This window comes from Autumnicola lenta (genome assembly GCF_031846515.1).
Lineage (GTDB): Bacteria > Bacteroidota > Bacteroidia > Flavobacteriales > Flavobacteriaceae > Autumnicola > Autumnicola lenta.
The window spans coordinates 57262-114932 of sequence record NZ_JAVRHO010000008.1 but is presented as its reverse complement, the minus strand read 5'-3'; the positions used below and the strand labels follow the sequence as shown (position 1 = coordinate 114932).

General features: G+C 39.4%; 56 protein-coding genes (2 of these 56 only partly in view). 30 read left to right on the top strand and 26 right to left on the bottom strand.

Features of this window, described 5'->3' with window-relative positions; genetic code table 11:
* A protein-coding gene (truA, locus tag RM545_RS07510; protein ID WP_311494696.1) for a tRNA pseudouridine(38-40) synthase TruA crosses the window boundary here: on the top strand, positions 1-507 show its 3' portion. 285 nt of this gene lie to the left of the window's left edge; the window shows 507 of its 792 coding nt (coding positions 286-792); its start codon lies beyond the left edge, outside the window; the stop codon is at positions 505-507.
* A 64-nt stretch (positions 508-571) separates the two neighbouring features.
* Here truA and RM545_RS07505 read toward each other — a convergent pair whose 3' ends face one another.
* Entirely contained in the window at positions 572-1078 is a 507-nt protein-coding gene (locus RM545_RS07505; RefSeq protein WP_311494695.1) for an endonuclease domain-containing protein, read from the bottom strand.
* 84 nt (positions 1079-1162) lie between these two features.
* Positions 1163-3265 (bottom strand): DNA helicase RecQ, encoded by a 2103-nt coding sequence (gene recQ / locus RM545_RS07500; protein ID WP_311494694.1) that lies wholly within the window; start codon positions 3263-3265, stop codon positions 1163-1165.
* 152 nt (positions 3266-3417) lie between these two features.
* Here recQ and corA point away from each other — a divergent pair, with 152 nt between their 5' ends.
* The 9 genes from corA (at position 3418) to RM545_RS07455 (ending at position 13171) form a co-directional block, all read left to right on the top strand.
* Positions 3418-4497, top strand: coding sequence for a magnesium/cobalt transporter CorA (gene corA / locus RM545_RS07495; protein ID WP_311494693.1), 1080 nt, complete (start codon positions 3418-3420; stop codon positions 4495-4497).
* Between the two features lie 214 nt (positions 4498-4711).
* Positions 4712-5863 (top strand): lactonase family protein, encoded by a 1152-nt coding sequence (locus tag RM545_RS07490; protein WP_311494692.1) that lies wholly within the window; start codon positions 4712-4714, stop codon positions 5861-5863.
* A 172-nt stretch (positions 5864-6035) separates the two neighbouring features.
* On the top strand, positions 6036-6995 hold the full coding sequence (locus tag RM545_RS07485) for a TIGR03885 family FMN-dependent LLM class oxidoreductase (RefSeq protein ID WP_311494691.1): 960 nt from the start codon (positions 6036-6038) through the stop codon (positions 6993-6995).
* Between the two features lie 12 nt (positions 6996-7007).
* On the top strand, positions 7008-8639 hold the full coding sequence (locus RM545_RS07480) for an alpha-amylase family protein (RefSeq protein WP_311494690.1): 1632 nt from the start codon (positions 7008-7010) through the stop codon (positions 8637-8639).
* Positions 8640-8698: 59 nt separating this feature from the next.
* A complete protein-coding gene (locus RM545_RS07475; protein WP_311494689.1) occupies positions 8699-10309 on the top strand; it encodes an alpha-amylase family glycosyl hydrolase in 1611 nt (536 codons plus the stop codon).
* 34 nt (positions 10310-10343) lie between these two features.
* Positions 10344-10715, top strand: coding sequence for a sensory rhodopsin transducer (locus tag RM545_RS07470; protein ID WP_311494688.1), 372 nt, complete (start codon positions 10344-10346; stop codon positions 10713-10715).
* 6 nt (positions 10716-10721) lie between these two features.
* On the top strand, positions 10722-11918 hold the full coding sequence (locus tag RM545_RS07465; protein WP_311494687.1) for a D-arabinono-1,4-lactone oxidase: 1197 nt from the start codon (positions 10722-10724) through the stop codon (positions 11916-11918).
* Positions 11915-12298, top strand: a complete 384-nt coding sequence (locus tag RM545_RS07460) for a sensory rhodopsin transducer (protein ID WP_311494686.1) — start codon at positions 11915-11917, stop codon at positions 12296-12298. Before RM545_RS07465 ends, RM545_RS07460 begins: the two co-directional genes overlap by 4 nt.
* A gap of 6 nt (positions 12299-12304) precedes the next feature.
* Entirely contained in the window at positions 12305-13171 is an 867-nt protein-coding gene (locus tag RM545_RS07455) for an EamA family transporter (protein WP_311494685.1), read from the top strand.
* 302 nt (positions 13172-13473) lie between these two features.
* Here RM545_RS07455 and RM545_RS07450 read toward each other — a convergent pair whose 3' ends face one another.
* From RM545_RS07450 to RM545_RS07410, 9 genes are all read right to left on the bottom strand, one after another.
* Entirely contained in the window at positions 13474-14385 is a 912-nt protein-coding gene (locus tag RM545_RS07450; RefSeq protein ID WP_311494684.1) for a succinylglutamate desuccinylase/aspartoacylase domain-containing protein, read from the bottom strand.
* 11 nt (positions 14386-14396) lie between these two features.
* Entirely contained in the window at positions 14397-15443 is a 1047-nt protein-coding gene (locus RM545_RS07445; RefSeq protein ID WP_311483191.1) for a glutathione synthetase, read from the bottom strand.
* Complete coding sequence (locus tag RM545_RS07440; protein WP_311494683.1) at positions 15440-17299, bottom strand: peptidase MATCAP family protein; 1860 nt, start codon at positions 17297-17299, stop codon at positions 15440-15442. Before RM545_RS07440 ends, RM545_RS07445 begins: the two co-directional genes overlap by 4 nt.
* Before the next feature lie 350 nt (positions 17300-17649).
* Positions 17650-18621 carry a Gfo/Idh/MocA family protein gene (locus tag RM545_RS07435; protein WP_311494682.1) on the bottom strand — a complete coding sequence of 324 codons (972 nt, stop codon included), beginning with the start codon at positions 18619-18621 and terminating at the stop codon, positions 17650-17652.
* Positions 18622-19443, bottom strand: a complete 822-nt coding sequence (locus tag RM545_RS07430) for a 3-keto-disaccharide hydrolase (RefSeq protein WP_311494681.1) — start codon at positions 19441-19443, stop codon at positions 18622-18624.
* A gap of 43 nt (positions 19444-19486) precedes the next feature.
* Entirely contained in the window at positions 19487-20695 is a 1209-nt protein-coding gene (locus RM545_RS07425; RefSeq protein WP_311494680.1) for a glycoside hydrolase family 88 protein, read from the bottom strand.
* 430 nt (positions 20696-21125) lie between these two features.
* On the bottom strand, positions 21126-22835 hold the full coding sequence (gene cysI, locus RM545_RS07420) for an assimilatory sulfite reductase (NADPH) hemoprotein subunit (RefSeq protein ID WP_311494731.1): 1710 nt from the start codon (positions 22833-22835) through the stop codon (positions 21126-21128).
* A 95-nt stretch (positions 22836-22930) separates the two neighbouring features.
* Complete coding sequence (locus tag RM545_RS07415; protein WP_311494679.1) at positions 22931-24736, bottom strand: assimilatory sulfite reductase (NADPH) flavoprotein subunit; 1806 nt, start codon at positions 24734-24736, stop codon at positions 22931-22933.
* 404 nt (positions 24737-25140) lie between these two features.
* The gene (locus RM545_RS07410) at positions 25141-26034 is read right to left on the bottom strand and encodes a LysR family transcriptional regulator (protein WP_311494678.1); all 894 of its coding nucleotides are present in this window, start codon (positions 26032-26034) and stop codon (positions 25141-25143) included.
* A gap of 320 nt (positions 26035-26354) precedes the next feature.
* Between RM545_RS07410 and RM545_RS07405 the strand changes: the two genes are divergently transcribed.
* On the top strand, positions 26355-26921 hold the full coding sequence (locus RM545_RS07405; RefSeq protein WP_311494677.1) for a hypothetical protein: 567 nt from the start codon (positions 26355-26357) through the stop codon (positions 26919-26921).
* 322 nt (positions 26922-27243) lie between these two features.
* Positions 27244-28086, top strand: a complete 843-nt coding sequence (locus tag RM545_RS07400; RefSeq protein ID WP_311494676.1) for a DUF1963 domain-containing protein — start codon at positions 27244-27246, stop codon at positions 28084-28086.
* Between the two features lie 89 nt (positions 28087-28175).
* On the opposite strand, the gene RM545_RS07395 is transcribed toward RM545_RS07400, so the two are convergent.
* Positions 28176-29015, bottom strand: a complete 840-nt coding sequence (locus RM545_RS07395; RefSeq protein ID WP_311494675.1) for a transposase — start codon at positions 29013-29015, stop codon at positions 28176-28178.
* Between the two features lie 190 nt (positions 29016-29205).
* On the opposite strand from RM545_RS07395, the gene RM545_RS07390 reads away from it, so the two are divergent.
* From RM545_RS07390 to RM545_RS07350, 8 genes are all read left to right on the top strand, one after another.
* The gene (locus RM545_RS07390; protein ID WP_311494674.1) at positions 29206-29640 is read left to right on the top strand and encodes a hypothetical protein; all 435 of its coding nucleotides are present in this window, start codon (positions 29206-29208) and stop codon (positions 29638-29640) included.
* A gap of 419 nt (positions 29641-30059) precedes the next feature.
* On the top strand, positions 30060-31391 hold the full coding sequence (locus RM545_RS07385) for a tyrosine-type recombinase/integrase (RefSeq protein WP_311494673.1): 1332 nt from the start codon (positions 30060-30062) through the stop codon (positions 31389-31391).
* 231 nt (positions 31392-31622) lie between these two features.
* The gene (locus tag RM545_RS07380) at positions 31623-32057 is read left to right on the top strand and encodes a DUF6769 family protein (RefSeq protein WP_311494730.1); all 435 of its coding nucleotides are present in this window, start codon (positions 31623-31625) and stop codon (positions 32055-32057) included.
* Between the two features lie 75 nt (positions 32058-32132).
* Positions 32133-33317 (top strand): TolC family protein, encoded by a 1185-nt coding sequence (locus RM545_RS07375; RefSeq protein ID WP_311494672.1) that lies wholly within the window; start codon positions 32133-32135, stop codon positions 33315-33317.
* A gap of 16 nt (positions 33318-33333) precedes the next feature.
* Complete coding sequence (locus RM545_RS07370) at positions 33334-33612, top strand: hypothetical protein (RefSeq protein ID WP_311494671.1); 279 nt, start codon at positions 33334-33336, stop codon at positions 33610-33612.
* Positions 33613-33627: 15 nt separating this feature from the next.
* A complete protein-coding gene (locus tag RM545_RS07365) occupies positions 33628-35124 on the top strand; it encodes an efflux RND transporter periplasmic adaptor subunit (protein ID WP_311494670.1) in 1497 nt (498 codons plus the stop codon).
* A 102-nt stretch (positions 35125-35226) separates the two neighbouring features.
* Positions 35227-35523, top strand: coding sequence for a four helix bundle protein (locus RM545_RS07355; RefSeq protein WP_432264578.1), 297 nt, complete (start codon positions 35227-35229; stop codon positions 35521-35523).
* A 39-nt stretch (positions 35524-35562) separates the two neighbouring features.
* Entirely contained in the window at positions 35563-38643 is a 3081-nt protein-coding gene (locus tag RM545_RS07350) for an efflux RND transporter permease subunit (protein WP_311494668.1), read from the top strand.
* A 259-nt stretch (positions 38644-38902) separates the two neighbouring features.
* Here RM545_RS07350 and RM545_RS07345 read toward each other — a convergent pair whose 3' ends face one another.
* Positions 38903-39049, bottom strand: coding sequence for a hypothetical protein (locus RM545_RS07345; RefSeq protein WP_311494667.1), 147 nt, complete (start codon positions 39047-39049; stop codon positions 38903-38905).
* A gap of 592 nt (positions 39050-39641) precedes the next feature.
* On the opposite strand from RM545_RS07345, the gene RM545_RS07340 reads away from it, so the two are divergent.
* The 8 genes from RM545_RS07340 to RM545_RS07305 all read left to right on the top strand — a co-directional run bounded on the left by RM545_RS07340 (position 39642) and on the right by RM545_RS07305 (position 45988).
* Positions 39642-39998: a single-stranded DNA-binding protein gene (locus RM545_RS07340; RefSeq protein WP_311494666.1), complete on the top strand. Its 357-nt coding sequence runs from the start codon at positions 39642-39644 to the stop codon at positions 39996-39998.
* Positions 39999-40071: 73 nt separating this feature from the next.
* A complete protein-coding gene (locus RM545_RS07335) occupies positions 40072-40521 on the top strand; it encodes a JAB domain-containing protein (RefSeq protein ID WP_311494665.1) in 450 nt (149 codons plus the stop codon).
* A gap of 11 nt (positions 40522-40532) precedes the next feature.
* On the top strand, positions 40533-40745 hold the full coding sequence (locus RM545_RS07330) for a hypothetical protein (protein WP_311494664.1): 213 nt from the start codon (positions 40533-40535) through the stop codon (positions 40743-40745).
* A gap of 521 nt (positions 40746-41266) precedes the next feature.
* The gene (locus tag RM545_RS07325) at positions 41267-41647 is read left to right on the top strand and encodes a BfmA/BtgA family mobilization protein (RefSeq protein WP_311494663.1); all 381 of its coding nucleotides are present in this window, start codon (positions 41267-41269) and stop codon (positions 41645-41647) included.
* Positions 41648-41657: 10 nt separating this feature from the next.
* Complete coding sequence (mobB, locus tag RM545_RS07320) at positions 41658-42689, top strand: MobB family relaxase (RefSeq protein WP_311494662.1); 1032 nt, start codon at positions 41658-41660, stop codon at positions 42687-42689.
* 13 nt (positions 42690-42702) lie between these two features.
* Positions 42703-44283 (top strand): type IV secretory system conjugative DNA transfer family protein, encoded by a 1581-nt coding sequence (locus RM545_RS07315; RefSeq protein ID WP_311494661.1) that lies wholly within the window; start codon positions 42703-42705, stop codon positions 44281-44283.
* A gap of 128 nt (positions 44284-44411) precedes the next feature.
* A complete protein-coding gene (locus tag RM545_RS07310) occupies positions 44412-45203 on the top strand; it encodes a type IV toxin-antitoxin system AbiEi family antitoxin domain-containing protein (protein ID WP_311494660.1) in 792 nt (263 codons plus the stop codon).
* Positions 45200-45988: a nucleotidyl transferase AbiEii/AbiGii toxin family protein gene (locus RM545_RS07305; protein WP_311494659.1), complete on the top strand. Its 789-nt coding sequence runs from the start codon at positions 45200-45202 to the stop codon at positions 45986-45988. Before RM545_RS07310 ends, RM545_RS07305 begins: the two co-directional genes overlap by 4 nt.
* Before the next feature lie 4 nt (positions 45989-45992).
* On the opposite strand, the gene RM545_RS07300 is transcribed toward RM545_RS07305, so the two are convergent.
* From RM545_RS07300 to RM545_RS07270, 7 genes are read right to left on the bottom strand one after another with little or no spacing between them, the layout of a single operon-like run.
* Positions 45993-46355 (bottom strand): hypothetical protein, encoded by a 363-nt coding sequence (locus RM545_RS07300; RefSeq protein WP_311494658.1) that lies wholly within the window; start codon positions 46353-46355, stop codon positions 45993-45995.
* Positions 46356-46362: 7 nt separating this feature from the next.
* The gene (locus tag RM545_RS07295) at positions 46363-47202 is read right to left on the bottom strand and encodes a DUF4138 domain-containing protein (protein ID WP_311494657.1); all 840 of its coding nucleotides are present in this window, start codon (positions 47200-47202) and stop codon (positions 46363-46365) included.
* Complete coding sequence (gene traM / locus RM545_RS07290; protein ID WP_311494656.1) at positions 47199-48128, bottom strand: conjugative transposon protein TraM; 930 nt, start codon at positions 48126-48128, stop codon at positions 47199-47201. Before traM ends, RM545_RS07295 begins: the two co-directional genes overlap by 4 nt.
* Entirely contained in the window at positions 48118-48732 is a 615-nt protein-coding gene (locus RM545_RS07285) for a conjugal transfer protein TraK (protein WP_311494655.1), read from the bottom strand. The genes traM and RM545_RS07285 overlap by 11 nt, the downstream gene beginning before the upstream one ends.
* Entirely contained in the window at positions 48729-49571 is an 843-nt protein-coding gene (locus RM545_RS07280; protein ID WP_311494654.1) for a hypothetical protein, read from the bottom strand. Before RM545_RS07280 ends, RM545_RS07285 begins: the two co-directional genes overlap by 4 nt.
* 2 nt (positions 49572-49573) lie before the next feature.
* Entirely contained in the window at positions 49574-50143 is a 570-nt protein-coding gene (locus RM545_RS07275) for a conjugal transfer protein (RefSeq protein WP_311494653.1), read from the bottom strand.
* Between the two features lie 4 nt (positions 50144-50147).
* Positions 50148-52568, bottom strand: a complete 2421-nt coding sequence (locus tag RM545_RS07270; protein WP_311494652.1) for a TraG family conjugative transposon ATPase — start codon at positions 52566-52568, stop codon at positions 50148-50150.
* Positions 52569-52678: 110 nt separating this feature from the next.
* On the opposite strand from RM545_RS07270, the gene RM545_RS07265 reads away from it, so the two are divergent.
* Positions 52679-52822 (top strand): hypothetical protein, encoded by a 144-nt coding sequence (locus RM545_RS07265; protein ID WP_209309947.1) that lies wholly within the window; start codon positions 52679-52681, stop codon positions 52820-52822.
* A gap of 16 nt (positions 52823-52838) precedes the next feature.
* Here RM545_RS07265 and RM545_RS07260 read toward each other — a convergent pair whose 3' ends face one another.
* Complete coding sequence (locus RM545_RS07260) at positions 52839-53126, bottom strand: hypothetical protein (RefSeq protein WP_168137820.1); 288 nt, start codon at positions 53124-53126, stop codon at positions 52839-52841.
* Between the two features lie 194 nt (positions 53127-53320).
* Here RM545_RS07260 and RM545_RS07255 point away from each other — a divergent pair, with 194 nt between their 5' ends.
* Entirely contained in the window at positions 53321-53974 is a 654-nt protein-coding gene (locus tag RM545_RS07255; protein ID WP_311494651.1) for an N-acetylmuramoyl-L-alanine amidase family protein, read from the top strand.
* A gap of 95 nt (positions 53975-54069) precedes the next feature.
* On the opposite strand, the gene RM545_RS07250 is transcribed toward RM545_RS07255, so the two are convergent.
* The 5 genes from RM545_RS07250 to RM545_RS07230 form a co-directional block, all read right to left on the bottom strand.
* Entirely contained in the window at positions 54070-54732 is a 663-nt protein-coding gene (locus tag RM545_RS07250) for a P-loop NTPase family protein (protein WP_311494650.1), read from the bottom strand.
* Positions 54716-55468: a hypothetical protein gene (locus tag RM545_RS07245; RefSeq protein WP_311494649.1), complete on the bottom strand. Its 753-nt coding sequence runs from the start codon at positions 55466-55468 to the stop codon at positions 54716-54718. Before RM545_RS07245 ends, RM545_RS07250 begins: the two co-directional genes overlap by 17 nt.
* Before the next feature lie 5 nt (positions 55469-55473).
* Complete coding sequence (locus tag RM545_RS07240; RefSeq protein WP_311494648.1) at positions 55474-55755, bottom strand: helix-turn-helix domain-containing protein; 282 nt, start codon at positions 55753-55755, stop codon at positions 55474-55476.
* A 318-nt stretch (positions 55756-56073) separates the two neighbouring features.
* Positions 56074-56910: an RteC domain-containing protein gene (locus RM545_RS07235; RefSeq protein WP_311494647.1), complete on the bottom strand. Its 837-nt coding sequence runs from the start codon at positions 56908-56910 to the stop codon at positions 56074-56076.
* Positions 56911-57153: 243 nt separating this feature from the next.
* Positions 57154-57671 carry the 3' portion of a helix-turn-helix domain-containing protein gene (locus RM545_RS07230; RefSeq protein WP_311494646.1) on the bottom strand. Its footprint extends 403 nt past the window's final position, so 518 of the gene's 921 nt are visible here — the last part of the coding sequence; the start codon falls outside the window, past its right edge — the gene reads right to left on this strand; it ends in the stop codon at positions 57154-57156.

Here is a 57671-nt window from a genome sequence, read left to right as displayed (position 1 = left end):
GCTTTAGCGGTAGAAGAAGTAGATGCAAAATTCAACATTATTCAGCATCCAAAGGTAAAAGAGTACGCTTACTTATTTTCTTATGGAAAAAAAAATCATCCGTTTTGTGCGCCAATGATGGCTAATTTCATATTTGATCTTAATATTGAAGAGATGCAGAAGGCAGCAAAATTGTTTGAAGGCACTCATAATTTTCGGAATTATTGCGTGCGCGTTTCTGAAAACAGCAAATTTGAAAGGGAAATCAATAAAGCGGAAATTGCCGAAAATGATCTTTTTAGTGCGAGTTTTTTTCCGAAGCAAACGTATGTTTTTCATGTGCATGGAGAAGGTTTTTTGCGGCACCAGGTGCGCCTAATGATGGGCGCTTTAATCCAGGTGGGAAAAGGGGAACTGAGCGTAGAGCAAATACAACAAAGTCTTACAGGTACTCCAGATTTACAAATGGATTATATTGCTCCCGCATCCGGGCTTATTTTGAACAAAGTGGGGTTTAAGGATTTATAGTAAAATTTTTTCTGTGAAAGTATTCCCCTCCGGCGGAGGGGTGTCCGAAGGACGGGGTGGTATTTCATTTTTTTCCAAAATGCTCTACTATAAAACGTTCCAGTTCTTGCATTACATTTTTTAATTCGTTCCGAACTCTGGAGGAGGGAATTCTATAAATCCGAAGCCCGAGATTCTTTAAATACTCTTCTCTTTCCTGATCGTATTTCTCTTTATTAATATGGCTGGAGCCATCTATTTCTACCACCAGGCTCAATGTCTTTACATAAAAATCCACGATAAAATTTCCTATTACCCGTTGCCGGTCAAAATCAATTTTGTGGAACTTTCCTTTATGCACCTGTTTCCAAAAAATAATTTCAGGGAGGTTTCCGGCTTTTCTAAGAGCTTTGGACCTGTTGCTAAGAGCTGAGTTTCGCGGAAGATTATAGGTGAAGTTTCGGTATATGGGAACGGTGCCAATATGGGTGACTATATCTTTTGAAGCTGTTTTCTCCATCCCGGTCTTCGACGACCCCTCCAAAGGAGGGGATTTTGACTCATCGTAGTTATTCTTATCACCACCTGGCATCTGATTAAGATACCATTTTTTCGCTTGGCCATAAGAATTCCTGTGAATTCAAATTTTATGTTTTTCATTGAACTGCTCTGTACGTTACTCTTCCTTCTCCAAAATCTTTAGGGAAATTTTAATTGTCTCGTAACCTATTGCTTCCTGAAAATGCTCAAAATAAGCCTTTAAGGAATCAGGATCATTCAAGTCCTTTTTAGCTTTTTTAACGGCGTCCAGATCGGCTTTGGAGACAAACTGGTTTAGGTTAATATCTTTGCCTTCATCATAAAGTTTTAGCAAATGAGAAAAAATTGTAGTGCTTGCTAACTTCCGTTTTTTGGCAATTTCTTCCACACTTAGTCCTTCTTTATAAAGTTCGCCGGTAATTTGATAAGTTTTACCTTTTTTAGCTGATTTCCGCTCGCGTTTTTCTTTGCTGAAAGCGATAATTTCTTTTATAAAACGATAGCCATAATCCTTCATTTTTTGACGACCAACTCCGTTAATTTGCATAAAATCATCATCGGTCATTGGCCTTTCCTTCTCCATTTCCTTGAGGGTGGCATCATTAAAAATAAGGTAGGCCGGAATTTCCTCTTCTCTGGCTATTTCAAGTCGCAATTTCCTCAATTTTTCAAATAACGAGTTGTCTTTTTTCTTTGTAGAAGCTTCAGTTTCCTGCTGAATAGTTTTTCTGTCAGGAACTTCAGCTAAACGGACTTTTTCGCCTTCAAAAAGTACATTTTTGGCTGCTTTTGTAAGCTGAAGGTGATTGTTTTTGTGAAAAGCGACTTCAGCATAACCAATATTGATCAATTGGATTATATATTGCTGCCAGTGATGCCAGGAAATGCTACTGCCCACGCCATAAGTCGGTAATTTTTGATAATTCTTAGACAAAACGGCTTCATTTTGTGAACCTCTTAAAACGTCAATTATCGTGCTTATAGGTTCGCTTCCTTTAAGCCTGAAAATACATGAAAGCGCTTTTTGCGCAATGACAGTCCCATCAAAAAAGGCAGGCGGATTTTGGCAAATATCGCAGTTTCCGCAGTCTTCCTGTTTAAGCTCCCCAAAGTAATTGAGCAGAATTTTTCTCCGGCACGTTAAAGCTTCAGAATATTGCTTCATGCGATCCAGTTTTGCCAGCTGTACCTCTTCATTCGCCGCATTGGAAGCAAAGCGCTGCAACTGGACCACATCTGCATAACTGTGAAAAAGAAGCGTGTCTGAAGGTAATCCATCACGGCCTGCACGCCCAATTTCCTGGTAATAACCTTCCATATTCTTCGGCATGTTATAATGGATCACCCAACGAATGTTGGATTTGTCGATCCCCATTCCAAAGGCGATGGTCGCACAAATAATCTGTTTTTCATCATTAATAAAATCATCCTGAATCCTGGTGCGATCATCGTGACTTAGTCCGGCGTGATAAGCTTCGGCTTTAAAACCTTTTGCTTTTAATTTCGCAGCAATTTCTTCAGTAGTTTTTCGGCTTAAACAATAAATAATTCCGCTTTCTTTTTTCCGGTTTTTTACGAAAGTTGCAATCTGTTCAAAGCGTTTAATCCCCGGTCGTACTTCCAGGCTCAGGTTTTTACGATCAAAAGAAGCTACATGTTTTTTCGCCTTCGGGATATTAAGTTGTTGCGCGATATCACTACGTGTGGCTTTATCTGCAGTAGCGGTGAGTGCTATAACGGGAGTAGAGGGGAAGCGGTTTTTAAGGTAGCCCAACTGGGTGTAGGCAGGCCGAAAATCGTGGCCCCAACTGGAAATGCAGTGCGCTTCATCTATGGCGATAAGGCTTATTTTTCCTTCAGTTAAAATTTTATCGATAAATTGAAGGCTCTCCGGAGCAACATAGAGCAGCTTTAATTCTCTATTATCGATCTTCTGAAAAATAGCCTGTTGATCTGCTTCCTGCTGGCTGCTGTTAAGGTACGCTGCCGGAACTCCGTTAGCTGTTAAACCATCAACCTGGTCCTTCATTAATGCAATTAGAGGGGAAATTACGAGCGTGATTTCAGGAAGTAAAATGGCCGGAAGCTGGTAGCAAATGGATTTTCCGCCGCCGGTGGGCATAATTACAAGGTTATCTTTTCCGTCGAAAATGGAGTCAATTACCTTTTTTTGAAGGGGACGAAAACTATCGTATCCAAAATATTCTTTAAGCGTGTTTAAGAGCGTGGCTTCTTCCATATCGCAAAGGTAAAACTTGGAAGTAGAAGGAACACCTTCAGGAGTAAAAAAATGTTTATTGACTTCAGAAGAAATATAACTTCAGTTTGGCTTTCCTGCACAAATGCTGTAGTGTATAGCGATTATTACTACTTTTATAAAAATTTTTCCGCATGTCAAAATTAAAACGCTCGCTAAAACGACCTAAATTCACCAAAGCACTTCACCAGGCTCCGGGGACGATGACCTATGTTGGTAATAAAGAAACAAAGGAGACACTTCTGGAAGTTATTGATTATAATAAGAACCATTATCAGCGATATACTTCTAACTCCCCCGAGGACGCTTTTAAGTTTGAAGAAGAGCAGAATATTACCTGGATAAATATTGACGGTTTAAATAATACTGAGGAAATTGAAAAGCTTGGAAAATATTACGATTTACACCCGCTTATCCTGGAAGATATTGTAAATACAGGGCAGCGTCCAAAAATTGATGAATACCCGGAATATCTTTTTATCGTTGCCAAAATGCTGTATTACAATAGCGACGGCAGCATTAATAATGAGCACCTTAGCATTGTGGTGGGCAAAGATTATGTACTGACTTTTCAGGAAGCGGGTGGTGATGTTTTTGACGGACTACGGGAGCGAATAAAAATTGGCAAAGGACGTATACGAAGTAATGGTGCAGATTATTTAATGTTTGCCCTTTTGGATGCTGTAATTGATAATTATTTTGCAGTAGTTGACGACATTAGCGATAAAATTGAACTTTTTGAAGACCGGATTTTTAATGCAAGGACAGAAGATAATCTTGTGCTGGAAATTCAGGAATTAAAACGTACTATTTTAAGAATAAGACGTGCCGTTTTTCCACTAAGGGAAGTGGTTAACAGGTTACTGAAGGTAAACCACGAAATAATAGAGAAAAAAACCGAAAGTTATATTCGGGATTTGCACGATCATATGATTCAGATTTCAGAAAACATTGATCTTTACAGGGAAATGATTAGGAGTCTACTTGACATGTATATGAGTACCATTAGCAATAAAATGAATGAAGTAATGAAGGTCCTAACCATTATGGCTTCTATTTTTATTCCTCTCACCTTTATTGCAGGAATCTATGGGATGAACTTTGAATATATGCCTGAGCTGCAATGGAAATACAGTTACTTTGTGCTGTGGGGAATAATGCTGCTGCTTTTTATTGGTATGATTTTTTACTTCAAAAGGAAGAAATGGCTTTGACTACAACTCTTACATTTTTCATAAAAATTTGAAAAGTTCACTGTTTATAATGTTTTCAAGTTTTAAATTTATACCCAGTCCGTAAGAACAGGAAAATCGAATATTTCTCTAACTTTGTATAAAATCAGGCTTGTGCTGCTTAGAAAAAAAAGGAGTAGAAGTAAACTTGTTGGTACCTGTTTTATATTTTAATTTATCTAGCTACTTATATCACATGAAAAGAAATTACCTCGTTCAGGTACTAATAGTATGCCTGGCTTTTACTTCCTGTAAAGACAAATCTGAACCAAATACAGAATATTTAGATAACATGAAAACAGCATATGTTGGAACATATACCCGTGAAGAAGGCCATGTAGACGGCGAGGCAGAGGGAATTTACACAATTTATCAGGAACCGGAAAGCGGAAGCCTGAGGCTGGGAACTACTGTTGCTGAAATTACCAATCCGTCATTTGTAAAAGTTTCCGGGGACGGGAAGAATCTTTATGCCGTGAGTGAACTGGGCGGACAGGGAGAAGAAAACGGATTTGTATATTCCTTTAAAATAAAGGATAATCAAAATCTTGAAGAATTAAACAAACTTTCTACTGAAAGTACGGCACCATGTCACGTGGCTCTGGACAGGAGCGGAGAGTATGTTTTTGTTGCCAATTATATGGGCGGAGTGGTAATGTTGTATAAGAGACAGGAGGATGGAAGCCTAAAAAAACAGCAACGCATCGATCTTGAGAACCCTGAAGAATCACATGCACATTCTGTTACGCTTTCTGAAGACAATAAGTACGCTTATATTGCTGATTTGGGTAATGATAAGATTTTCATATACAATTTTGATGCAGATCAGGGAGAACTTACACCTCATGAACAAGCTTTTGTTGCTCTTGAAGAAGGAGCAGGTCCGCGGCATTTCACAATTTATGAAGAAATAAAATTGGCCTATTCTGTAAATGAATTAAACAGCACTGTAACAGTATTTAAAATTAAGGATTCCGGTGGATTGGAAATCATCCAGAATATATCTGCACTTCCGGAAGATTTTTCAGAAAGGAATTCGGCGGCGGATATTCATTTACACTCTTCCGGAAATTTTCTTTACACCTCTAATCGCGGTCATAATAGTATTGCTGCTTTTGCGGTAGATGAAGAAGGAAAATTGTCTACACTGGATTTTTATCCTACAGACGGTAAAACTCCGCGCAACTTTGCTATTGCTCCCAAAGGAGATTTTCTTTATGTAGCCAACCAGGATTCGGGTGAAATATCAATTTTTAGCATAAATCAGAAAACAGGTGAGCTAACCCAAAAACTTCCTAACGTTGAAGTAAAGACTCCGGTGTGTATAGAATTTGTGCCGGTAGAATAATATCCGCTACCTGGCAGTTTATATTTTCATTAGAAATACCTCCTTTTGATTCCATTCCGAAAATCAATGTTGAAAAACTTTATCTTTTTTTTATGACTTAAGGCTTCTCTGTCATTTTAAGAGGCGCTTTCATTTTTTTATCTTACAGAGGACGAACCAATGAAAGAATCGTATGAAATTAGGATATCATGCTTCTCATGAACAGTTTTCCCCTTCAGCATTACTAAAACTTGTACAAAAAGCCGAAGAAGCCGGTTTTGAAGCTGTACTCTCTTCAGATCATTTCCACCCCTGGAGCAATAGACAGGGGGAAAGCGGTTTTGCCTGGAGCTGGCTTGGCGCTGCGATGCAGGCTACAAATCTCGAATTCGGTATTGTAAATGCTCCCGGGCAGCGCTACCATCCTGCAATAATTGCGCAGGCCGTGGCTACCCTGGACGAAATGTTTCCCAGGCGTTTCTGGATAGCTACAGGAAGCGGCCAGGCTTTAAATGAAAATATTACCGGAGACAAATGGCCCTCTAAAGAAATCCGAAATCAGCGTCTTAAAGAGTCTGTAGAAGTCATGCAGGAACTTTGGAAAGGTGATTACGTAAGTCATCATGGAATTGTAAAAGTAGAGAAAGCAAAATTATTTACAACTCCCACCCATACGCCTACCGTTTTTGGTGCTGCTCTAACGTTAAAGACTGCAAAATGGCTTGCCAGCTGGGCCGACGGATTAATAACGATCTCCAAACCCATTGAAGAGTTAAAAGAAATGGTTGAAGCTTTTAGGAGTAACGGCGGAGAAAATAAACCAATGGCTTTAAAAGTCCAGGTTTCCTATTCATCTACTAAAGAAAAGGCATTACAGGGAGCAAAGGACCAATGGAAGAACAATATTTTTCCCAGTAAACTCACTTCAGAATTAATTACTCCGGAACAGTTTGACGATATGGGAGAAAAGGTGCGCAAGGAAGATATCGAAAAGTATGTAATCACGGGAAGCGATCCCCAGTTGTTTTTAGACAAAATATATGCTTTTAAAGAACTTGGGTTCGAAAAAATAATCCTGCATAATGTAAATGAAGAACAGGAGAAATTTATAGAATTCTTCGGAAACAAACTGAGACCTGAATTTCAGAAATAAAATCAGAAAAAGATGAACAAATACTGGTATAAAAATGCAGTGATTTACTGCCTGGATGTGGAAACCTTCAAAGACTCGAACGGTGACGGAATTGGAGATTTTCAAGGTCTTACGAATGGTCTTACTTATTTGTCAAGCTTAGGTGTGAACTGCCTCTGGCTAATGCCTTTTTTTGATTCCCCCAATAAGGATAATGGATACGATGTAAGAGATTACTACAAAGTGGATCCCAGGCTTGGCGATTTAGGGCATTTTGCACAGCTTATAGATGCTGCAGATGAAGTAGGGATTAGGATTCTTATTGACCTGGCGGTAAACCATACCTCTACAGAACATACGTGGTTCCAGGAAGCCAGAAAAAATAAAGATTCCAAATATCGCGATTTCTATATCTGGCTAGATGAAAAACCAGAAGATAAAGGGGAAAATATAATGAGCGGCGGTGAAGAGGATGGTTCTAATTGGGAATGGGATGAGGAAGCCGGGGCCTACTATTTCCATACCTTTTATACCCACCAGCCAGACCTTAACATTTCTAACGAAAATGTACAGGAAGAAATCTTCAGGATTATGCAGTTCTGGTTAAAGATGGGCGTTTCCGGATTCAGGATTGATGCTGCGCCGCACATGTTCAATGAAAAAGGCACAGTAAATTTCTGTAAAGATCCACACTCGGTTTTCAGGCATTTTCGGGAATTTGTGGAAACACAGAAGAAAGATTCTATTCTCCTGGCAGAAGTAGATCTTCCTCCTGATGATTATGATAAATTCTTTGGAGATGAAGATGAAATGCACATGCTTTTCAATTTCTATGTAAACAATTACATGTTTTTATCTTTTGCCAGAAAAGAAGCTACTCCATTGGCAGATGCACTTAAAAAAATGCCACAGATTTCTGAAAAGGAACAAATGGCAATATTTGTAAGGAATCACGATGAGTTGAATCTTAGTAAATTATCCAATGAGGAACAGCAGGAGGTGTTTCAAGCCTTTGCTCCGCAGGAAAACATGCAGATTTTCGGGCGTGGAATCAGGAGGCGTCTTGCTTCTATGTTGGACAACGACCGCAAAAGAATTGAAATGGCCTACAGTTTATTGTTTACCCTCCCGGGAACTCCTGTTATAAGATACGGGCAGGAAATAGGAATGGGCGAAGATCTTTCTATGGAAGGCCGCTCCAGTGTGCGGACTGTAATGCAGTGGTCTGACGATAAAAATGGAGGATTTTCTAGCGCTCCTGAAGATCAACTTATACGCAGCGTTGTTTCTGAAGGAGATTTCAGTTACAAAAAGATCAATGTACACGATCAACATCGCGATCATGATTCTTTACTGAACTGGATGGCACATGCCATAAAATTTAGAAAGGAATTCCGTGAATTTGGTTGGGGCGATTACGTCGTGATGGATACTGGTAACAAAAGTGTCCTTGCCCACTGCCGGAATTCAGATAAAGGAACAGCAATCGCGTTCCACAACTTTTCTGATGAAGAAGTTATGGTTAAAACCAAATTTGAAAATCCCGAAGAGATCGTGGATATTTTTGGGGATGAGCGTTATAAAGCCTTTGATTCAGATTCACAGGAAATTAAATTGAACCCATACGGCTACCGGTGGTTGCACAAAAGAAAACGATTTTTATAAATCACCCTTTAATAATGCGATAGCACAGGAAAAAGAACTAACAACAGAAAATTCAAAATATGAAGGAGATTCAAACGGAAAAGTATAAATGGTGGCAAAAGGAAATTGTGTATCAAATTTATCCGCGTTCTTATAAGGATAACAACGGCGACGGAATAGGAGATCTCCCCGGGATCATCGAAAAGCTGGATCATATTAAAGATCTCGGAGTAAAAGTAGTCTGGATTTCACCAATTTATCCTTCCCCAATGGCCGATTTTGGATACGATGTAAGCGACTACACAGGAATTCACCCCATGTTTGGAACGATGGAAGATTTCAACAGCCTGCTTGAGGAAATTCATAAAAGAGAGATGAAACTGATCCTTGATTTTGTTCCCAATCATTCCTCAAATATGCATGAGTGGTTCCTGGATTCAAGAAGTTCTAAAAATAACCCTAAACGGGATTGGTATATATGGAAAGATCCGGCGCCAGATGGTGGCCCACCAACAAACTGGGGAAGTGTTTTCGGCGGAAGTGGATGGGAGTACGACAAAGAGACGAATCAATATTACTATCATGCTTTTTTGAAAGAGCAGCCAGATTTGAACTGGCGTAATCCTGAAGTGCAGGAAGCAATGTTTAATGTATTGCGATTTTGGTTAGATAAAGGTGTAGACGGCTTTAGGGTAGACGTAATGTGGCATCTTATAAAAGATGCGCAATTTAGGGATAATCCTCCAAACCCAAATTATACCGAAGACTATTCGCCATATGACAAACATCTCCAGACATACACCACAGACCAGCCAGAGGTGCACGATATTGTAGAAAAAATGAGGTCGGTTATAGATGAATTTGATGAGCGGCTTCTTATTGGGGAAATTTATCTTCCGGTTGAGCAGCTCGTGGAGTATTATGGTAAAGATAACCGCGGTGCACATTTGCCGTTTAATTTTCAGTTGGTACTGTTACCATGGGATGCCAGGGAGATTGAAGCAGCAATTAATAACTATGAAGGGGCCCTGCCGCCCGGTGGTTGGCCAAACTGGGTTCTGGGAAATCACGATAACTCGAGGATTGCGACGAGAGTAGGAGTGAAGCAGGCGAGAATCGCTGCAATGATGCTTTTGACCCTACGTGGAACACCAACAATATATTACGGAGACGAAATAGGTATGGAAGATGTGCCAATTGCACCAGATCAGGTTCAGGATCCACAGGAAAAGAATATTCCGGGGAAAGGACTCAACCGCGACCCCGAAAGAACTCCGATGCAATGGGATTCTTCAGAAAATGCAGGCTTTACAAGTGGAAAACCCTGGCTTCCGTTAATGGAAAATTATAAGGAATTAAATGTGGAAAAAGAGTGGGATTCCGAAGAAAGTATAATTAGTTTTTATAGAAAACTCATTGCCCTTCGGCAAAAAGAGCCGGCACTCCAAATTGGCAAATATCGACCTGTATTAACCACTGGAAATTTGCTGGCTTATATACGTTCTTCGGAAGAAAAGAAAATTTTTGTCATTCTAAACCTGGGAGATTCGGGTGAAGCTATGGAGACAAATGTACCGTTTTCCAAAGCCATTATCCTTGCGTCCACACATGCCGGGAGGGAAGGAAAAAATTTGGAGGGAACAGTACAATTAGAGAGTAATGAAGGTTTAATAGCAGAAATAAAGGAATGATCAATAGAATTTACTAACGGCAAAAAGAGATAATATGAGAACATTCGGAAAGAAAACCTGGGTAATTGCTGAAGGTTATATTCCTTCTTACGGCACAGGGCCCGAACCGGAATTTACAAGTCATGAAACAGCTTGTATTTTGAATACTTCCAACAGGAAAGCCCAGGTGGAAATCACACTTTTTTTTACAGATAAAGACCCTGTAGGACCTTATAAAGTTGAGGTAGAGGCACAGCGAACAAAACATCTTCGGTTTAATGATCTTGAAGATCCTGAACCTGTTCCAAAAGACACCGATTATGCCTGCGTAATAGCATCTGATATTCCGGTGGTTGTACAGCATACAAGGCTGGATTCACGACAGGCAGAAAATGCTTTGTTAACCACAATAGCTTATTCAGAATAGATTTTTATGAGGGAGGAAGAGTGGAAAAACTGGAGTGGAAGTTTAAGCTTTAAACCGGGTGCAATTCTCACACCAGAATCTGAGGAGGAGATAGTCCAACTGGTTAAAAGAGCAAGAAGAGAGAAAAGGAAATTGCGGGTGGTTGGAGTCGGACACTCTTCAAGTCCGCTTGTAAAAACTGACGATATACTACTTTCCCTGAAGCATTTTAAAGGAGTTGAAGCACCAGATTTGGAGAAAAACCGTGCTACCGTTTTAGCAGGAATGACGGTAAAAGAAGCAGGCAAGGACCTTTACAGGTATGGACTGGCGATGCATAACACCGGAGACGTAGATGTGCAGACCATTGCCGGCGCTATAGGTACAGGAACGCATGGTACGGGGAGGGAATTGCGCAATCTTTCTTCGATGCTCGTTGGTGTAAGAATGATTACCGGAACGGGAGAAATAATTGATACCAATATAGAAGAAGATGAAGAACTCTTCCGAGCCCTACGTGTAGCAATGGGAACCTGCGGAATCTTTATTAAAATGCGACTTCAACTGCAGCCATTTTTCAGGTTAACAAGAAAGGAATGGTGCGTACCTTTAGATAAATGTCTTGGAAATCTGGAGGAACTACAGGAGCGTAATCGCAATTTTGACTTTTACTGGTATCCAAGGAGTGACATGGCAAAAATAAGGGTGATGAACAAGGAAGGAGAGAAGATGCCGGAAATTCCTTATGGTAAGCTAACATTCAAAAAAGAAGGAGACAGCCATAAAGTTTTACCTCGCTCCCGGCACCTTAAATTTGATGAAATGGAATACGCCCTTCCCGCCAAAAATGGCCCGGAATGTTTTCTGGAGGTACGTAGGGAAATTAAGCAAAAGTGGCGAAAAGGCGTTGCCTGGAGAGTTCTTTACAGAACAATAAAGGCAGATGATGCTTTTTTGAGCAGTATGTATGGGCGGGACTCGGTAACGATATCACTGCACCACAACGCCGGACTTCCATTCTGGGAGTATTTTAAAGCTATCGAGCCAATATTCAGAAGATACGGCGGGAGACCACATTGGGGGAAAAAGCATAGGCTTAAAGCAGCGGAATTAAAAGAGCTGTTTCCCTGCTGGGATGATTTTCAGAAGTATCGGGAAAGATTTGATCCGGATAAGGTTTTTTTGAGTCCGTATATGGAGGAACTTTTAATACCTGAAGAATGAAAGCGATAGGAAAAATTGACTGGGCCTTTTCAGCAGGACGCATTCCATTTAAGAATAATGGGGAGGAGCCTGAATTTATAAGCCATGATAAAATCGCGGTTTTAAATACTTCCGAAGAAAATGCTATAGTAGAGTTGTTGATTTTCTATGAAGATCAAAAACCTGTTGGGACCTACGAAATACTGGTAAGAGCTAAACGTCTCCGGAAAATAAGATTTAACGATCTAATTGCTCCTGAGGCGGTGCAACTGGAGCGAAACTACAGTTGTCTTATACAGACCAATGTTCCGGTGGTGATCCAGTTTAGCAGGATGAACACCGGTGCAAATTCAAATGCGGAAATGAGCACAATTGCCTTTCCCGTAGAACCAGAAAAATAGAAAGATGTGTTAGGATTTTTATTGGCATTCGGGACGGCTATTTCAGAAGCATTAAAGGATATTACCAGTAAATTCAACCTGCATTATATCGACGAGTACACTGCGGCCTTTTCTATGCATTTGGTGCAGAGTATTTTGCTTGCTCCGCTCATTTTCTATTTTGGTTTTGAAGAAATGACACCAAGGTTTTTTTGGGCACTCCTTGCCAGTTCTGTTCTTCAGTTAATTGTTATCCTGCTTTACTTTAAAGCTATAAAACGTTCTGAACTTTCGGTTACTGTGCCGTTAATTACTCTTACTCCGCTGTTTATGTTACTTACTTCCCCTATATTGATTGGTGAATTCCCCAGCCTATTAGGGATTGTGGGAATTCTTTTAATTGTCGCGGGGACTTATATTTCGAACATTAGCGAAAACAATAAAAATTTCTTTGCGCCTTTTGCAATGCTGGTAAAGGAGCAGGGGCCAAGATACATGCTGTTGGTGGCCTTTATATGGAGTATTACGGCAAATATCGATAAAATTGGGGTGGAGGAAACTTCGCCCGTGTTTTGGTCTTTCAGTAAAGATTTTGTAATTCTTTTTTATCTTATCCCTATCCTGGCAATAAAGTCCAAAAAACCACTATCACAAATAAATAAGAGAAAATGGCCTTTGTTACTGGTGGGCTTCTTTAGATCTGCAAGCGTGCTAACCCAAATGTTTGCTATACAATTTATCCTGGTGGCCTATGTAATTTCAATTAAAAGGGCAAGTTCTGTGTTTATTATCCTCTTTGCTTTCTTTTATATGAATGAAAGAAAGAACTTTAGGAATAGGCTTATTGGTATTGTAATTATTCTTATTGGGCTTTTTGTGATAGCGATTTCCTGAAAAAGTCACTGCTCAAAAATGCCAATTATCGATCCGGAGAGAGGCTTTGATCGATTTGAAAATTTGAAGATTTTTATTTGAGAATGAAGGGCCTTCGACAGGCTCTGGCTGACGTTGATTTGCGTGTAACGAGTGTTGTACGAAGTATTTACTCCGAGTGCGACACTCCTTTGTATCGAGGAGCTCTTACTATTGCCGAAAATTGCCATTTTTCAGGTTTCCCTTCAGAATAAAAAAGGTTTCCTGAAAAATTTCAGAAAACCTCTTATCTAAAATATGTTTTTTATGCCTGCAAGGGCTTGCTACACTTCCTGAACTACAAAAAAACCATCATTTCCCTGAGCCTGGTAGAGTGGCATAAAAATATAGGCATCCCATTCGCTTTTAACTTCGTTTCCGTTCTGTTTTGCAAGTAGCTCTCCTTTTTCGATTTTCTGGAAATTCTCATAACCCGGTTGCATTTCGAAAATATCACCGTCTTCCAGGCCGTGACGGTGTACAATTTCGAAGGTTTTTTGCGGGGGCGCATTCTTTTCAGCAAAACGGTTTACACAATCGGGATAAGTTGAAATCCTCTCAAGATCAAGGTCACAAGCCTCTTTTAGGGCCAGCCAGATTACGCCTTCGTGATTTTCTACAGAACGTTTATCTGTATGCTGGCCTGCTTCAAAAACAAAACCGGTCATCCCGGTACGGCTTAAATAATGGTCAATATCGCCCGTAATAATGTCGCTGAAACCTCTAATAATATAGGTCGGAAATTTATGCGCCCATTCATCATTATCATTCACTTCCTGAACCGAAACATACGGAAGACTGGGTGAGGAGGTGGTATGGCAATCGAGAAAATAGCGTTTAGTGAAATCTTTTTCAGGAAATTTCTTGAGAAGTTCTATAATTTCAAACATTTCCTTTTTCTCGTGGGAATCTTTTTTTTCCTGATTTACGTTTTCTTCAGTCCATGTCCTGTTGAGGTCTTCATCTATATAGCGCTTATTTTGATTGAGTGCCATTTTGTTACCTGCAACGCCAACGATTGTTCCGTTTATCTCAGGCCGAGTTTTTTCCAGTTCAGAAAAAACCTTTTCCAATGCTTTCACCCCGCTTGGTTCGTTGCCGTGAATTCCGCCGGTTACAAACAGTAAAGGTCCCTCTTTACCTGAAGTATATTTTCCTATTATTCTTGGTATTTCTTCTTTTAATTCACTGTTCATGATCTTTGTATTTAATCCATAGTTGCCAAGGTGCGGTTGGAGAGCGTACCTTTATACATTTTCTTATATTCAACTTTACGCTCAATAGCTTCAATAACCACATCTGTAAATGTTGGAAGGCCGATATCTTTGAAACGTTCCATTCCACCGGGGCTAAGTACATTTATCTCGATAAGTTTATCTTTAACAATATCAAGACCTACAAAAAATAGCCCGTCCCTTATTAATTTTGGAGCTGTAAGTTCTACAATACGTTTCATATCATCTGTTAGATCACTACTATCTGCCGTTGCTCCCAGCTTAAAATTACTACGGAATTCGCCTTCGCCGCTAACCCTCCTGATAATTGCCTTTTTTCCATCTTGTTCCATTACACGACCATTCATAAGAAGTACCCTCACATCACCGTCCTTAACGGCGGGGAGAAATTCCTGTGCGATAACATATCCCTGGGAACTAATGGTTTCTATAATCTGGTTCACATTTTTTTCATTTTCGTCAATAAGAAAAACATCCTTTCCTCCGGAACCTTCCAATGGTTTAAGGACCATCTTTTTATTCTGCTTTTCCCAAAAATCCAGGAGATCCTCCTTACTCCTGGTGATAATAGAGTCCGGTTTAATGTCCTGAGGTAGTTCTTCAAAGTAAAGTTTATCTATAAAAGCGTGGGAAAGGGCATAGGCATCATTTAAAACCAGCACACCTTCCTGTTGTATCATTCTTCCAAAAGCCACACCTGCCTGCTCTGCCCACTGTCTCGAATCCTCTTCTGTAGGATTGTTTCTAATAAAAAGTACATCAATATCCTTAGAAGAAATCTTTTTCTTTCTTGCTTTAGAACCTTGTAGCGCCTCCAGAAATTTCTCCGGAGATTTTATTTTCGAATTTTTGGGTAAAATAGTGCTGTTTATGCTTATTGGGGCATCGTGATGAAAACTGAAATCCCCCACTCCCATTGCAAAAACTTCATGTCCTCTGGCATGAGCCTCTGTCATTAATGCTGTAGATGTACCATTTTTTTCGGTGGCCACATCGTTTAATACAAAACATATTTTCATTTACTTACCATTTTTGAAAGAGGTAACCCCTCTCTGATTAAATTTAATTTCTCTTTTACATTTTCAGTTAATAAATAACTGGGACGCAGAGCCCCTGGATTTAATATTTCCCTATCTGTAAGCTCTTTTATTACACCGGTGTGTTTTATTCCGAATTTACCTGCTAAAAGAGGTTCATACTCACCCCCGTCCTGCAGATATTTTCTTAACTCAACCAGTCCCTGCATATAGATAATGTCTTTTAAAAAACCACCTCCCTGCATAATCCTGGAGGTAATATTAAAAGCCCTTTCCGGAGAAAATCCGTACCTTTTGTTAAGAAGCCGGAAAATTTCTCGAAAATCCCCGCCATCCATTAAAGCTTTACCGGCTATTACTCTACCCGCCAGTGTTCTAAGCCTGTTTCTTGTAAGCCCATCTACCATATACTCTGCCATTACAGCCAGGCCTTCCTGCAGGGGATCATAATCTGCCAGGCCAATACTTAACTGCTCTAGCGGCTGCCTTTTACCATTATGATAGGTTAGAACATGGGTCCCTACTTCATGCTGAATAAGCGCTTCAGATTCTTTTCTTCTCATTTTATAATCATGAGGGACATAGAGTTCCCCCTGTGATACCATCATGATATTCACATCTTTTCGAATATGGACCTTTCCTTTAAAATTCTCATCCTGGTTCCTGAAGTAGTCAAATTCTTTACGTGCAAGGCTGCTAAACTCCAGGGAATCTATGAGGTCCTTCTCATCTACGTCTGAATTCTCCTGTCCCTCTTCAATTTCGTTAAGGACCTGCTCTGCTTCTTTGCACAAATCTCTTCCAACTCCTTTGTGAAGCCTGATGCTGTTATAAAAGAAATTACGCGTTCCGCGCTCATTAAGCATAGTTATTTGCTGATCCAGTTCTTCCCGCTTTTCCCTGAAAATCTGCGACATTGCAGGATCGTCTACTTCTTCAATTTTTAAATTATAGAGTTTTCTTTTTAGCACATCTGGATCTACAGGAAGCAGCCGGTAATGATAATCCAGAACTTCTTCATAGTTACTTTCAAAAAAAGTCTTTTTTATATCATAAATATTGGAAGGGGAAACCAACCATAGGAATTGATAGGATTTCTCAATTTTTGAGAGCTCCCGGTCAATTTCAAAAACTTTGTCTTTGAGCACCTGCCTTCCCAAAGCGTTATAACTGGGGACGCTACTGGAAGTTTGTACTCTTAAAAAGTCATACAACGCTATATGGAGCGCTTTTATAATATAATCTCTGTAGTTTCTGAAAAGGACAGGATAAAATTCTTTGTTGTCACCTCTGTAAATCGGAGGGATTTCCAGTCCCAGAAGTACTGCTCCACATTGCTTGGTTTGTTCTATAGTCAGCAGCGGCTTATCCCCGGTGGCCTGTCGGTCTTTTGTGTCTGATATTTCTGCCTTCAGGTATAATCCTGAATAAATATGATTTATATTATTCAGTTCCTTCTGTAATACCTCCAAAGTGGTAGGTAATTTTCTTGAGGGGCCTTTTATTACAAAGGTGCTACTTCCATTTTCGCCCGCATACATTTCAAGGAGCATATAGGATTTGAATTTCACCGACAACTCGTCTGAAATAGCAAAAATTAGCTGCTGGTAGCCTTCAAAATCTTTTTCGCCTATCACGAGGTAAGACGATTCACTTATTACCATCCTCTTGGTATAAGGATCATTTCTTTTTTTCCGGTAAATAACCAGGTAGGGAAGTTCTTTTTCAATATGCATCATTCCGCCTCCCGGAAGTTTGCAATTTGTTTCTGATTCTTCCTCTAAGTTTGTTAAAATTTTTTTAATCGATTCTTTAGATAATTCTGATATGTTCAGCATTATTTGAAGCTTCTTTACTTTTTAATTTCCTGCAGCCCTCTAAAGTGGCTAATGCCGTGCTTTTTCAGCACTTGATGGAAGCTGCATTTGCTTAAATTTAGTAATAAATTTGTGTCTCAAATGAGGAAAAACCTACTTTGGCTTTTATTTAAGAAAGAAGAACACCTCAAGAAGCCGGAGGAGCGTAAATAAAAATTCAGTTGAATTTGAAGATTTATAGCTAAACCTGTGTTGCCAAAGCCGATCCCAGATTTTGGCAAATATCGACCTGTATTGTGCTGATCATATTTTTTCTTCGGAAGAAAATTCGGTTTAAAAAAACCAGATTTTTCAGAAGGAATTTGACCTGATTAACTGCAAAATCTGTCCATTATTTTCATTACCACCAACCCATCTTCAGCAGAGCACGGATTTTTGCCCCTGCCAAGAAAATAGTCTGCAGTAGCAGTAATCATTGGTAGTTGGACATGCGGAAGAGGCTCAAAGTTGAACTCTTCACTGCGATCTTCAGATTTCAGGAATACCTTGTCACCAAAAAAGGAAAAGCTTATAGCACCTTTACTTCCGTAGATAATGCATTCATCGTTTTGATCTGCTGCCGATACATTAAAACTCCATATTCCATTGAAATGCACTTCATTTTTGAACCTGATAATTCCGTTTACAATATCATCGGCAGGATAAGAAGGATTTTGATTTGAAGAAAAACCTTCAATCTGCTGAGTTTCTCCAAAAAAGTGGTACATAAGATCAATTTGATGCGGAGCCAGGTCATGAAAATATCCTCCGCCCGAGATGGCAGGGTCAATTCTCCAGTTTTCGTCAGACTCTGCAATTAAATCAGATTTTGGCGGTTGTAAAATCTTTATATCTGCAAAACGGACTGCACCAATACTTTTCTCTTCCAAAAGTTCCTTTACCTTCAAGAAAGCCGGTAATTTTCTCCGGTAGTGCGCCACCGTTAACTTGCTTTTGCTCTGTTCCAGGGCTTTTATTATGCTCACGGCTTCCTGCGAATCCATGGCCATTGGCTTTTCGAGGTAGATGTTTTTACCAGCTTTAATGGCTTTTAAGGTAAGCTCAACGTGTGTAGATGGGGGAGTGGCAATATAAACGGCATTTATGCGCGAATCATTTAAAAGTTCTTCGGCATCATCGTACCAGACGGGAACGTTATGTCGTTGTGCAAAATCCCTGGCTTTTTCTGTATCCCTTCGCATTACAGCAAGTAATTCAGAATCTTTAATTTGTTGAAATGCGGGGCCGCTTTTAACTTCTGCCACATCCCCGCATCCTATAATTCCCCATACTAGCTTTTTCATTTATTCAAGCTTTAGGATCTTTATATTTTTAAATTCCACACCCTGTCCTTCGGCCTGTAAGCCAATGTAACCCTGAGTTAGCGGCTTTCCATCTTTTTTTATTTCCGGGTCAAAACCACCTACCACTTCGCCGCCAATCTGAGGTTTGCTGTACTCCAGCACGGTATTTCCATTTACTTTATGGATGACTAAAGAATCACGGTACACAATAAGATCGGCTTGTACCCATTCGTCAGGTTTGTAAGTTTCCGAGGAAGAATTAAGGCAGTGCCCCGGATACATCTCGTTTTTATAATAAATCTCGGTCCCATGGGAACACATATTCCCGGTGGGCCTTGGGTCTCCGTTACCGGCATCGGCCAGCATCTGGTATTCAACAGAAATTGGCCAGTCCTGTTCTTTTAAAATTGTCGCCGGATCCTGGGAATGAAACATAACGCCACTATTACGGTAGGTATAATCGGGTGCATCCTCCATCCATTGATCTGTAAAGCGGTATTCAAATTTTAAGTGAAAGGAAGAAAAAGATTCTTTGTAAAACAGATGTCCGTAACGTTCCCCAAATTCTTCATATTCATCGTAATCCACAAGGACTGTTCCGTCTTTTACCTGGAAAGTATTTGCATAATTGTCGCCAACTTCATGATGGTGGAATTTCACGATCCAGTCGTCCAGGTCTTCCCCGTTAAATAAGGTTTGCCATTGTTCTTCTTTCGTTTCTTCTTTTACCGCAACTTCCTTTTTTTCAGTCTTTGACTTGTTGCCACAGGAAGTGAGCACTGCGAGGATAATAATTACTATTAAAAGCTTTTCTGGTTTCATTTCTAATGTGCTAAATATTTTATGCTGTTTTTAACCCGAAAGCTTATTCCTCCTTGTAGCGCTTTAGTGCCTCCACGAAATAATAATCGCCATAAGTAAGTGGTACATCTACTTCAGAATTTTTGGGGAGATGACCAACTCCATGTTTCAGAATAAAGCCACCGTTGGTACCTTCTTTAGCTAAATATTCCGGACCCATAAGTGTATTGAGAGCCGTTTCAGCAGCATTGAAATACTTCTTTTGCTTATTTTTATCTACATATTCGCTTAACTCAAGCAGGGCAGCGGCCATAATCGCACCTGCCGAAGAATCTCTAAACGCATCCGGAATTTTTGGCGCGTTGTAATCCCAATACGGAATTTTATCTGCAGGCATATTTGGGTGGTCAAGCATAAAATCTGCAATTTTCACTGCCTGGTCCAGGTATTTTTGATCTTTGGTTTTTCGATATACCTCTGTAAAGCCATACAGGCCCCAGGCTTGTCCACGTGCCCAGGCAGATTCGTCGGCATTCCCCTGGGCTGTTCTCTTATCTTTTACTTCACCCGTGTTTTCGTTGTAATTTATCACGTGATAAGAACTATTGTCTGGCCTAAAGTGATGTTGCATTGTGGTATTGGCATGAGTGATAGCAATATCGCGATACCTGTTGTCCCCACTGTATTCTGAAGCCCAGAACAACAGTTCCAGGTTCATCATATTATCGATAATTACCAAAAAACTGTCATCATCAGAATCCCAGGAGCGTATAGCGCCAACTTCTTCGTCAAACCGTGTAGCTAAAGATTTAGCGCTGTTCATAAGGATTTCCTCATATTCCTCTTGTGGATCAAGACGATTTGCAGCACCAAAACTGTCAAACATCATAAAACCCAAGTCGTGGGTAGAGGTGTTATGCTGCTCTTTTTCGAGGTCTTCCAGAATTCGCTCTGCTTCTTCCATAAGCTCGGGATCCCCAACTTCTTCATATAAGTAGAGGAGTGTGCCGGGATAGAAACCGCTAACCCACCAATCAGACCCGCTCGTCTCAAACCGGTTTTCTTTAGCATAATAGGTTTTGGGAAACCTTCCATCTTCAGGCAGCTGGTCTGCCATATATTTATATTGTTCTGCGGCTAATTCTAAAGTTCTGTCTATTTTATTTTCCGGAATGTCCTTTTGCGTTGCACAGGATGTAAAGAAAATTGCCAGCATCAAAACTGAAAATTTCACACTTCTGAAAACACCGGATTTTGGTCTGCTTTTTTTCATTGGTTTATTTCTATTTAGATAAATTGATTATTTTCAACAATCCCAACGGGAGTAGCAGTTTCGCCGGCAATTCTTTCTCCATCTCTTTGCATAATTTTGCACCAAAATGTGAAACTGGTCTATGATCTAAAAAGTTATCTATTATTGATTGGCACCCATTCACCAGCATTTTTGGTCATAACCAAATTTTGTCAATTATCGGCTTCTATACCTGTTCAAAAGCTAAAGAACCTTTTCTCCTTCCCAATGTCTGAATTATTTTCTCAATTTACTAAAATCATGGAAGGTGAAACAGAATTTTTTTTAGCACCTCTGCCAAAATTGAAGAACACCATTTTAAGGGAGGCATGCTTTTTATGTCAATTATCGTCCTTTAGATCAGCATAAAAGCGGCATTGCTATAACTATCCATCAACAAAAATATAACCTGCTATAAGATTTGAAGCGGACGATCTGTTGTATCCACCAGATTTTTTCTTATGACAAAGTCGCCGAATTCTTCATCTTGTTCTCTTTCCTGAGCATAAGAACCCAGAATAGGATCAAGCTCCTGCAGAATATTTTCTTCAGAAAGCATTTCTTTATATAAGGAATTTAAACGGTCCCCGTTATGGCTGGCACCAAGATACATATTGTATCTGCCTGGAGCACGGCCCACAAAACCTATTTCTCCTAAAGACGACCTGGCGCAATTATTTGGGCATCCGGTCATCCTGATATTTATTTCTTCGTCCTGAAGATTATGTTTTCTCATAATATCGTCCAGCTTATCTACCAGCGAAGGTAAATAGCGCTCTGCTTCTGCAAAAGCCAGCGGACAGGTATTTAGCGCCACACAAGCCATAGAACTTTTTCGAAGTCCGGTGAGCTTTTCATTATTAAGCACTCCGTTTTTTTCCAAAACAGCTTCAATGGCTTTCTTATTTTTTTCAGCTACATTGGCAATAATGAGGTTCTGGTTTCCGGTAAGTCTAAAATCCCCTTTGAGTATTCCGGCAACTTCTTTTAAAGCCTTTTTTAGCCGGTAACCTTCTTCGTCCTTAACCCTTCCGTGTTCTACAAACAGTGTATAAAACCACTTGTCATTGGTTCCTTTTACCCAGCCATATTCATCTCCATTTTTATTGAATTCAAAAGCACGGGGTTTTTCCATTTTTGAACCAAGACGATTTTCAATTTCATCTACAAACCATTGTAATCCATGTTTATCTATCGTATACTTAAGTCTTGCATTTTTCCTGTCCACCCGGTTCCCATGATCCCTCTGAATTGTAATCACCGCTTCGCCGACTGCAATAACCTTGTCTTTTGGCACAAAACCTATGACATCTGCCAGGCGTGGATAAGTGGATTTTTCCCCGAAAGTGCTTCCCAGTCCTCCGCCTATACAAACATTGTAACCTACAATTTCATTATCTTCTTCTATGCCAATAAAACCAAGATCATTCGCAAAGACATCAATATCATTGTTAGGCGGAATAGTTAAACCGATTTTAAATTTCCGTGGCAAGTAATGTTCTGAATATAAGGGCTCTTTATCTGGTGTTCCTGCAACTTTTTCTTTATCCAGCCATATCTCGTGATAAGCTGAAGTCTTCGGAAGAAAATGCTCACTAATTTCCCCGGCCAATGCATACACTTCTTCGTGAATTTTTGACTGATAGGGATTGGGGTTGCACATCACATTCCTGTTGACATCCCCGCAGGTGGCGAGTGTACTCAACAGCGCATCATTTATAGCTTTTATAGTGGGCTTCAGTTCATTTTTAAAGATACCGTGAAACTGAAAAGACTGTCTTGTGGTCAGCTTCATCGTACTATTTCCGTATTGATCTGAAAGTTTATCCAGCGCAATCCACTGCCCGGGAGTTGTGATTCCTCCCGGGGTTCTAACCCTTATCATAAACTGATAAAGTGGCTCCAGTTTTTGCTTCTTCCGTTCGGTATCAAGATCCCGGTCGTATTGCTGATAGGAACCATGGTATTTTATAAGCTTTACATCATCAGGATCAAGGGCACCTGTGAGAGGATTTCTGAGGCTCTCTTTAATCGTGCCCCTTAAATAGTCACTTTTGTCCTTTATATATTCGTCGTCCGATAATTTTTGCTCGTCCATAATTCTTTCTTTTGTGTAAGTTATAATTTCCTTTTTAACCTTACCTGCATATTTCTACTAAAACTCCACTGAAATAACTGTGATTCATAAATCACTTTTCTGATTATTCTGCAGCTTTTCTAGTAAATATCTGTTTGATAACGCTTGGAAACCTGAAGATACTTAATGTATTCTTCTGCTTTCTCCGGAGTTACGCCTCCTTGCTGCTGAATGATTTCCCGCAAGGCATTATCCACATCTTTCGCCATACTTGTTGCATCGCCGCATACATAGAAATGCGCTCCCTGCTCCAGCCAGTCGTAAAGTTCTTTTCCGTTTTCTAACATCCTGTGCTGCACATACTGTTTTTCCTCCTGATCCCTGGAAAAAGCTACATCTGCTTTAGTTAGCACACCTTCGTTAAGATATTGCTGCCATTCCGTTTGATACAGAAAATCTGTTCTGAAGTTGCGGTCTCCAAAGAATAACCAGGATTTACCTTTGTTCTCTGCCACTTCCTTGTGTTGCATAAAAGCCCTGAAAGGAGCGACACCTGTACCGGGTCCCACCATAATAACCGGCACCTCAGGATCCTGCGGAAGTTTAAACCTGCTGTTTTTGTCAACGAAGACCTTTACCTTATCGTCTACCTTAAGCCGGTCGGCAAGGGTAGTGGAGCAGTGGCCTTCTTTATTTCTGCCAAAGGCCTCGTAGCGAACCACCGAAACAAGCAAATGCACTTCATCTTCCACGGCCTGCTGCGAGGAAGCGATAGAATACATCCTTGGAGTATTTTTCCTTAATACTGAAATCAGCTCATCCGGTTTTAATTCGTAGGGTTCCTCCTGAATTAAATCCAGAACATCACGGCCCAGGAGGTAATCCTGAATTTCTTTATTGTCTGAAAGTATTTCTTTTAGTTTTTTGCTTTCTGTAAGTTCGGCATATTTTGTAATGGAAAGTTTGGAAAGCGGTGTTAACTCATAATCGTAAGTCAATGCTTCCAGCAGGTTCTTTTTTCCCTGATGGGTTTCTACCTGTTCATTTCCTGAAAGTTTGGTGGCTTTTAAAACTTCGCCTATCAAGTATTCCGAATTTGCTCCATAAACTCCCAGGGCATCGCCGGGTTCATAAGTTAAACCGGAACCTTCCAGGTCCAATTCCAAATGAATCGTTTCTTTGGAAGATCCTCTTCCGTTCAATTCTATTTTTTCCAGGATAGTGGCCTCAAAAGGGTTCTTTCTGGAGAATTTCGCTGCGGCCTTTGGAACAGCCACTTCGACTGGTGCTTCTGCTTCAGCTCCCTGACTGGAGCTCTGCGCCAGGGCATTTAAAAAACTATCTTGCCACGCTTCTGCATCTTCTTCGTAATCTACATCACAATCCTGTCGCGGACCAATACGCTGCGCGCCCAGTTTTTCCAGCGCAATATCGAAATCTTTTCCGGTTTGGCAGAAGTCGACATAACTACTATCGCCTAATGCCAGCACAGAGAATTTCATATGAGAAAGATCCGGCGCTTTTTTGCTGTGTATAAAATTATAGAGATCTTCTGCCTGTACGGGAGGTTCCCCTAAACCGTGAGTGCTGACTATTACAGCTAAATTATCGATTTTCTTCAGGTTCCTTCCTTTAAAGGAAGCCATGTCTGAAACCTCTGTTTCTATTCCTTTCTCCTTTGCGAGTGTAGCCAGGTTTTCAGCTAAACCTTCGCTGTTTCCTGTGTGACTGCCAAAAAGAATATGTAGCTTTTGCGGTGTGGAAGCAGCAGCCTGAGGAGCAGCAGTATTCTGCTGTTGTGGAGTTGCTGAAACTGCAGGTGCATTCTGAATAATTCCTGAAAAATATCCGCTTAACCATTGAAGCTGTCCCGAATCCAGTCCGGACAATGCATCCTGTAGCTTTTCAGCTTGTTTATCGTTAAAAGGCCCCTTCTTTAAATCCATGTGTTCTCAGTTTTCATATCAAGACATTCCTATGTCTTTGCAGCACAAAAATAAGACATCTAAAAAGGGATTGCCAATTGCAAATAATAATATAGAATAACCTGAAGTTATAATGAAAGTGGAGGAATGGGGAAATATCTTACTTCTGAAGAAAGGTTACATCTTGAGAACAGGTAAATCTTCGCTGCAAGTTTGAGCTTTTTGCAGAAGTAATTTCTGAGTGTATAATATGAGATTTCGAGTTGATAATAATTATAAATTATGCTTGTCTTGTAAAGCACCTCAAATTGTACTTTATAATAAAATGGCATGTCTAAAGTAGCGCGGTCGAGATGTTTTAAATGACCTTTCGACTCCGCTCAAGGAGACAAAACCAGGTTTAGGTGTTTCAGGAATATAATCATCTATAAATTATGATTCCTGAGAAGAAACTGGATGAGCAGGGCAGGGAGGCCACCCTCTGGACCTTGCGGAGTAATAAAATAGAAATTTCGGTGAATGGGAAGTTTTTTGATTTCAATAATTTTCAGGACCCCGCTTTCCAGTTCTTTAAGGATAGCGTGAAGGGAAACAAATGCCATACAATCTGAATGTTGCAGGTAAGATTTAATAGCTTCGGTGCTTCCCAGCTGCATTTCCACCTGCAGGTCGGACAGTCGGATTCCCTTTTGCTTCAAAGCATCGGCGGTAACTTCCAGCGTTCCCGATCCCGGTTCCCTCAATAAAAGCGGAATTTTCTTGAGCTCTTCCGGTTTGATTTCATCCTTTTTGGCCATGGAATTTTTACTGCCACACACCAGGACGATTTCATCCTTTAGAAATGGCGTATAAATAATTTCACGGCGTTTGGATTGACCTTCTATTACGCCCAGTTCTATTTTTTTATTAAGCAGGGCCTGCTCAATCTGTTCCGAATTTCCACTCAGCAATTCCACCTTTACTTCCTGGTGGATATTGTGAAACCGCGCCAGCAACGGTGGCAGGATATATTGAGTTATGGAAGTGCTGGATCCTACATGCAACGTACCCTTAAAAGCACTATTTAACTGATTGAGATCAAATTCTATGCGCTGGTAAATTTTTTGAATTTCGGTAGTGTGGCTTAACAAAATTTCCCCGGCAGGGGAGAGCAACACCTTATTTCCCCTTCTGTCGAATAGCGCCAGGCCAAATTGATTTTCCAGTTCTTTAATATGCTTTGTCACCGCAGGCTGCGAGATAAGTAGCTCCTCGGCAGCCTTGGTAAAGCTGAGCCTTCTTGCTACGGTGCTAAAAACTTTTAGGCGGAAGTCAAACATATACAATAATAGCAATCATTTTTGAAACTGTCAGTATTTATCCTATCCGGAATACAATGGACAATTTAATGGAGCACTAAAGCCCACTGAATTTACATTACAGAACGACAAACATTTTTTTAAAACTGAAAATCCTCTACATTAGAGTAGTAAAAACAAAGTAGAGATAAATGTACTAATGCATTTATTAGGAAATAAGGTTTAGTGTTAGATTTATATATATGTTACCCAACATTAAAGGAAACTAATGAATATAATTGGACATATTTAAAAATATGTGACGAGATAATTTTTTAATAAATACCTAAAAAGAGACAAATATGAAGTATCTAACATTTATTGTAATTCTATTTTGCTTGTTAACAGCTCAAGTTGTTCAAGGCCAAACTGAAACTAAAAAAATATCGAGCAAGATAGAAGAGGCCATGAGTGCCGCTCCATCATCTATTTCAAAAAATGCTACTATTTTAGGCTACCCGACAGAGCCAGGTGGTCAAAATATAGTTTTGCGCAAAGGCACCAATGGTTGGACTTGTCGTCCTGACAACCCCCATATTCCTGGTAACAATCCAATGTGTGTGGACTCTCAGGTGTTTGAACTATTAAGTGCCGCCGCAGAAAAAAGGGATCCCAATATAACTCAGACAGGCTTCGGCTATTTTTTACAAGGAGGACATGGACGGAGTAATTTGAATCCTTGGGATACAAGTCCTACACCAGAAAATGAATGGATGGAACATCAAGTACCGCATATAGTCGTAGTTTTACCCGATAAATCTATTCTTGAAGGATTGCCAACAAAAATGAACAATGGCGGACCTTGGGTTATGTGGGACGGAACGCCCTATGCACATATTATGATTCCAGTGCCCGAATATAATCCATAACAAATATTGTCAATATAAGTGGCGATACCTCTCGTGACCTTTTAATGATCAGCAGTTCTGTTACAGTTCTAATAATTTACATTTAATTATAATTTCGTAGAAAAAAAAACTTAAGTCGGTTCATCGCAAATAACGGGTTTCATCCAAAAAGTGTAATTTTAGAGACTAAGAAAGAAAATTATTAAGCCGACAAGTCCGAGTCCCTACTCCCGCAACTCGACACCGTAACCGTTGTGAGGCATCCTCAAAAACTCTATAAAATATATAAATGTTTAGCTTCAGAAAAAGTAATATAGAAAAGATAAAATCCTTCATTAGGAATTTGGAAGATGGAGGGATTCAAAAATCCGACAAAGAGGACTTAATCAAAATGATTAGATCGACAATTGGTATAAAAACTAAGGCCGATGAAGATAAAAACATAAAAATTGGCACCTCTAAAATTGGAGGTAAACCTGATTTACCACAGGACTTTATATGGCCCAAAGTGGATAATAAATCAATGCTGTTTTGCGCACAATATAATTTGTCGGAATTAACTCAATTTGACCAAGAAAATATTTTACCAAGTAAAGGTTTCTTTTACATCTTTTTAAGTCTTGACGACCAATACAAAGAATTTAATGGAATAAATCAGGAGTTCAAATTTTTGTATAGCAAATCCGAAAATCTCATCAGAGCAGAATTCCCTAAAGATCTGGAAGCAAATTATTCTTTGAAAACAGCAATAATTAAGTATTTTCAATTTTATACAATTCCGGATGACCAGAACAATAAACTTTTTGAACTGGATAAAAAATATGATGATTTAAATTTTTATTTTAATGAGCCTACGGAAGACTTCATAGCGGACCTATATTCAGTTATGGATAACCTCCACCAAATTCTTGGATATGATAGGTATATTCAATCTAGTGCACTTTATGATTTCTCTTCAAAAGAATTAGGACTTTATGGAGCTGATAGTTCTGAATTTCAGAAGAGATGGAATGATATTCTAGAATTGTCTAATACGTTTGAATTATTATTACAATTAGACTGCAATGATTCAAATTCTGATATGACCAGGTTTGGTGGTAGCGGAACTTATTACTTTGGGATTTCAAAAAATGACTTGAAAAATCAAAACTTTAGCAACATAAAGATGACGTTTCAAATGACATAAAAACTGCGTACAAAAGTAGTAACCGTTGCACAAGCCAATAATTTTTTTGAATTCCCGCTACAAATAAGCCGCTTTAAACAGTTTTTCTTTTATGGATTGGATTGGCGGTGAACAAAATTCAGGTTCCTTAAAAGTGAACTTTGGAGCTCTTGCAATAGGTTTTTAGGTGGAAAAAGCAAAACGGACTGTCCTGCTCTGGATTTTACCCGTTTTGCGGTATGTTTCAAATATTTCTTTAAGTTATAAGCAATGGCGGCCAGGTGCATGCACTTGTTTGCTTGCCTGATGCCAACTGTGTTTACTTTTCTTAAGCCAAGGAATTCTTTGAGAGTGCCAAAGACAGGTTCCACAGTACTTTGCCGTTTGCCTTTCATATAACGGCCACGCCTGCTTTTTACCCGTTCAACTACACGCACCTTGGAGAGATGCTCCTCCAGGTCTTCTGCCGGGACTTTGATCTCCAGACTGTCCATGGAAGCATTGGCTTTTACAGGGGCCGAATCAATTGCCTGGGTGTGCCCGGTTACCAATCCGATTTCAATACACAGCTTTAAAACTTTGGTAAAAACTTCCTCAAAGATATCTTCAGGGAAAAGCTGGCGGGTACGGCTGATGGTACTGTGCCAGGGCAGTTCTTCATCCACATCATATCCCAGGAAGTAGAGGACGTCCAACCGCATTGCGCAGTGGTTCATTAGTCCACGGTCCGTAGTGATGTTTTCCAGGTATCCCACCAGACAGATCTTGAAAAAGACCACCGGGTCGATGCTTTTCTGTCCGCTCTCTCCGTAGAACTTTTGGGTAAGCGGATAAAGAAACTCCAGGTTCAGGACTTCTTTTAAACGTCTGTAAAAATTTTCTTTTGGAATCCTGTCACTGAGACGGAAGGAAGTGAAGAGTTTTTCCTGATAATTTTTCTTGCCTTGCATACAGAAAATTAGCTCTTTTGGCTAACTTGTGCAACAGGCACAATATATAAAAACAATGCTCAAACCTGTCTCAATTCGAAAGTCCGTGCTCGCTTGCAACGCCTGATTGTCCTGCGGACAATCACGCTCGCCCGCTCGCACAGTTTTTATACGAGACGTTGTACCTCATTTAAAAAATACTGCTCATTAAATGAAATTATTTCCTGATAAAAATTTTAAGGTTGAATTGAGTGAAAGTAGCTCGAGTGCGATGAATGACCTGAAACAGCATACCAAACTGACTTCAAATATTGTTTCGAAATGGGGAGTAAAAGAAGATTTTATTGGACAAGTAGACCAAAACGGATTCAAAGTTATTTCTTCAATCGTAGGCTTTGGTGCTCTTTGCATATTGACGGGAAAGTTTGAAAATAGCAGCGGAAACATAGAAGTGAGATTTCACAAAGCATTCAAAATCCTATTTTCAATTTTATTATTATATCCTCTCATCGGATTTTGCATTATTTGGACAACTAAAGGATTAGAAAGTGCCATAGATTTTCTGCCGATTTTTATCATAGCGTTTTTAGCAATCCGCTTTGTATTTATGGAATTAAGTTTTAGGCTTATTTCAAAAATAGTTTGAATAAATTGACTAAAATTATTGGAATTGAATGTTGTCTTAAAATTACTGAATATATTTTACCAATACCCATAAAATTTGTCTACAAAAAATGTTAAATAATATCGTTCCAAATCATATCCCTAAAAATAAAATATTCTGTACCTATTCTGTACCCATTAAAAAAATAAAGGCTTCCGATTTCTCGAAAGCCTTGTTTTTATTGGTAGCGAGAGGGGGGCACGATCCCCCGACCTCCGGGTTATGAACTTGATGTTTTACCTGTACAATTTCAACTAAAACCGCATAGAATGGATGATTTACAGAGCTTTATATCATCATTGATTTTAATTCAAACTTATTAAAATCAAATTATTCTGTACTTATTCTGTACTAAGTGCTAAACCTTTCACTATCTTTACATAGTTTTAAATTAGGTGGTTATGGCTAATATAAAGATTGTTTTACGGAAGAACATGATAAGAAAGGATGGAACAATTCCCCTTGCATTGAGGATTAGTGAAAATTATAAAACAAATTATCATTGGCTTGGGCAATATGTATTCGAAAAGGATTGGGATAAAACTGCTGGAAAAGTTAAGAGGACTCATCCCAATTTTAGAAAGTTGAATAACTTCTTGATGAAAAAGCTGACCGAGGTCAATGATATTTATTTTGATTCTAAAGTTCGGATTACTCCCAAGCAAGTCAAACAAAAATTAAAAGGTCCTGATGGGGTAAAATCTTTTTTTGCATTAGCAGCTGAACGCATAAAGGACAAATATGAAAGGGGGACATTCTCTGTAGCAAAATCCGAATTGTCAATCCTCTATAATTTAGAAGAATTTTTAAACCTGAAAAAATCTAAAAATAAAGCTAAAGTTATTAAGGAGATCAAAGAACGGCGTACAGAGCGTATAAGTAGGGCAAAAAAAGCCGAATATATGTGGATGGATGGAGTGAACTATTTCCAAAAAAATACAGCTTTACGATTTCAGGAAATTGATGAGGCATTTCTAAATAAATATAAAACTTTTTGTCTTTCTTATCTAAACCAAAAAACAAGAACTGTTACTAATCAGCTTATTTTTATTAGAACACTTTTTAACTTAGCAATAAAAGAAGGTATTGTTGATCAAAAATATTATCCTTTTGCAGGGGAAAAAGAGAAAATTCGAATTGGTTCTGGTAATAAAATCGGTTTGACTATAGAAGAGGTTGAAAAAATAGAAGCTCTAAAATTGGAAGAAGGTGCTTCAATTTGGCATACTCATAATGTCTGGTTGTTTGCTTTCTATTTTGCAGGCATACGTATTTCTGATGTGGTTAAACTGAAATGGTCGGATTTTAAAGATAATCGTCTTTATTATGTAATGAATAAGAATGAAAAGGCATTGAGTCTAAAAATTCCCCATAAAGCCGAAAAAATATTAAACTATTACAGAAAGGACAAGGTACTTTATAATGGATATGTATTCCCTTTTCTAAGGAATGTCCATCCTAAAGATGCTGAAAAGATTTATATTAAAACAAAAAATGCTACCAAGCTTCTCAATAAATATCTAAAACGAATTGCAGAGGAATGTGGTATAGATAAAAATTTATCCAATCACATTGCAAGACACAGCTTTGGGAATATTGCAGGTGATAAAATACATCCTTTGATGCTGCAAAAGCTCTATCGACATAGTAATCTAAAAACTACTTTGAATTACCAAGCGAATTTCATTCATCGAGATGCTGATGAAGCCTTGGATAGTGTTATTAATTTTTGAATAGGGGAAAACTATTCCGTAAAGTGTGCATGATTAATATATAATGGTTTTACTTTTTATCTAAAGTTGTACCCTTTCTTCGTGTAAAGTTAAGAATTGATGTTGGACAGATTCCCCAGTTCCTAAGGCAGTTTCATTCTATTACTGGGAAAATAAACCATAAGAGCTACTTCTTGCGTTTTATTTTATTTGAGCCTCAATCTTAATAATAAATTACTATTTTTGTCTTTGATGCGAATTACACCTCAAATAAAATCTTTGTTCCTGCTTGGCATTTTTATGCTGATGTCTTTTCATCAGGTCATACCTCATGCGCATCACGAGCATCAAGAGGAAAAAAAGGAAATTGCACATCATCACTCTGGTGAAGATCATCACCACGAAAAGAAGCAGGAAAAGAAGCAACGAGGATTTTTGTCTTATTTACTTGCCATTCATTCTCATACGAGTACTTCCAATGAAATTCCGGTTATTAAGGAATATTCCGAGGATTTGAGGGGTCAAAAAACAGAAATTAAAAAGAATAATTCAAATAAATACTATTCCGATAAGTGGGTTTTAGCTGATCAGGATTCAGAAAATCCTGAAATTTATCAACCTCCCAATGAATATTTTAATCCCTATTTATCCTTACTCTCACTTCGGGGACCGCCCGAATTAGTTTGATCACCTATAGTCAGGCCACTATATATTAATAGCAGGTCGACCTTAACATATAGATTAAACTAAAATCAAAAATTTATGTACAGAAATATAGTTTCCGCAGTATGCGGAATACTAATCTCTATGGGCTCATTCGCCCAGGATACCGGTATGGACGGTATTTTGGAGCAGATTAGCCAGAATAACAGGCAACTCAAGGCATATCAGTCTTATATGGCAAGTCAGGATCTGGGTAATAAGTCAGAAAATAACTTGCAGGATCCTCAGGTTTCAGCCTTTTATCTTCCATTCGGAGAGCACGAGACCAGTGATTATTATGAGTTCCAGGTTTCGCAGCGATTTGAATTTCCTACAGTTTATGGTGCTCGAAGTATGCGGATTGAAAAGCAAAAAGAATTGCTGGAACTGGAGTATGAATCGATGCGGCAGGAAGTACTACTGGCTGCCAAGAAACAGCTTCTGGAATTGCAAATTTTGCGGAAACGAGAAAATTTGGAGGAAAGAAGAGTGGAGCAGGCAAGACAGGTATATAACCAGATACAGCGTTTATTCGATGCAGAACAAATCGGTATTCTGGAACTGAATAAAGCCAAAGTAGCCTGGTTACAGGAGCAGTTTATGTTGGACCAGATGAACATCAGGATCAGGAACAACCTGCTGGAACTTCAGAAATTGAACGGTGGAAATTCAATTGAGGCAGAACAGGTCCAATTTTTCGAAGATCCTGAACTGGCCAAAATGCAAGTTCTTTGGGAAGAAAAACTTTCCGAAGATGCAGAAGTTCTGCAGTTAAAGGCTCGTGAGAATCTCGCCCAGCAGCAGGTAAAACTGGAAAAAAATAAGATCCTTCCAGACCTAAGTCTCGGTTATAATTACCAGGGAGTGAATTCCAGCAATTATTCAGGAATCATGGGCGGAATTTCCATTCCCCTTTGGAACAGCAGGAATAAAGTAAAAGCGGCCGAAGCGAACCTGGAGTATACCCAGGCAAATACCGGTGCCGAAACCGCTGAACTTTATACCAGGTTTCAGGAAAACTATCAGCAATATCAATTATTAGAAAGCAAGTACCAGGAATACCAGGTGACTTTGAAGGATCTGAATTCCGAAGAACTTTTATTTAAAGCTTACGAGCTGGGGGAATTATCATTTCTGGATTATTACCGGGAAGTGGAGTTCTACCGGCAGGCTTATAATAACATGCTGGAGATGGAAAAAGAACTCCTTCAGCTTAAAGCAGAACTTTTAAAACATCAATTATAATTAAAAATTAAAAAATATGAATTTCAAGAATTTATTTTTCGCAACAATATTAGTATTTGGATTTTCAGCTTGTAGAGAAACCGCTAATGAAGATCACGGCCATGAGCATGAGGAAGGAGCCGAAGCTCACGCCCATGAGGAAGAAGAGCATGGACATCCCCACAATGAGGATGGCAGCCATATGGACGGAGACCATATGGAGCAGGAAGAATTTAAGGTTGGCGAAGATTCACTCGACACACCTGAAGAATCCGGTCATACTCACGAAGACGGAACGGAGCACGAGGATCATTAAAAATCAGTATTAGACATGAAATATTTATATATAATATGCATCTCGTTATTCCTATTTTCCTGCGGAAATAACGAGGAGGAAGACCATGAACATGATGCAGAGGGAAACCATTTGAGTTCAGAGGTTCCGGCGATCAGCAAAACGATCTGGACAGACCAGACAGAGCTTTTTGTAGAATTTCCGGCTTTGGTAGAAGGAAGGACCAGCAAATTTGCTGCCCATTTTACTGTTCTGGACAAACACCAGCCGGTACGAAATGGTTCGGTTACGGTGAGTCTCATTAAAGGAGATAGTGGAATTCGGCATACGGTGGAATCGCCTTCTTCACCTGGAATTTTTTCTCCAGCCTTACAGCCGAAAGAATCGGGAACTTACGACCTGGTTTTTGAGCTGAAAACTTCTGAATATTCAGACAGGATCGTGATCGAAGACGTTCAGGTGTACGCCTCTGCTGCTGAAGCTTCAGAAAACGTAGCCGAAACAGAAGATGGCGGCATCAGCTTTTTAAAGGAACAGGCCTGGAAGATCGATTTTCAGACAGCACCTGTGACTAAAGGAGAAGTCTATGACATCGTTAATACTTCCGGAGTCTGGCAGGCCGCGCCGGGAACTTATAAGAGCCTTGCTGCGGGAGCTAACGGAATGGTGAATTTCGTTGCAGAAAACCTAACGGAAGGTAGTGAAGTAAAAAGAGGTCAATTGTTGATGAACTTGAGCAGTGAAGGCCTTTCTTCCAATAATATCCAGGCGGAGATCGCGCAGGCAAAAGCCAGGTATGAACAGGCAAAAGCTGAATACGAACGGAAAAAGGAACTTTATGAGGACAGGATCGTTCCCAAGGCGGAATTCGAAAAGGTGGAAAGCGATTTTCGTGTAGCCGAAGCGAATTACCGTGCACTTGCCTCCAATTACGGAGCAGGCGGGAAGCAGATCAGAGCTCCTTTTGACGGGTTTATAAAATCCATCAGCACCTCGAACGGGGATTATGTAGAACAGGGTGCTAACCTTGTCTCTATTGGAACTGACCAATCACGTTTGCTTAAAACTCAGTTAAGTGCTTCTCACAACCCCAGTAAAGAAGCTATTGCGAGTGTATGGTACAGAAATGGTGATGGGAACTGGAGTGAAGTGGAAGACGGATCGATTGTTTCCGTAGGCAAGGAAGTGGAAGACAGCAAACCGATGATCCCGGTATATATCAAGGTAAATGATGTAGTTGAAGTGCCCGAAGGTAGTTTTACCGAAGTGCAGATTGCCCTTGGCCAAACTGAAACCGGGATCGTGGTGCCTGAAGCCGCACTACTTGAAGATTACGGTAATTATTCTGTGATCGTGCAAACCGGCGGGGAAAGTTTCGAAAGAAGGCCTGTAAAGATCGGGAAACGAAACGGAAAAAACGCACAGGTGCTTAACGGACTTGAGGCCGGCGATGTTGTAGTGACTACTGGGAACTACCAGGTGAAAATGACTTCAATGTCTGGGCAAACCCCAGGACATGGTCACGAACATTAAAAATAATTGTGAATGTTGAATTTTAATTGGGAATTCTATAAAGGAAGTAAGAGATAATATAATTCGATCGAAATCATTTGATTTTGCTCTCTTGATCATAGAATTGTACAAGCAGATGCTGAAGGAAAGGGAATATGTTCTTTCCAAACAGCTTCTTCGTGGTGGTATACCAGTATTGGAGCTAATATCGAGGAAGCCGGCGCAGCAATTAGAAGAAAAGACGTTATAGCTAAAATGTCTATTTCAGCTAAGGAAGCAAGGGAAACCTTGTACTGGCTAAAGCTTATAGAGAAAAGTCAGATTGTGAAAATTGAGGTTTCAGAATTACTTGAAAGATCAGAAGAACTTATCAGGATCCTGACTTCCATTGTAAAGACTTCTCAAAGTAGTACCCAATGAAATTCAACATTAAGCATTCAACATTAAAAACTAAAAAAAGTGTTAAACAAAATATTATCAATTTCGCTTCAAAACAGGCTTCTTGTCCTTCTGGCAGCAGTGGTACTAAGCGTTACCGGATTTTACCTCGCACGTAATATGAACGTGGACGTATTCCCAGACCTTACCGCACCTACTGTGACCATACTTACGGAAGCCCACGGAATGGAAAGTGAAGAGGTAGAGAAACTCGTGACCTACCAGCTTGAAACCGCGATGAACGGTTCGCCGAACGTAAGAAGGATCCGTTCTTCTTCAGCCGCGGGAATCTCCATTGTTTGGGTTGAATTCGACTGGGGTACCGATATTTACAAGGCAAGACAGATCGTAAGTGAGCGTATTCCCATGGTTCGTGAAAACCTACCAACCGGAATAGGAGCCCCAACCATGGCACCTATCTCCTCGATTATGGGAGAAGTAATGCTATTGGGAGTCACTTCTGACAGTCTGAGCCCAATGGAATTAAGAACTTTATCTGACTGGCAGATCCGTCCGCGGATCAAAGCTATCGGAGGGATTGCAAACGTGGTAGTGATAGGCGGCGATTACAAACAATACCAGGTTTTTGCCGATCCCGGAAAAATGAAATATTACGATGTAAGCCTTGAGGAATTATCTGAAAAGGTTAAAGAGGCGAATACCAATGCTCCCGGTGGTTTTTTAAATCAATATGGAAATCAGTATATCATCAAAGGAAGTGGTAGGGCTTATGCGATAGATGATCTGGAGGAAGGTGTGGTAAAACAAGTGAACGGCCAGAGCATCAAGATCAAGGATGTGGCAGATGTAAAAATAGGAGCTGCTGATAAGATCGGTGATGGTTCCCTGAACGCGGAGCCGGCGGTTATTCTGACAATTTCCAAGCAGCCCGATGTAAATACGTTGGAACTCACCGAAAGGTTGGATGTGGCCATCGCAGAACTGGAAACCAGTCTGCCGGAAAGCGTGGAGATCAAAAGCCAGATCTTCCGGCAGGCAGATTTTATAGACGCCTCCATTAGTAATCTAAATATGACCCTGCTGGAAGGAGCCTTTTTTGTGGTCATTGTATTGTTCATTTTCCTGATGAACTGGCGTACCACACTTATTTCATTACTGGCCATCCCTATTTCATTACTTGTAACAATTATTGTTTTAGAAATGTTGGGCTACACCATCAATACCATGAGTCTGGGAGGGATGGCCATAGCAATTGGGGCATTGGTAGACGACGCCATTATTGACGTGGAGAACGTTTATAAACGCTTACGGGAGAACATTAGAAAACCAGTAGCTGAAAGACAAGGGGTGATCAAGGTAGTTAGAGATGCATCGGTGGAGATCCGAAGTTCCATTATCATAGCAACGCTTATTATTATCGTCTCTTTTGTACCGCTGTTTTTCCTTGGCGGAATGGAAGGTCGACTGCTGAAACCTTTAGGAATTGCTTTTATAACTTCAGTATTAACTTCATTGGTGGTTGCGGTAACGGTAACTCCTGTATTGTGTAGCTATCTTCTGAAAAAGGAAAATATGCTGAAGAAGCAGGCCGAAGGGACCAAAGTCGAAAGATGGTTGCAGAAAGGCTATGCAGATGTTCTGAATCGCGCATTAAAGATCCCTAAAATGGTGATCGCAGTAACAGTGATCGCTTTTTTACTGAGCATTGCCTTATTCACCCAATTGGGAAGAAGTTTCCTTCCTGAATTCAACGAAGGCTCACTGGTGATAAGTGTGGTGGGGCCTCCATCTATGTCTCTGGAAGAAAGTAATAAAACCGGAAAACAAATAGAGCAATTATTGCTTGAGATGCCCGAAGTGGATGTGGTTACCCGAAGGACCGGTAGAGCCGAACTGGACGAGCATGCACAGGGGGTGAATGCCGCCGAGATCGATGTGCCGTTTACCCTAGAAAATAAATCGAAGGAAGAATTCTTCGAAGACGTCAGAGAAAAACTGAGCATAGTTCCCGGGGTGAATATCACTTTAGGGCAGCCCATTGCACACCGTATCGACCATATGCTTTCAGGAACCAGGGCCAATATCGCAATTAAGATTTTTGGCCCGGACCTGCAACAGCTGTATGAAATTGGTAAAAGCGTGGAGGAGAGCATTACTCCTATCAATGGGCTTGCCGATGTGGCGGTAGATCAGCAGATCGAAGTTCCGCAAATTAAGATTACCCCCAAACGTCAGATACTTTCAGCATACGGAATGACCGTAGGACAGTTGATGGAACAGGTGGATATCGCCTTTGCCGGGCACGAGGTAGGTGAGATTTATGAAGGTCAGAAGTATTTTGACCTGGTGGTTCGTTATAAGGAGGATGTTAGAAATAGTATTGAGAAAATCAAAACCGCTTTGATAGGATTGCCAAACGGTTCACAGATGCCTCTTGAACAGGTTGCACAAGTTTCCTCAGTAAGCAGTCCTAATACTATTAGCCGGGAAGATGTACAGCGAAAGATCGTTGTCGCAGCTAATGTACAGGGTCGCGATTTGAGAAGTGCGGTTGAAGAGATTCAGCAAACAGTCAATTCTTCGGTGAATATTCCCGAAGGTTACAGGGTGCAATATGGCGGACAATTTGAAAGCGAATCGAGAGCATCTCAGATGCTTTTAACCACTGCCATTATAGCGATTTTTGTGATCTTCCTGTTGCTGTACTTTGAATTTAAGAATGTGAAACTGGCATTTGTTGTACTCATCAATTTACCGCTGGCACTGATAGGTGGAATCCTGATCGTGTACTTTACTTCCGGAATTGTAAGTATTGCGTCAACGATTGGTTTTATCAGTTTATTCGGGATCGCAACGCGAAACGGAATTTTACTAGTGTCGAGATATGAAGATCTTCGAAAAGAAGGCCTTCGTGGTTATGAGCTTATAAAAAGTGGTGCGTTGGACAGATTGAACCCAATCTTAATGACTGCCTTCACGACAGGACTGGCACTTATTCCGCTAGCTTTAAAAGGAGGCGAACCGGGAAGTGAGATCCAGAGCCCGATGGCTGTGGTGATTCTCGGGGGATTGCTTTCAGCAACTGTTCTGAACCTAGTCGTGATACCTTGTGTGTACGATTTGGTTATCAAGAAGGTTTAGTAACATAGAATATTTTTTGAAAATCCCGAAAATACCATTTCGGGGTTTTTTATTCTTGATGGATGGATTAAAGGTTTGATTCTGAAGGTAATCCTTCCTATGGTAAATTCAGGAAGCGGCCAAACTCCATTACCATCTACATCTTTGAAGTCGAATCGGCTTTAATCCTACTTCAAGAAAATAATCCTTTTTCACAACCCACTCAGCCCATTCCCCTGCATTCCGCAGAAAAAGCTTCATTACGGGAAATACGCTTCATTCAAAAAATCTTGGACACAACTTCAAAGTTTCCGATTTCCATTTCGCTACCCCTGCCAAAAAGGGCAGGAACGCTACATTCCCAATCTCCATCTTTAAAATTAAGTCCGCTGTAAATCCTGCTAATAATAGAATTTCGGTTTTTCATAACCCGTTCAGCACCCACTTCATTCCGCAGAAAAAGCTCCACTGCGGGGAAAGAGCTTCACTAAAAAAGTCTTGGACACCATCCCCAATTTCTCCTTTCCATTTCGTTAGCCCTTCCCGCTATGCTGGGAAGCGCACTTCATTCCAATTCGAAATCGGGAATGGAGTCCGCTTAATTGGATTTCCATCCTTGCTTTTGGCCCCGCTTCCAATGTTTTTGTACTTCACATAAAGACTTTAGACCCACTTCCGCGCCGTCACTGTCCCTTCCCTTTTTTTGTAAGCAAAATACCAACATTTGGAAGTTGAACAGACTGCATAACCGGTCGTGCCTCCCTTTTATAAGTCTTTATCAATTCCAAATATTGAAAATGTATAAGCAACAAAAAAAGGTAACAGCGACGGCACTACGGGAAGTAAATCTAAAATGAACATTATGAAATCGTACAAAAACATCAAAAAGGAAGTGGGGCCAAAAAAACAAAAGAAGGAAAACGCTCAGGATACAATAAGTAAATCGCTTCAAAAAAATATAAACGAAAACTGCCTGAAAGGTTCAGGTAGTCTATTAATTAATCTTTAATTCTTTTATTATGAGTACTATTAAAAATCACGTACAGCTAATTGGAAACGTTGGTCAGGAACCAACCTTTACCAACCTTGAAAACGGTAAAAAAGTAGCCCGTTTTTCATTTGCCACCAATGAGTATTACAAAAACGCCAAGGGCGAAAAAGTGCAAAATACGGAATGGCATACCGTAATTGCCTGGGGAAAAACTGCAGAAATCATCGAGAAATATGCAGGAAAGGGTAAGGAAATTGGAGTTAGCGGAAAATTAAAATCCCGAAGCTATGAGGACAGCGAAGGCGTTAAGCGTTATGTTACCGAAGTGGAAGCCAACGAAATCCTTTTGTTAGGCGTAAAGAACGGCAATACTTCAGCCGAGTAAATTAAAACAAAGAGGGCGTCTCTGTGGAAAGTACCGCCCTCTTTTCATTATCAATTCCTTAAAAGAAATCAAAATGAAAGCACAAGTTAATGAAATCGCAATAAGTTATAGTGGAAACCTTAAAACAAATCAGCTTCCCAAAATAACTTCTTCACAAAATGCAGCCGAACTCCTTTACGGACAATGGAACAAAAACAATATCGAACTGCACGAAACCTTTAAAGTGATGCTACTGAACAATGCCAATAAAGTAAAAGGTATTTATGAAGTATCCACAGGCGGCATTACCGGCACCCTGGTAGACTTAAGGATACTCTTTGCCGTAGTACTCAAAAGCCTTACCACGGCAGTAATCCTTGCACACAACCATCCGAGCGGAACCTTGATACCGAGTGAACCCGATAAACGCCTGACCCAAAAAATTAAAAATGCAGGGGAATTATTTGATATTAAGGTATTGGACCATTTGATCCTGATACCTGATGGAAATTATTTCAGTTTTGCAGATGAAGGAATCCTTTAAATGGAAAGCTTATGATTTATCTTAATTTTTCAGACTTGAGCGAAGGGGCTCAAAACCGGCTTTTGGAGAATTTCAAAAAGGATGTGGAACGAAAATTTGGGGATGATATCCGAAACTATGCAAAGGAACATTGCGCCAATTTTGAGGTGATGATTGAAGAAGAAGCATTGCGGAATTTATACAGTTATACCTATAAGTTTAATATTGAAAAATCATCAAAATAAAAATAGCACAACTGAATTATCAGGGATAACAACTAAAAAGGGAAAATTCGCTGTTACCTGAATTTTCCCTTTGTTATTTAGACCTTGCAGGCCTACTGCTTAAATTTAATGCTTTTTCTAAAAACAGAAGCTATTTTTTAAGAAAATTATATTCCATAAGTTGAAAAATATCTATCTTTAGTTCGCTGAAATACAGCATTTAATTTTACGTAGGGTTATCCATTTTTTGACTTTCGCCGATAACCGTACCCATCGAAAAATCATATAACAGGAAAATTATTTCCCTGGAACTGGCAATTGGCTTTTGACCAAATTGTACGGAATTTTTGTTCGCCTGTGGCGAACGAAAAGGAGTAGCAAGAGGGTAACACGCGATGCGATGTTAAGCACTCCTTTTCGTTTTTAAAATGCTGATATTCAGCATTTTGAAAAAATATAAAATTCCCGACCTTCTACAATTTGCGACAAATGCCCTGTGAACGCTCATTTTTAGGGAAGGATTTGCGACAAATTGGCGAATTATGGACTCATTTATCGGCATCAGGTTCAAAAAGGAAACAGCAAAACGGTTTCAGGAATTTTCAAGGACACACTTCAAATCGCACACCGAAGCAATGGCAACAATGCTCGATTTTTTCTTCTACAACGAAATTTCACCAAAAGAAAAATTAGGTCCAACGGGAAGGACAATCGAAGCATCCCTAAAGAAACGTATCAATGCGGTGATTGCCATAATGAGGGATATGGAAAAGAGCCAGACCAAACCCACTGTGGCAATGCTGGAATCTCTATTTCAAACTGAAGAACCTAAAAAGAAGCCCTTGATTTTAGAAAAGAAAATCATTGAAGAAAAGAATGAAGTACGCTTTCGAGAAAAGCTAAATGGGAGCAACGAACTCTAATTTTTGAGCTATGTACATTACCATCACACCCCAAAAATTAGGGAACAATTACTCACAAAGTTCAGCGGATTTTGTGGGCTATCTGGAGAAAGAAAACCAGGGTTTGGAACAGGGAGCTATGGAACATTTTTTCAATCAATATGATGATGAAATATCAGCGGATGAAGTTGTAAAGGAAATTGATGGAAATGGTGCCAAACTTAAAAAGATCGAACCGAAATTCTATTCGATCACGGTGAGCCCTTCCAAATATGAATTGAACCGGTTACAGAACAACAGTGAGGATCTAAAAAGATACACCCGTGAACTGATGAAGGACTATGTGGCATCCTTCAATCGTGAAATCAACGGAAGACCGATTAGCATCGATGATATAAAATATTATGCGAAAATAGAACACCAACGAACGTTTAAGGGAACGGATTGGCAGATTAAGGAAAACCAACCCTTTGCTACCAAAATATTGCAGCTCAAAACTGAAATCAGAAACATTAAAGAGGGGCGAGCTGAAGGCAATATCAAACTATTGCAGAATAAAATTAACCGATTGGAAAAGGAGGCTCCGCACCAACAGGACGGGAAGCGAATTGTCCAGGGGATGCCAAAGGCAGGAAACCAAAGCCATATCCATCTCATCGTAAGCAGAAAGGATGCCTCCAATACCTTCAGCCTTTCACCGGGGAGCAAACATAAGGCATCGGAAGTCGAGATGCACGGTAAGAATGTCAAACGTGGCTTTGACCGTGACCAGTTTTTTGACCGGGCAGAAAAGACTTTTGACAGGACTTTCGCCTATCAAAGGAACTTCGCCGAGACCTACAAGGCTCGAAAGGATTTTATCAAAAACCCTAAAATATATTTTGCATCGGTGATGAAATTGCCCACCAATGAAAGGGCGATTGCTTTTAAAATGATGAAGGAAAGTGGTGTTCCAATGCTACCAAGTATTCCGGTTACACAGGCACAACTGGCAATGAAAGTATTCAATCGGTTGAGGCGTGGTGTGGAAGTGGCCATTAAATCAAGTTCAATAGGTATCTAAAGGAAAAACAATTATGCAACTAACCAATCCCTTCCATGTGCTCCTAATTATCGTTTTGACAGCTTCAGTATTTTATGGACTGTACCGGATTTCAAAGTATGCCTTTTTCTTAAATACTGTGCTGCTTTTGGGATTGATAAACTGTCTGTATTATCCGCACGATACAATAAAAGCACTACTTTATTTAGGATGTCCTTTATTGTTGGTAAATACAATATTTTACGTTTTTCTGCATAAAACGGATATAAAGCAAAATACCTCTGAAAAATATCGGGTAACTTTTAAAACAGATAAGAAAAGTTTTAAAATTGAAAACATCAAACGCGGTGCATCCATTATTGGATCCGCCGGAAGTGGAAAAACCGAAAGCGTGGTTTACGGATTTTTAAAACATTTCCAAGAACATAATTTCTGTGGGGTTATTCACGACTATAAGGATTTTGAACTTACCGAAATGGCATACCCGCTATTTAAAAATCCGGATATTCCTTTTCGTATTATCTCCTTTGACAAAATTATTCATAGGGTCAACCCCATTGCACCCCGGTATCTCGAAAACGAAGAAAGTGTGAATGAGATTTCCCGGGTACTTATTGAAAATCTTCTGGAACAGCGGGAATCGGGAACTACAGGAACTTCTAAATTTTTTAATGATGCTGCAGAGGGATTGATTGGTGGATTGATCTGGAAACTGAAAACATCTTATCCGCAATTCTGTACCTTACCACATCTAATAGCCATTTATCAGTTTTTGGATACTGATAGTCTCATAAAGTTTTTAGAGACCAATACCACCTCCAGGGCGATGGCAGATGCTTTCATCAGCGGCAAAGATTCCGAAAGGCAGACAGCAGGGGTAAAGAGTACCCTGGCCAATGCTCTGAAACGCATAAGCACACAAAATATTTTTATGGCTCTTTCCGCAGATGAAGTACCATTAAATATCAATAATCCGGAAAATCCTGCTGTGGTATCAGTAGTGAACAATCCTAAATTTGAGACCTCCTATTCTCCTGTTATTGCCACAATAATCCATACCATCGTTAAACAAATAAGTGTGCGCAATTCTATGCCTTCTTTCTTGTTGATGGAAGAAGCACCAACAATTCGATTACTAAATATGCACCGCATTCCGGCTACTTTGAGGAGTTATGATATTGCCACAATTTATGTGATGCAGGACAAGATTCAGAACGATATGATGTATGGTGATAAAGCGAGTAAAGCTATTTTAAGCAACCTTTCCTATCAATTCTTTGGTAAGGTCAATGACCCTGATACTGCAAAATACTACGAACGCTTCTTTGAAATCGTAAAAAAAGAAACGACCAGCATCAACCGTGGTTACAGCCTTGATTTTGATACCCGCATTACTACCGGGGAACGTGAAATTCCGAAAATAAGGGCAGATGCCTTTTTTCGCTTAAAGCAGGGGGAATTTATAACTTATGCGGATGGGGAGGATAAAAAAGTGCAATTCAAATTGCAAAAAATTCATAGGCAGGTTCCTCAGGAGGAGAGGCAATTTTCAAAGGTTGATTTGGAGGCTAACTTTAGTAGAATTTACCAGGAGGCTAAATCGATATTTCAATAATACGTAAATTCCTCGGATCCTGTACTGAAAATTACTTGGGCGTGAATAACCCAATTGCACCAATAAATTTTTAGAATTTATTTTAGTGTTATACCTATTTTCGGTATATTTATCGAATAAATACTAAAATGCTTGTTGCAGAATACATCAAAAAACTTTTAGCCGTTGAAGAATATGCATTCTCAATGAATGAGCTGTTGCGTGAAACCGGGAAAGGAAAAACTGCGATTTTACGAGAATTGGCCCGCTTGATTGAAAAAGACGAAGTGTTTAATCTCCGGCAAGGCTTTTACCTCATACTTACGCCAAGATATTCCAGTCTTGGAAAATTACCAATCAGTCTATATATCCATAAACTTTTTGATTACTTAGGGCGCAGGTACTATTTGGGATTTTATAGTGCAGCTAAAGCATATGGGGCAAGCCATCAACAAGCCCAACGCGATTACGTGATGACTCAAGCACCTAAATTGTTGGACATCCAAAAATCGGCTATTGATATTCGGTTTTTGACGACCTCGGCCTGGCCGGAAAAAAATATCCTTTCCAAAAAATCAGATGCCGGGATTTACCATATTTCCAGTCCCGCTTTGACAATGGCAGATCTTGTACATTATCAGAATAAATTGGGTGGCCTTAACCGGATGCTATCCACAATAGAAGAATTATTGGAAGATGTAACCCAAAATGATCTTAATGATTTACTAGGTTGGTATAGTCAAAATGCTACCTTACAGCGGTTGGGATTTTTGATTTCCGAAGTAGATCCAGAGAATTCATTATGCGATTCGATTTTTGAACATCTGGAAAAACAAAAAACATATCCGGTATTATTGCAACCTGATACCAGGCAAAAACCTGGGGCGGTAGATAATAAATGGAAGGTGGATACCAACCTACAACTAGAAAGCGATTTATGATTTCAAGACCTTACATAGCCCAATGGCAGACAAACGCCCCATGGAAAGAATTTGCACAAGTTGAACAAGATTTAATTATTAGCAGGGCATTGGTGGCAATTTTCTCTGATGATTTTCTACGGGAGAATTTAGCTTTTCGAGGTGGTACCGCCTTACATAAACTGTATTTGGATCCTGCTCCACGATATTCAGAAGATATTGATCTCGTGCAAATCAAAGAAGGACCCATCAAACCTATAATGAAGCGCATTGGTGAAGTAATTACTTTTTTTGAAGAGGATCGGCGCACACAGGTAAAGGGGCACGGAGCAAAGGCTTTATATCGGTTTACTTCGGAATATGAAGAAGAACGTCGCCGGCTCAAGTTAGAGATTAACTGTAAAGAACACTTTAATGTACTGGAATGGATTAATTTTCCTTTGAAGGTAAGTAATCCTTGGTTTTCAGGGAAAGCAGATATAAAAACCTATAGCATCAATGAACTTTTAGGAACTAAGCTGAGGGCTTTATATCAGAGAAGTAAAGGAAGGGATCTTTTTGATCTGGATTATTCCCGCCGGAATATTAAATTGGATGTTGATGAAATCATAAACTGCTTCAACGTCTATATGGAGTTTTCTGTAGGACAAGCTCCTTCACAAAAAGAGTTTCTACAGAATATAGAAGGGAAGGAAAACGATTCGGGTTTTACAGGCGATATGGAAGGTCTATTGCGGTCCGAAATTCGTTATGATCAAAAAGCTGCCTTTAAATGGTTAAAAGAAGCCATTATTCCAAGAATATGATTATTCAAAAAGGCACTTCCTCCCTTGGTTTTCTTTCCGTTACTTTCCACTGCCCCTCTTCCTTAATTAATTTAAAAACTCCAGGCTTTTCTTCGAACGAAGTGGAATAGCGAACCCAGGCTACATTACCATGGATGGTGTCTTCAATAACTTCAAAATTGATTTCGGTGTTTTCCTTCTCAGCAAACAATTCCTGGATACTTGACAAGACAGCATAATTTTCGGCGGTTGTGTATTTTTCCAGGGTAGCATCATCATTGTAATAAAAACTTTCCGCAACAATTTTAGCCGTTTCTGTATGGGTCATTTGTTTTTCATTACAAGCTACCAGGGCTATAATAACAGAATACAGGAGGATTCTTTTCATGACGTTTCTAGTTAGGGTTATTGATATATTTATGCGGTACTTTTAATTTGATATTTCTCCCGCCGTTTTTTTCATTCAGTTCCAGTATTAACCTACGGTCATCTCCCAAAGAAAACTTAGATAGCACATAGACCAGTTTTCCTGTCCCACCTTCTTTAATTTTAGAGGGCATTGCATATTTGAAAAGAGGTTCTTTATAAATGATCTGAGAGGATTTTCTTTTTCCTTTTTGCCTGGTTTCAATTCCTAAATTCAGGAAATTTATATCATAATCCAGAGATGATTTGTTTTCTATCTGGATAACGAAATAGAGTTCTTCTTTATCAAATACTATATTTTCAACGCTCAACACAATATTCTGATCTCGCTTTTTTAACCGCCCTATTCTTTGTGTTCGATTAACCAGAAAGGAACAAAATTTGTCATAATAGTAGGTCTTCCCACTTTCTTTTATTCCTTTCTTATTTATCTCCGATTCATCAATGACCCCAGGTTTTTCATTGCCTATGGTGTCAGATTTCAAAACAAAATAATTCAGCTGGTCAAGCTGATCCTTATACTTTACAATATACGAAAAAACAGAACCGTTTGAGCTGACTACCAGAAGATTACTTTCTTTTCCAGGTGTGGCCTGTAAGAGTCCGAAATATTGTTCCGCTTCTCGGTTATAAGTAAAAACAAAATTGTCAGAACCTGTTATTCCCTGCCGTATAGGTTTCGGAAAGAACAGGGCCACATTTTTTTGGTCATTTGCAAAAATGGTGTCGAGGATTTTTCTTTCTTGAGCCAAACAAGGACGAAATGCAAAAGAGGTGAAAAACAGGAGAAATAAGATATTAGTTTTCATAGTTCAGATTTTAAAATTAGTTTGTAATCATTAAGGACGGTTACTTTGACGTTCCGGTTATTGCGCCTAAGTACCTTGGTTATTCCACTAATTTGTGGCACACTTGGAATATTTATGTCCTGTATGATATCATCCAGAACCTCACTGGTTGCCTCAGCCCGAAAACTGTTTACCACATAAATACCTTCGCTGCCATCCTGGAGGTCGAAAGCCTTCAGGTTTACCGAATGATGGTCTATATTTTTAACTTCGACCAATGTCCTGTTAGGCTTAAAACTAATAAAGCCATAGACAATAGTATTCTTCGGGATCCATTGATCATTGATCTTGGCTGTCGATGTCAGGCGCATCTGGAGGCGGGAATTGGCTTTTACGACCTGGTTCCCGTCGACTACAGCATATATAACAGAATGGGTATTTGCTGCAACAAGCCTACTGTCTCGCTTAGGAGAGGAGGCAAAGAACAGTTGATGCTCCAATCCCATTTCCTTAGCCTCGATTTTCTGCTCCTGCTGTATCTCCTCAATTTCTAATTGAGGAGTGGGAGTGGTAAGCTTTTGTTCTGGCGTGAATTCCTGGTCTATTCCTTCTGAATATTTTATACGTCCGGATTCATAGATACTGTCAACAATCCTTTCCTTTTCCTTTTCGGTCAGTTCTGTGTCATAGAAACCCAGCGAATCTATCAGCTTCTCATCGTAAATACTGGGAGCATTTGTTTCCCGTACTTCCCTCAAATCATTTATAGCATCAAGTTTGGAATCGTATTCCTTCGATTCCTGTTCCAGTTCAGGGATTAAAGTTTGTTTCAAATTTTGGCTCTCACTTTCGTCATCGTTTAGAATCATAAGCGTATAGGAAATTAGAAATAGGAGAATTACTGCGATTACAGCCCCAAACACTATTTTATTCTTTTCAATTTTCATTATTTAGTTTCTTTAAAGTGTTTTCAAAGTAATTAGTGATAAGTAACCCGTGAGGGTTGTTGGGAAAATTTCGATCTACAGTGATCAGGTTTCCTGTGGAAACCAGCTCATATGTATCGATCACGGATCCGCGGTTGATTTCAAAAATCGTAATGGTTTTAAAGCTGTACTTTCCTTCTTGTTCGGCTACTTCAGAGTTTATACTAAGTACCTTTTGAACCAGCGAATATTGAATCAACCTGTTGTAAACACCATCAGCTTTCTTCTGCCGGTATAGGTTGTCGACAGAGCTGTTTCCCAGCCAAAGCGCTTTTTCAAGGTTTTTCTCATAATTGCTGGCATCGATGTTATAGAAGTAATTGTGAAATAGCTCCAAATGTGCCAGTGCTTCCACCCTGAAGTTTTCTTTTTGGGAAACCAGTTTTAACGGGATTACCTCTCCGTTTGTATTAACCGCAAAGGCACTGTTCAGTGCTCTTTTATTAATGGAAAATGCTATCCATCCTGAAAAGATGCTCGAAGAGAATGCACATATAACTACAGCTATAACTACAAATCTATTTAGCTTTAACACGGCATATATATTTTGATAAGGTGTTTTCATGATGTAAAAAGTCTTAGTGTAAAAGAAGTTGCCCGCCTGTAAAGTTTAAACTTGAGAAAAACTATAAACCCGATAGACCCCAGTTCAACTACCGGGGCAAAAAAGCCACTACCCACGTCAGTACCGAACAGGTTTGTCCAGAAGTTGGTATTAATTTCTGTGTAAATTGCATTGATAAAAACGTTTACCAGGAAAAATGCAGGTACAAGCATATAGACTGCGGCATATAACTTGAAGAAGTTATACGCCAGGGAGCGAAACTTCTCAAACACGGCCAGGCTTATGACCAGTGGAAAAAAGGCCTGCATTAATCCTAGTAAAAAGTAACGTTCAGCCAGGAACAACGGGTAGATGAACAGATCCAATATCCATAACAGGAGACTTAAAATAAAAGCTATCATTTTAAAGCCATACAAGGGAGTAATTAGGAATTCGTACAACAAAGACATGGCCATTGTTACGGCATCCAGTATGTTTACATCTTCTTCAATGGGTATGTCCTGCATTTGCAAGGGAAGTAAAGCAGGAGCCGTATCCCGATAGCGATCTTCAATGGCCACTAGAATTCCATCAAAAAAGCCTAGGATTTGTGTGGAAAAAATTACCAGTAGCACTACTGCAAAATTCTTTGCAAGTTCCCCGGGACTCAGTCCCCATGTATAACCTTCCTTATCGGCAATACCTTCATTATATTTCTTAAGGATGTTCACAAGGAAAAAGAGCACAGCAAGCGTTTTCATTCCCACAATGGTGTACTGTGAAAATTCACTGTTCTGGATGGTCTGGAAAACCGTATCGACATATTCCAGTCCAATTCCTAAAATGATGTTAGCACTCATCTCTAAAAATTTGTTTCACGATTGTTGATCTTATCCTGCATCTTTCTGAAAGAAATGATATTCCGATAGCGTTGGGTTTTCATATTGATCTCCATAACCATTTCCCTGGACTGCATTTCCTTTTCCTGAAGCATTTCTGTCCGCTCCCCGTCACTCATTTTTAGATAATCGTTGGACAAGATTTCATCTATGAAATCCATTGTTTCCAAAGAATTATCTACAATGGCATTAAAGGATTCCGATACCCGCGTAACTTCTTCCGGTTTGATATAGGGCGAGTTTAGGATTTCTCTTAGATCGTTTTGCATTATCCCGATAAGACGTTGATTGTTTCGGCCTATTTCGCGGACTGCCTTCAGTTGCTTCACCACAGTATTCACCTTTTCAAGATTTTCTTTCTGCTGTTTTAGAAATTCCGCAGTTTTTAAAAGTTGTGAGGTTTGCTTGGCAGATTCGACCAGCGACTTCACAAGGCTGATAAAGTTCGTGTTATCGTACACGGGCATTCCCTGACCGGCGCAATTGACATTTATAAGTAGTATCAGACTTAAGGTTAAAAGTAAATTCTTCATGATATTAAATTTTTATAGTTAGCCGATTTTCTGTTGTATATTCCATAATGGCCTTTTCCATATCCTGATGTTCCCGGTAGAGCCTCGTTATTTCTTCATTTTCGAATCCATCGGTTAAATAAGCTGCATAAACTTCTTTGGGCACTTCCAGACGGAAGACATTGCTTTCCTTTCCAATCTTGATAAACATTTCAGTGTACTTCCGTTCCCCGGAAAGATTGTTCCTGATGGATTTTAACTGGTTTAGATCATGACTGGAAAGGTTTAACCTTCTTGCCAGCTCGGTATATCCCTTTTCATTGTGGAGGCTGTAAATGACCTGGGTGTTCTCCAGGATACTTGCCGAGGTGGAATTGTTCGGCAGCTGGTTAATAGATTGTAAGATGATACCGATTGCCCCGTTCTGTTTCCGAATCGCCTGATAATAAAATTCCACGCTTTCCAGTACATTCTCGAATTTCAACTGCTTCGCAAATTCATCAAACAGTATAATTCCTTTCTCCGCAGGGTTTTTCCAAATGGTCCGCTGGATAGCAGATTTGATCAGCTTAAGCATTACCGAAAGAACTTCCTTGTTATCCTTTACTTCATCAAGCTCAAAAACAATCAATCGTTTATCCTCGATTTTATAGGTCTGGTCCTCGCTAATCTCAAAAAGAAAGCTGTACAGGCCATCCCCAACATATTCCGACATCACGTGTAGGAAGTTCACTATGTTGAAGTAATCGGGATGGATCTTTAGTTTTTGCAGGAGATCTTTTTGATTGGTTTCTACAAACCGATAAAAACTATCCAGGGAATGTTTTTTAGGAACATTTGAATAGTAGTGGCGCAATATTTTTTTAACCGACACAGACTGTGTTTTGGTCACTTTTAAATCGGAACCAAACAATTCAAACAGGAACATTGACAAATCTTCCAGACGTTCAGGCGTGATATCCTTTGGGTTACTGATATAAAATGGATTAATGCCCAGATTTTTTCCGCTTTCATATCTCAGTACTATATAATTTTCAGGATATAACTTTGCGAACTTTGTATAGGATCCTCCAAGATCAATGATCACCAGTCGTACTCCACTCTCGAAGTACTGCCGCAGAATATTATTGGCCAGGAAAGATTTTCCTTCCCCAGTAGGGGCAAAAATGGCAAAGTTCCGTGCTTTGATTCGCTTTTTTCGTTCGTCCCATACATCCTTTAGCACCGGGACGTTGTGTTCACGATCATTGAAAATGATCCCTGTAGGATCCGATTTGTAATTCGAGTTATTGATCAGCAGGCACAGCGCGTGTTTCAGATCAGTCAGATATAAATCTGCATTGGAAAAGTTGGAAGAAAAACAACAGTAGCTATTCACTACATAGTTTTTACGTTCTTCTCCCCGCGGGTAGTACGGCGTAATATCAAGTTCCTTAAATTCAGTCTTTACCTTCGATGCTATCTGAGCCAGCTCTCCGGCTTCCTTAGCCCAATAGATGACATTGAAATGGCCACGGATAATTCTGGAGGTATCATCCTCATTTATCTGGTTAAGAATATTTTGAATTTGACCCAGGACAACCTTATTCTGAGATCCGAAATTTGAACTTTTATGTAGTTCTTCAATTTTCTTATCAAGGAGCTTCCGCCATTTTTGTTTGTCATCCAGGTAGAGAATTTGATTTACCATATGATTTTCATTAAGAGTCAATCCAAGGCCGTCAATAAAGCCCTGGTGGAATGTGAAATCATCGGAAGTAAAACTTTCATTGATCTTGCTGCTCTGAACAGTGTCGCCAAAACAGCGTTCACTGTTGATAGCCAGGGCATCAAAATAATGGTCACCAATCTGAATGTTGGATTTATTTAGCAGCATATCGGTATCAAAACCTTCGTGAAAACCATTAAAGAAGCTATTGGTCAAGCCCTGGATTTCCACTTCACCAAGGGGTAGAAAAGACATCCTACGGCTATTATTGATAAAGGACACGGAATCGCTGACCGAGCTGATAAAACTTCTGAGATTATCATCCAGTTCCTGGGGCATCCCTTTAGAAACCTTTCGAAATGGATTGACATACTTCGGGTTATTTAATGCTTTGTTTTTAGTGAGGATAAAAAACAGATAGCAGCGATGTTCCATATATTCCCTGCCTTTGAAATGATCGTGTGTTGCCTTTTCTAAAAAGGTTGTATTTGGCAATAACTCCGCAGAATATGATTTCTTTAAATAGATGTCCTGTTTGTGTACCACACTTCCAGTGGGCAAAGATTTTAGAGCCTGGAACCAAACCCCGTGGATATCTTCCAAATCCTTTTCGGATAAAGAATAGATTTCAGGTAACATCCCCTCATAGCAAAGAATCACGTTACCATTATTGGCAAAAATGATATTGTCCTGAATATCGATTATGGGCGTAAAGTCCGAAAGATTAATCTTGTTCATAATTAAAATTTGAATTTCTTCTGTTGCTGATGATTTCTGGAAATCTTACCGACACCTGAAAGAGCTGTGATGTTCTGGTTATTTTGATTAGTACTAAATAAAAGATACAATTGAAGATCAAAGCACCAATGATGATCCAGAAGCTAAAAGAGAAAATGATGACCAGTAATGAAGCTACTACGCAAATCATCATTAAAGCAAAGGAGGAGATGGGAAGCCCAAAAATGACAGCCCCTTTCCTAATGTTTCTATAGACTTCAAATTGTTTCATTAGACCACGATTGAAATCAAGTAAGTGAAGATGCCAACTACTGCTCCTGCGATAAGGACAAAGACGAGCACCCGGGTAATCCCCTTTTTAAGGTCTGCATTTTCCCCAAAGAAATGGCCTGCGTTAAACAGGAAACCAACAAGAAAAATCACTCCAAGGAGGATGGGGAAGATGGTCCGGATAGTATCGGCAATATCATTAACCGAATTTTCAATTCCCCCGATTTGTGCAAAAAGCGGGAAAGAAATCAGGGACAAAAAAAGTGTTGGATATATTGATTTTTTCATAACGCACAGTTTTAAATTTTGTATTGTTTTTGTTATAGAAAAAATACATATATTTAAATATAATATGTTGAAAATCAGCATAATAAATAAAAAATAATATTTGATTTTCAATAGGTTATTTTGATATTAAATGATGTCAAATTGAATTGAAATCACCATGAGAACTGGTAACAACCTGAAAAATTTAAATGCTCATGAGGCTGAAAAACGTCATTTTTGTGGTTTTGCTCCTGAAAATGTGTGTCATTTTTGGGCAGGGAAAAGAACATCAAAAAAGAATTATTGTAGATGTTGGCCATGGAGGAAAAGACCCTGGAGCGATCGGCATAAATGGAATCCAGGAAAAAGATGTTGTCCTGGCGATAGCAAAAGAAATGATCAGGCTCAATAAATCAATATTTGGAAATGAGTATGACATTTATCTTACAAGATATGATGATAGTTTTTTCACCCTTTCAGAAAGGATCAACTTAGCAAAATCATTAAGGGGAGATGTATTTATTTCCTTGCATTGCAATTCATTTTATAGCGATGCCCGGGGAATGGAAATTTTTACATTTAATTCTGAATCCAAAAAATTTGACTATAACACCAGGACATCCATCGTTCTTGGGAATGAAATTCTAAGAGAGTCTACCCTTAATATAAACATTAAAAACAGGGGGATCAAGTTTGACAATTTTCAGGTATTGAGGGAAATGAATAGGTTTTGTCCTGCTATTCTAATTGAAGTGGGTTTTTTAAATAATCCGGTTGAGGCAGCGCATTTTTCAAGACCATCAGGGATAAGAGCAATGGCTTTAGCTGTTTTATCGGGTATAAGTAATCATTTAAAATCAGGGTTATGAATGCAGCATTTTCAGAGGTTATCAAAAGTATCGGCGAAATTATGAGACAGCTTATATCTGAAGTTGTTTTGATTATTAAAGCCTTTAGGCGCTAATTATTTTCTTTTATCTATAGCACCTTCTTCAAAAGCAACAAGATTGAATAGTTCCCGCATTCGGCTTCGGACTCTGTTTCCGTAACGTTCTTCCAGTTCCTCGGCATTCAGGTTTGTTGTGGCGTGGGTTTTAATCTTTTTATTTGTCTGAAGGAAAAGTTCATGACGCGATAACAGCACTTCTCCCATAACATTACAATCTTTTCCGTAGAACCTTCCGGGAGGTTCTACCCCTAAATCATCAAAGCAAAATAATTTATTGTTTCCGTAATCTTCGATAGTTTTATAACCAAGATGATTAAAGCTAAAAACAACGTTTCGGCAAGGGATCATCTCGTAAGGTCTTTGCAAAGGAACCAGGTGGCGGAGAAGTTTCATTAGGCTGGTTTTTCCACATCCTACGGGACCTGACAGTAAAAGGCCTTTTTCAACATCAATACCGGACTTCTGGCAGCTTTTTTTGTCTTTGATAAAATAAGAACTCAACTTTAGTATAATTTCTCGGTCTTCCTCGTAGATCTTGAATTTTTCTCCAAATAGAAGCTTTCCCTTTGCATTGAGATACACCAGGATTTTAGGAAAATCGTAAATAACGGTTTTCCCATCAAACTTTCCCAGCGAATATTCCACGCCGCCTTCAATGATTTTAGAGGGGTTGTCCATAATCTTTGATTTTAGTGGTTCGCAAGTTGTCCCGATTTTGGGACGCTCCCTTTTTGTTTTGTTTGTTTTTCTCGTCTAATAATTCGGTTCGATCCATCCAGTTTATGGCTAAGCCCCGCCAATCCCTTACCTCCTTTTCATCGCTGGTTTTCCAATCTCTTTCCTGGTAGTGTTCATAGAATTTTTTTCCTTCATCGGCAGAAAAACCTTTTTCTTTAAAAAAATATAAAACAGCCTGCCTGTCCTTTGGCTGTTTATTAATGTTTACTTGTTTAGTATTGTTTATATTAGATACCAATGCTTGTCCACTCACGGGACGGTGTGGGTACACAGCTTGTCCATTGGTGGGATGGTGCTGGTACACTACTGGTTCACGTATGGGATGGTACCGTTCCGCAAGCTGTTCCAATTTGGGATTGTACTGTCCCATATCTGGTTCATCACTTGTCTCGATAAGGGCCATCTTGATTTTACTGCCTTTGTAAGGATTTTTGGACGGATAATAGAAAAGATAATCCCACTTATCCAGTTCGACAATACACCGATGGTAGGTGGATTTCGAGCCGATCTTGGCTACGCGCATCAACTCCCTGCGGTTAACGAAAAATTCATCGGCAAACCGGCTGCTGTTCCATTCCTGAAATAAAGCCATATACAGGCTGATATGTGTAGGATTCAGGCGGTCATCAAAAAAGAACTTTTCAAAAGCCGCATTCAGTTGCTTAATATAGTTCATAGTAGTTAGTCGAATTTGTGATTTACCCGATTGGCGGTCATCACGTTTTGGATTTCCTCTGCATCATAGTAAATAATTCCTCCAATTTTGGTATAGGGTAGGGTGCCGTTAATTCTTAAGTTCTGAAGAGTTCCCGGACTTACCTGGAGCAGATCCATCACATCTGAAGATTTCAGATATTTTTTCAAAGTTCCTGATGATTGTTTGGTGATGAGATTTCTAATCTCCTCGAGCAATTCCATTTTGAATTCCCGAAGATCGTCGGTGGTAATAATACTTGTTGGCATAATAGAACGGTTTTTAAAGAAAGGGACTATCAAAGGGTTAAACTTTTTAAATTGATAGCCCCTGACTGAATTTGACTTTCGTTCTACAAAATTGGGAGGGATTACTGAATTTTGTTCCCCAGTACGACCGTAGTACGGTCAAAATTTAACATCTTTAAATTTGGTTGGTTCTGGGCAGATTTAAGTTCTGTTCTGTTGTTTTTGTATGCTCAAATAGAATCAAATTGAATTGTGATTTGGATAAAACACGTTTTCGGTAGGTCAACCGTAGTACGGTCTTTTTTTAAACAGTTTTGGAAGATCTAAAAATCGAAATTTTTATTCTTCGCTCTTATCCATTTCGGAAAGCAGTGAGGTCGCTAATTGATCGAGGAATAATGTCCTGCTATTTTTTCTGCCTTTGATGTCCTGGTTGGTTTTGTAGATATCCCGTGGTGTATAATCAAAAATTTCCTGGAGCTTTTGTGAAACCTTCATAATGCTAAGGCCATTCTGATTCCGAAGTCCATTATACCATAGGGCATAAACCAATTCCACCCAATCCGAATTCGTAAATGGCCAATGTATTTTTTCGGTGGCATGGAGCTTTACCTCTTTTCCATTAAGATTATTTTCAACATTGGACATTCGTTCATCCAGATAAATAACCAATGTATTGTAGGCTTTGAATTTACCTAAAAGCATATCCCGCGGCGTGCAAAAGTCAGGGTCCTGAAAATAGAATTTTGAAGTGGTTATATGAAAGCTATCCAGGTAATCCCGAGTGTAATATTCTTTGTCGAAATGGGTGGCCCCGGAATTGACATACTGCCCAAAATCTAAATTGTACAGAAAGAAACGGTTTAGCTTACCAATTTTCTTTTTTATGAACTTAAGCTGAGAGTTTTTATCCGCCTTTGGGAACTGGATTTCAAAGGAATGGACTTCTGAGAAATAAATTAGATGAACAAGGGGAGCCTGTTTTATAGTTTTAAAGAATTCAATTTCGGCTTTAATTGAGTCAAAGCCCCTAGCTATGACTTCTCTTTTGAGTGTAATGAGTAGGTTACGACATACTTCAATAGAGCGATAGGATTGCTCAAGGATATTCTTACTGTGAAGTTTGATTTCCTCCAGTTCTTCCAATAGCTTGTATGAGAGCAATTCTGTATCCATCTGTAACAAATTTTACTGTAAAGCATCATAAACTTCTTCAAGGATTAGGTTAGATAGTCAATTCGAATCTGTCGACTACGAATGATCAAAAGGAAACTGGGAGATACTTTCATGACAGCTAAAGAACCTCCTTGAAGATAATTACAAATACCTTTATTATTGGTAATCGATGCCGTATTTTATTACGGAAAAGCCCGTATTTTCCTACGGAACAAGAACTAAAAGCCCAACAAAATACCGAAGCTATTTATTCTTTGGCTCGAAGCGGGATATAAATTGACCTCTATTCTTGACCGCAGTTTTTTTAAAAATATTTGAGGCATGTTTAGAAACCGTATTTTCTGCTATGAAAAAATCTCTGGCAATTTCTTTATAGGATAATCCTCGTAAAATGGATAATGCAATTTCAATTTCCCTTCTTGTGAGATCTCCATAAATTATTTTGTTTTTCAGGGCTTCATTTCCTTCTACTTTTTGAAAAGCAAAGACTTCGAAGGCTTCAGGCTTATTCTTCAGAAAACGAAGGTATCTATTTACCTCAATAACTGTTATTGCATAGAAAGCCAGGTTCATTACAGTGAAGGTTAACCATTGATAATCACCTATAACTGTTAGTATGGGCAAAAGGGCTATGCAAGAGATACTTGTGATGGCTAATCTATTTTTTTTAGAAACAAATGAATATGGATTGTCGATGTTTGAAATCCTTCTGTAAAATAAGCCGAGAAAAATAAATGCTATAATTGAAACCGGGATCGTGA

What these genes read in the sequence shown, in the direction of transcription:
- RM545_RS07505 (WP_311494695.1), bottom strand. Translation starts at nt 1,078, where the DNA reads ATGCCAGGTGGTGATAAGAATAACTACGATGAGTCAAAATCCCCTCCT.
- recQ (WP_311494694.1), bottom strand. Translation starts at nt 3,265, where the DNA reads ATGGAAGAAGCCACGCTCTTAAACACGCTTAAAGAATATTTTGGATAC.
- corA (WP_311494693.1), top strand. Translation starts at nt 3,418, where the DNA reads ATGTCAAAATTAAAACGCTCGCTAAAACGACCTAAATTCACCAAAGCA.
- RM545_RS07490 (WP_311494692.1), top strand. Translation starts at nt 4,712, where the DNA reads ATGAAAAGAAATTACCTCGTTCAGGTACTAATAGTATGCCTGGCTTTT.
- RM545_RS07485 (WP_311494691.1), top strand. Translation starts at nt 6,036, where the DNA reads ATGAAATTAGGATATCATGCTTCTCATGAACAGTTTTCCCCTTCAGCA.
- RM545_RS07480 (WP_311494690.1), top strand. Translation starts at nt 7,008, where the DNA reads ATGAACAAATACTGGTATAAAAATGCAGTGATTTACTGCCTGGATGTG.
- RM545_RS07475 (WP_311494689.1), top strand. Translation starts at nt 8,699, where the DNA reads ATGAAGGAGATTCAAACGGAAAAGTATAAATGGTGGCAAAAGGAAATT.
- RM545_RS07470 (WP_311494688.1), top strand. Translation starts at nt 10,344, where the DNA reads ATGAGAACATTCGGAAAGAAAACCTGGGTAATTGCTGAAGGTTATATT.
- RM545_RS07465 (WP_311494687.1), top strand. Translation starts at nt 10,722, where the DNA reads ATGAGGGAGGAAGAGTGGAAAAACTGGAGTGGAAGTTTAAGCTTTAAA.
- RM545_RS07460 (WP_311494686.1), top strand. Translation starts at nt 11,915, where the DNA reads ATGAAAGCGATAGGAAAAATTGACTGGGCCTTTTCAGCAGGACGCATT.
- RM545_RS07450 (WP_311494684.1), bottom strand. Translation starts at nt 14,385, where the DNA reads ATGAACAGTGAATTAAAAGAAGAAATACCAAGAATAATAGGAAAATAT.
- RM545_RS07445 (WP_311483191.1), bottom strand. Translation starts at nt 15,443, where the DNA reads ATGAAAATATGTTTTGTATTAAACGATGTGGCCACCGAAAAAAATGGT.
- RM545_RS07440 (WP_311494683.1), bottom strand. Translation starts at nt 17,299, where the DNA reads ATGCTGAACATATCAGAATTATCTAAAGAATCGATTAAAAAAATTTTA.
- RM545_RS07435 (WP_311494682.1), bottom strand. Translation starts at nt 18,621, where the DNA reads ATGAAAAAGCTAGTATGGGGAATTATAGGATGCGGGGATGTGGCAGAA.
- RM545_RS07430 (WP_311494681.1), bottom strand. Translation starts at nt 19,443, where the DNA reads ATGAAACCAGAAAAGCTTTTAATAGTAATTATTATCCTCGCAGTGCTC.
- RM545_RS07425 (WP_311494680.1), bottom strand. Translation starts at nt 20,695, where the DNA reads ATGAAAAAAAGCAGACCAAAATCCGGTGTTTTCAGAAGTGTGAAATTT.
- RM545_RS07415 (WP_311494679.1), bottom strand. Translation starts at nt 24,736, where the DNA reads ATGGATTTAAAGAAGGGGCCTTTTAACGATAAACAAGCTGAAAAGCTA.
- RM545_RS07410 (WP_311494678.1), bottom strand. Translation starts at nt 26,034, where the DNA reads ATGTTTGACTTCCGCCTAAAAGTTTTTAGCACCGTAGCAAGAAGGCTC.
- RM545_RS07405 (WP_311494677.1), top strand. Translation starts at nt 26,355, where the DNA reads ATGAAGTATCTAACATTTATTGTAATTCTATTTTGCTTGTTAACAGCT.
- RM545_RS07395 (WP_311494675.1), bottom strand. Translation starts at nt 29,015, where the DNA reads ATGCAAGGCAAGAAAAATTATCAGGAAAAACTCTTCACTTCCTTCCGT.
- RM545_RS07390 (WP_311494674.1), top strand. Translation starts at nt 29,206, where the DNA reads ATGAAATTATTTCCTGATAAAAATTTTAAGGTTGAATTGAGTGAAAGT.
- RM545_RS07385 (WP_311494673.1), top strand. Translation starts at nt 30,060, where the DNA reads ATGGCTAATATAAAGATTGTTTTACGGAAGAACATGATAAGAAAGGAT.
- RM545_RS07380 (WP_311494730.1), top strand. Translation starts at nt 31,623, where the DNA reads ATGCGAATTACACCTCAAATAAAATCTTTGTTCCTGCTTGGCATTTTT.
- RM545_RS07375 (WP_311494672.1), top strand. Translation starts at nt 32,133, where the DNA reads ATGTACAGAAATATAGTTTCCGCAGTATGCGGAATACTAATCTCTATG.
- RM545_RS07370 (WP_311494671.1), top strand. Translation starts at nt 33,334, where the DNA reads ATGAATTTCAAGAATTTATTTTTCGCAACAATATTAGTATTTGGATTT.
- RM545_RS07365 (WP_311494670.1), top strand. Translation starts at nt 33,628, where the DNA reads ATGAAATATTTATATATAATATGCATCTCGTTATTCCTATTTTCCTGC.
- RM545_RS07345 (WP_311494667.1), bottom strand. Translation starts at nt 39,049, where the DNA reads ATGAAAAACCGAAATTCTATTATTAGCAGGATTTACAGCGGACTTAAT.
- RM545_RS07340 (WP_311494666.1), top strand. Translation starts at nt 39,642, where the DNA reads ATGAGTACTATTAAAAATCACGTACAGCTAATTGGAAACGTTGGTCAG.
- RM545_RS07335 (WP_311494665.1), top strand. Translation starts at nt 40,072, where the DNA reads ATGAAAGCACAAGTTAATGAAATCGCAATAAGTTATAGTGGAAACCTT.
- RM545_RS07330 (WP_311494664.1), top strand. Translation starts at nt 40,533, where the DNA reads ATGATTTATCTTAATTTTTCAGACTTGAGCGAAGGGGCTCAAAACCGG.
- RM545_RS07325 (WP_311494663.1), top strand. Translation starts at nt 41,267, where the DNA reads ATGGACTCATTTATCGGCATCAGGTTCAAAAAGGAAACAGCAAAACGG.
- mobB (WP_311494662.1), top strand. Translation starts at nt 41,658, where the DNA reads ATGTACATTACCATCACACCCCAAAAATTAGGGAACAATTACTCACAA.
- RM545_RS07315 (WP_311494661.1), top strand. Translation starts at nt 42,703, where the DNA reads ATGCAACTAACCAATCCCTTCCATGTGCTCCTAATTATCGTTTTGACA.
- RM545_RS07310 (WP_311494660.1), top strand. Translation starts at nt 44,412, where the DNA reads ATGCTTGTTGCAGAATACATCAAAAAACTTTTAGCCGTTGAAGAATAT.
- RM545_RS07305 (WP_311494659.1), top strand. Translation starts at nt 45,200, where the DNA reads ATGATTTCAAGACCTTACATAGCCCAATGGCAGACAAACGCCCCATGG.
- RM545_RS07300 (WP_311494658.1), bottom strand. Translation starts at nt 46,355, where the DNA reads ATGAAAAGAATCCTCCTGTATTCTGTTATTATAGCCCTGGTAGCTTGT.
- RM545_RS07295 (WP_311494657.1), bottom strand. Translation starts at nt 47,202, where the DNA reads ATGAAAACTAATATCTTATTTCTCCTGTTTTTCACCTCTTTTGCATTT.
- traM (WP_311494656.1), bottom strand. Translation starts at nt 48,128, where the DNA reads ATGAAAATTGAAAAGAATAAAATAGTGTTTGGGGCTGTAATCGCAGTA.
- RM545_RS07285 (WP_311494655.1), bottom strand. Translation starts at nt 48,732, where the DNA reads ATGAAAACACCTTATCAAAATATATATGCCGTGTTAAAGCTAAATAGA.
- RM545_RS07280 (WP_311494654.1), bottom strand. Translation starts at nt 49,571, where the DNA reads ATGAGTGCTAACATCATTTTAGGAATTGGACTGGAATATGTCGATACG.
- RM545_RS07275 (WP_311494653.1), bottom strand. Translation starts at nt 50,143, where the DNA reads ATGAAGAATTTACTTTTAACCTTAAGTCTGATACTACTTATAAATGTC.
- RM545_RS07270 (WP_311494652.1), bottom strand. Translation starts at nt 52,568, where the DNA reads ATGAACAAGATTAATCTTTCGGACTTTACGCCCATAATCGATATTCAG.
- RM545_RS07260 (WP_168137820.1), bottom strand. Translation starts at nt 53,126, where the DNA reads ATGAAAAAATCAATATATCCAACACTTTTTTTGTCCCTGATTTCTTTC.
- RM545_RS07255 (WP_311494651.1), top strand. Translation starts at nt 53,321, where the DNA reads ATGAGGCTGAAAAACGTCATTTTTGTGGTTTTGCTCCTGAAAATGTGT.
- RM545_RS07250 (WP_311494650.1), bottom strand. Translation starts at nt 54,732, where the DNA reads ATGGACAACCCCTCTAAAATCATTGAAGGCGGCGTGGAATATTCGCTG.
- RM545_RS07245 (WP_311494649.1), bottom strand. Translation starts at nt 55,468, where the DNA reads ATGAACTATATTAAGCAACTGAATGCGGCTTTTGAAAAGTTCTTTTTT.
- RM545_RS07240 (WP_311494648.1), bottom strand. Translation starts at nt 55,755, where the DNA reads ATGCCAACAAGTATTATTACCACCGACGATCTTCGGGAATTCAAAATG.
- RM545_RS07235 (WP_311494647.1), bottom strand. Translation starts at nt 56,910, where the DNA reads ATGGATACAGAATTGCTCTCATACAAGCTATTGGAAGAACTGGAGGAA.